The organism is Paenibacillus oryzisoli (assembly GCF_050467285.1).
Taxonomy (GTDB): Bacteria; Bacillota; Bacilli; order Paenibacillales; family NBRC-103111; genus Paenibacillus_E; species Paenibacillus_E oryzisoli_A.
Genome location: NZ_JBCMUN010000014.1, coordinates 230687 through 271855 on the forward strand (window position 1 = coordinate 230687; position 41169 = coordinate 271855).

Consider the following 41169-nt stretch of genomic DNA (forward strand, 5'->3'; position numbering starts at 1 on the left):
CTTGCGCTGAGCGGCAGTTCGATGACAGGCTATGTCGGCGGCGTTCCCTTGATCTCCGTGACGGACAGCACGTTTGCCTCCGGCAAAATCGGCCTCCGCACGTATAAGCAGACCGCCAGCTTTGATGAAATTAGTGTAAATTAATGAAAAAAGACGATACCTTGCAGACGCTTATTCTGCTTGTATCGTCTTTCTTTATTTCGGCGCGGCAGCCGCCTCGAACATCGCCGCCGCATGGTGCAGCAGCCTCTCTTGCCCGAATGCGGAATATTCGTTCCACGGCGCTTCGATGCCGGCGATGCCGCTGGTCACGGTGACGTTCCCCGCTCGGACCGCCGGCAGCTCGCACCACGCGTCCTCTTTGGCGATGGCCTGCCAAGCCGCCTGCGAGACGCTATCCTTGGCTACATGAAGGATGATGTGTCCGGCTTCGTAATCGGCGAGCTTCGCGGGGTCTATCTTTTTCACCCAGGGCGTGATGTGAAGCTGATCCGGCGCTTTCAGCCCCAAGTCATCGTAAAAAACGGTTGCGGCAGCTTTTCCCCATACCAGCAGCTGTTTGAGATGAATAAGCACGATAAGCACTGGACGATCCTCCAGACGGGGCTTTAGCACCGCTTTCAGCTCCGCCGCTTTGCGATCGTAGTTGTGAAGCCACTTGGCCGATTCCTTTGTTTTATGGATGAAGGCTGCAACCTCCAGAAGCTGCTTACGCCAGCTGGCCTGCCAAGGCAAAAAAAGCGCAGTCGCAATGCTCCCCAGCTTCTCCTGCTCCTCCGGCGGAATCCAATCGATGCCGATGATATAATCGGGCTTCGCCTGCTCCAGCGCCAACCGATTAAAATCATAGTGATGGCTAAGCGACACCTGGACATCGTACGCGTATTTATTCCGATAATAGTCCGTCCAATACTGGTCCATCGGCGCCGCATAGGGAATGACCTGCAACGCCAGGAGCTGCCCGATGTTTACCCAACTGTAAGCTGCGACTTTGAGATTAGAATTTTTCATATAGACCGCAGGTGCCATGCCCATATGTTTCTTGAACATGTTGCTGAGGTACATTTCATTCTTGTAGCCGACCTGATACGCAATTTCGCGCAGGGAGGCGTTCGGCAGCTCGCGCATCAGCGATTTCGCTTTACGCAGTCTCAACTCGGTGACGTATTCAATGACGCCTTTACCAAACTTCTCTTTGAACAGCCGCATAAAATGAAACCGGCTCAGCCCCGCCGTCGCCGCCAAGCTCTCAATCGTAATTTCCTCGGTAAAATTGCGCTCCAGCACATACTTGGCATAGTCTAGGGCCATGGCGGTTTTGTGCGCCTGATTTTGCAGCACCAGGCTTAACAGCTCGTACAAGCCTGCTTCGCTGCGCAGCCGGTCTGCCGGCTGACCCTGCAGAAAGTGGGTGTGGACCACTTTCGCGAGCTGCACCGCGGCTGCGGGTGCCAGCGGAATCGCCTCCCCTTCGCCGGGGAGCGAGTGGAGCGGCTGAAGTGCAGCGCTATTTCCGGTCTCGGCCTGCGCTACCCGGAACGCTTGAAAACGCAGCAAGTACACGCCCTGCACGTCCTCCGGCTGCAGCCCCAGCTCCAGCAGCTGCCCCGGCTTGCTGATAAAAGCGGTGCCCTGCTTGAGCTGCACAAACTGACCGCTGACGATCAGTCTTCCCTCCTGCGCGTCGGACACAAGCAAAATATACGAATCCGCCGTTATAAAATCCCGTTCGGCGGGCCAGTTCAAATCCCGGTACACGATATGCTCGACATCCGTGAGCTTAAACCAGGTCGCCGCCAGCAAATCCTCCTCGGCTTCTTGCTGTATGCATTCGTCGTTCATGAGGCTGCCTCCTTGCCTGACAAGCATAAAAGGACGGGAGCTTTATGAGCTGTCCCCGTCCTGCGAATCGCAGTTATTTTACTAGATTACGTACAATATCATCCAAAATCAACTGATTCGCGATCACGTTCTGATTGAACCAGTGGCCGGAATCGACTTCGTAGACGTGGCCTTGCTGCACAGCCGGCAGCTTCTGCCACAGCGGATTGTCCGTTGGCGGCTTTGGACGGCCTGTTCCCGACAAGACGAAGATGTAATCGACGTCATCAAGCTGTGCCAGCGATTCCAGCGAATACGTATCGTAGTCGCCTTTCAGCAGCTTCGGCTGTTTGAAGCCGACGCCTTCGTACAGCAGCTTCCCGCTGTAAAAGTTCGCGCCGAACAATTTGAATCCTTTTTCCGCAGCGGATTGGAACAATACCGCCGATTTGCTGCCGACGGCTTTTTGAATTTTATCCTTCGTCTGAGCGACCTTCTCGTCATACTTCTTGATCGCTTCATCCGCTTCCTTCGTCTTGCCCAGCACCTCGCCCAGCTTCGCGAGATTGCCTCTCCAGTCATTCTCATCGTTGGAGAGTACGTAGGTTGGCGCAATTTTCGAAAAATCCTCATATGTACCCGCCTTGATATAGGACGGTGCCGCCAAAATAATAAGGTCCGGGATGTGGCTGAGTGTCCCTTCCGGTTTAAGGCCGCCCATCATATCCAGAACCGGCACGCCGCTGAGCGTATTTTGCAAATATTGCTGCGGGGCGCCGTTCGCCGACCACTGCGCAACCGGCTTCACGCCCAGCGTTGTTAAGCCGTCCTCCAGGAATGGCGCGATCACGCGCTTCGGCTCCGCCGGCACCTTCACTTCGTGGCCCATCGCATCCTTCAGGATGCGCTCTTTCGGCGCAGCAGCCGTCGGTGCTGCCGAGGCTTGCGTTGTCGCCGCCGGTGACGCGGCGTTTTTGGAATCGGCTGCGCCTGTACCGCACCCCGCCAGCATGAGTGTTGATAAGATCACTGCAGCCGAAACGTGAACGAATTTTTTTGAAAACATAATGGAACTTCCCCCTGATTCATATGTTGATACTGATAATCATTATCGTTAATGAAAGTATACTGGACGTCCCTCCTTTTGTGAATATGTAAAAATGCTGTTTTTGGGCAGATGCGGCGCACGATGGTATAAGTTTGTTTGGAGAGAGCGCTTACGGTGGGGGTGGGGAAGTAACTTTGGCGGTTGGCGGGTGTTTAGAGTAGATGAATTTGTTTAAGTACCGGTTCGAGCACATTTGGAAGCCATTGTTTCAGTTGGTGGTGCGGAGGGGGGAATGGGCTTGGGAGCGGTGGTAGCCCATTTCGTCAGATTTAAGAGGGGCTGACCCCTTTTAGCTCGCGAAAATCGCGCCTTTTCGCGATGCTAACTAGGGCCAGCCACCTTTAGGTGCTCCGAATTGGCCGATTTCCGCTCATTTCGCCAACTTTAAGAGGGGCTGACCCCCTTTAGCTCGCGAAAATCGCGCCTTTTCGCGATGCTAACTAGGGCCAGCCACCTTTAGGTGCTCCGAATTGGCCGATTTCCGCTCATTTCGCCAACTTTAAGAGGGGCTGACCCCCTTTAGCTCGCGAAAATCGTGCCTTTTCGCGATGCTAACTAGGGCCAGCCCCTTCTAGCTGCTATGAAACGGGCGCCAATCGCCCGCTTCGTCCAACCCCGCCCCACGCTACGCGTAGGCGCGGATCTCCACAATCTCGGCGCACGGACTGCCGTTCGTCGCCTCCACCACCAGCCGCAGCCGCTCCGTCTCCACGGCTGCGTCCAGCACCAACCGCCGCGTCCGCTTGCGGTTGCCTTCAACCCGGCGCAGCGTGTGCCACGCGCCGCCAACCCAAGCTTCGAGCCGGAAGTCCCGGACCAGCTCGGGCATAACCTCCTGCTGCGTCCGGAACGCATGCAGGTTGATCAAATCCTCGTGGACGTTATCATTGAACGTCACCTGAATCTCCCGCACACGCTGGGCCTGATCCCAGCGCAGCTCCAGCCATTCCTCGCGACCGGCCGCCATCGGCTCGGAGAGCCACACATGCATGGTTCCATACGGCCGCAAGTAGCCGTCCGTCACATGGGCCGCCGCAAACGCATCCGTACGACCCATGGCCCGGAAGCAGATCGGCTTGCGGTCGATCCCTTTTTTCATGCTCCACAGTACGACCAGCTGCTCCGGCTCATGATGCTCCAAATCCTTGGACACCACCGGCGGCGTGCCCTTCACAAAAGCGATCGCCCCCGTCTGCGGCGCATCCGCATGATACACCGTCACCGCGGGGTTCGCCCGTACGATGACGAACGCATTTTGCGCTGTTTCCGGCTCCCAGACGAGCGGGAACGATACCCACTGTCCTCCGCCCGCCTCCACGCGAGCCTCGACCGCACCAAGCCTCCGGCCCGGCACGTAATTCTCCGCGCGGCCCGTATCCCACAGTTCCACGCGGAGCGTCGTCGCCTCCGCTGCGTCCACAAGCAGCTCAAAGCCGTCCAGCCGCGGCTCCACCGGGAACAGCACAGCGACGTCGTCCAGCAGCACCCGCGGCTCCACCGCGCGCTCTATGCCGAGCGACGCCAAGGTCGAAGACGCGGTCACGGCCGCCGACCGCGCCAAATCCCGCTCATCGCGATTCGCCACGCCGATGAGCGACGCATCCTGCCGCAGCAGCACCTGCTGCAGCTCTGCGATATGTCCGCGGTACAGCTCCCGCGGGGTCACGCCCTTCTGCACGCACAGCGCAGCCCCTGCGCCGGCGGCCTCGCCCATGACGGCGCACGTCGCCATCACGCGCGTCGTGCCGAAAGCGACGTGCGAAGCGCTGATATTGCGCCCCGCCATCAGCATATTCCGGACGTTCACGGAATACAACGAACGGAACGGAATGTGATAGACGCCGTCCGAATGCAGATGCTTCGAGCCGCTCTCGGAGGCATACATGCCTTGCGGCGGATGCAGGTCGATCGACCAGCCCCCGAAGGCGACGCGGTCCTCGAATGGCGTCTGCGCTAGAATATCGTTTTGATTCAGAATATAATCCCCCTCAAAACGCCGATACTCCCGCTTCCCAGGCAGCGCGCCCACCCACTCGAGCGTCATGTTCTGCGCCTCGAAATTGCCGGAGTTTTTGATATAATCCCAAATGCCGTAAATGACCGACCACAGCTCATCCCGAATCCGCTCATTTTCATGCACCGTATCCAGCTCGCCACCCCACTCGATCCACCAATAATGGCAGCCCGAATCGCCGCTGCGGATGACGCGCTTGATCGGAATGGACGTGGTTGTAATGTCCTTCGCAAAGCTCGGCGGATGATACTTCACCGGATGCCCGACGTCTTTGGTATAAAATAAGATCGTGCTGCCAAGCGTAATCTCGTCCGCCACCTCCGGCGCCCAAGCCTCGCCGAATTCGCTGCGCGCTTCGCGGCCGATCCGGTATTTCGCGCCAGCGAGAAAACCGATCAAACCGTCGCCCGTGCAATCGAGGAACACCTCGCTCTCGAACCGGATTCTGCGCTCCGAGCCCATCATCCAGCCGGTAACCGACACGATCCGCCGATCGTCCTCTCCGCCTTCCGCCTCTACTTCATGCACGTCCGTGTTGAAAAAGAGTTGGATATTCGGCTCCTTTTTCACCGCTTCCAGCACAACCAGGTCCCAGATATACGGATTGCCCTCCGGGTTCTGGTACTGATTCTCTACGAACAACTCCCCCATGATGCCGGTCTCACGCGCATACCGGTTAATCCCGTGCGCCGTCGCGCCGCACACCCAGACACGCACCTCGCTGGATGCGTTTCCGCCCAGGACCGGGCGATTCTGCACCAACGTTACCGTTTGTCCGAGCCTTGCCGCCGCGATCGCGGCACAGACGCCGGAAAGACCGCCGCCTACCACGGTTATATCTGTTTTTACCGTCTCTTCTCTCATCACGATGCCTCCCACTTACTTCGAAATTAACCTCATTTTATCGCAGTGAGAGCGCTTTAATCCATGCATCCTTTCAACATTCGCATATACAAAATTTCAAGATATGCCGTCTACTCATTTGCACGATTTTCGCTTATGATAAAGGAACAAGCTTGTTCACGAAAGGAACGACACGCATGGACATTTCAGATGCCATTCACATTCGGCCCAGACTCGTCAGTCATATGTACTGGAAGGAAAAAACCGCTTTTCAATTTCGCGAGGATACGAATGAATACTGGGTTGTTTTTGCCGTGGAGAGCGGGCGCTTTACGTATCAAATCGGGGAAGAAGAAGGTGTCGGCGGCTTCGGAGATCTTGTCATTTGCCCGCCTGGGGTCGTTTTCCGCCGCGAGGTCGTGCAGCCTTTATGGTTTCATGTGATGAACTTTGACTGGATTCAAGATGACGGCCACACGCCGCCGGCGAACCTCCTCCCATCCGGAAAAATCGCCATTCAGGATCTGGGTCGTCTCTCATCCAACTATGCGTATTTGAAAAAATGGTACGACTTCGGCGGCCCCTCGTCGCATGCGTTCCGGCATCATGTCCTGACCGACATTTGGATGCAGTACGCCGAAGAAAACGCCGCCGTCAGGCAGACCCACTCCGCCTCCTGGGCATCGAGCGAATCCACCGGCAAAGACGCCTTGATCCATCAAGCCGTCCAGATGATGCAGGAGTCCGCCGACACGTCCTGCTCCCTGAAAGCCATCGCCCAGGAGCTCGGCGTCACGCAAGTCCAATTCACCCGCCGCTTCAAAAAATCGACCGGCATGCTGCCGATCGACTACTTAACGACGCTGCGTCTGCAAAAGGTTCAACGGCTGCTGCTCGACAGCGATCTCACCTTGCAGCAAATCGCCGGCCAGAGCGGCTTTGAGAACGAATTTTATCTCAGCCGGGTGTTCAAGAAGCGTATGCACATGTCGCCCTCCTACTACCGGAAGCTGCACAGGCTCTAGTTATGCGCGGAAACGCCGTAAAAAAACAATTGCGTCATCTCCTCAATCAATTGATCCATATTCGTGTCGGCATTCACATAATCCAAAAGCGTACTCGCCTGACTCGTCAGCATATTCATGTACATGACGATGGTCGAGGTCGATATCTTTTCCGAAATCTCACCGGATTTCTTGCCGTCTTCAATGAGCCTGACCACAAGCGGAATGCCCTTTTTCATATATTCGTCTTTCACAAAGGCGGCCAACACAGGATCCTCCTGCCACAATTTCTTCATCGTCGCGATGCCGAATGTGCGGGAGTTTTTCTTTTTCTGAAAAACGATATGTTCGATTTTCTCCCTTAGCGTATGTTCGCTGGCAAGATAATCTTCGAATTCGTCGATCGTTTCCCGGATATACGCCATGAACACGTCCCGGATCAGCTCTTCCTTGCTGCCAAAATAGTTGTAAATCGTCACCTGCGAAACGCCGGCTTTTCCGGCAATTTCCGTGATCTTCAGCTTTTTCGCATCCTCTGTCTGCAGCAGCTCCAGCGTCGCCTTCATGATTTTTTCTTTTTTAAGCTGCGCTCTTTTTTCAAATCCATTCATAGTCATCACCCGACCCCCGTAATAATGAAATTATAACATAAAAATATTTCAAAAGTCTTGACGGCATGTTGGAACAGGAGTAACATGAGTTTTGAAATTAATTGATCACAATATTTCATAACTTTGAATCATCCTTGGAGGTGGCTGCGAATGCTGACCGTATCCCATTTAACAAAAGCATTCCCGGGCGGTAAGGGCATTTTCGATGTGTCGTTTACGGTGGAAAAAGGGGAAGTCTTCGGATTTCTTGGGCCTAACGGCGCCGGGAAATCGACGACCATCCGGCATATCATGGGATTTATGAGGCAGGATCAGGGGACTGTTACGGTGCACGGACTCGATACGTGGACGAAGCAGGGCGAAGTTCAGAAGTACGTCGGCTACTTGCCGGGAGAAATCGCGTTTATCGAGGGCATGACCGGCAGTTCGTTCCTGGATTTTATGGCGGAGCTGCAAGGCGTCAAAGAGAAGCGGCAGCGCCGCGACGAGCTGATTCGCCGGTTTCAATTCGATGTGAACACGCCCATCCGCAAAATGTCCAAAGGGATGAAGCAGAAAGTCGGGATCGTCGCCGCGTTCATGCACGAGCTGGAAGTCATTATTTTGGATGAACCGACCTCTGGTCTGGATCCTTTAATGCAAAAAGTGTTCATCGACCTCGTCCTCGAGGAAAAAGCGAAAGGCACGACATTCCTGATGTCGTCCCACAGCTTCGCCGAAATCGAGCGCACCTGCGACCGCGCCGCCATTATTAAAGACGGCCGGCTCCTCACCGTCAAAAACATTCATGAGCTGCAATCGATGCAGCGCAAGCTGTTCGAGGTCACGTTCGAGCGGCTGGAGGATGCCGAAGCTTTTGCCAGGACGTCCGGCCTCGCCGTCGAATCCCGGGAAGGCAACCGCGTCCGCGTGGCTGTGCAGGGCGCTTACCAGACCTTCCTTGCCGAGACCTCCCGCTATGCGGTTCGCAACGTCGATGTGTTCACACAGAGCCTGGAAGACATCTTTATGAACTACTACGACCGCAAGGAGGCGAGCCAAGCATGAATAGTGCCTTATATAAGCATATGATGAAAATCCATCTCAAAGGCATCATGAACTATGCGTTCGGTTCCGCTTTTTATATTCTGCTCATGTTCTGGCTGTACCCGAGCTTCGCAACCGATAACAAGGCGCTCGATGATCTCATCAAATCGCTGCCCAAAGGCATTACCAACGCGTTCAACCTCGGCAGCGGCTTCGGCACCGTGGAGGCGTTTATCTCCGGCGAGTTTTATGGGCTGCTGCTCGTGCTGATCGTCGCCATCTTCTGCGTGATGTTCAGTACACAGCTCATCGCCAAGCTGGTGGATCAAGGCGCCATGGCGTATCTGCTCGCCGTCCCAACGACGCGCGGCAAAGTGGCGATGAGCCAGGCGCTCGTGCTCTTCAGCGGCTTGTTCCTGATCATGGCCGTCACGACTTTGTGCGGGTTTGCCGGCTACGCGCTGTTTATCGGCGATTTGAGTGATTTTAACGGCGGCGCCTACTTACGCATGAACATCGCCGCTTTCCTGCTGTTCTTTGCCGTCAGCGGCATCTCCTTCCTCATCTCTTCGCTCTCGAACGATGAGAAACGGGCGATGAGCATTTCCGCGGGGCTCACCTTCGGCTTTTTCTCGTTGGATCTGCTTGGCAAATTAAGCGATGCCATCTCCTGGCTGCGCCACATCTCCTACTTCTCGCTCTATGATCCGAGCGGAATTATCAATGGCCGCACCGATCTGTGGGTGCCATGGACGATTTTGGCCGTGATTGGCCTCCTCGGCTTCGGGATCGGCATCGGCGCTTTCCGCAAGCGGGATTTGCCTCTATAAATTGCTTTATCCACGCGCTTCGCAAGCAGATTTGGTCTGCTGCGGAGCGTTTTTTCATAGCGCTGTACGGATCGGGGAAAAATTTAGTATGATACAAGCAGATCCATCTTCACAGCAGCCGTTAGCTGAGCCTGGGGATGAGGAATCTTCGGATGGAAATAAAGGAGAAGCCATTATGAACGTACTCTTACTCGGCGCTACAGGCATGGTAGGACAAAGTGTCCTGCGGGAATGCCTCCTTGATCCAGCGGTTTCGCAGGTCTACACGTGGGGACGCAGCCCGGTTTCCGTTACCCACGCCAAACTCCATAGCTTTGTGCAAAAAGATTTGACAAACCTTGGCCCGCTCCAGGAAGTGCTGCCCGAGATCGACGCCTGTTTCTTCTGCCTCGGCGTGTCGTCGGCGGGCATGAGAGAGGAGCAGTATCGCGCCGTTACGTACGATCTCACCATGCAGTTCGCGCGCGAGCTTGTCCGGCTTCAGCCGAACCTGACGTTCCTCTACGTCACCGGCGCCAGCACAGACAGCACAGAGCAGGGCCGCGTCATGTGGGCGCGTGTCAAAGGAAAGACCGAGAACGACTTGCTCAAGCTCCCGTTCAAAGCCGCCTACATGTTCCGCCCCGGCGGGATCATCCCGAAGAACGGCGTGCGCTCCAAAACCGGCTGGGTGCAGGCGATTTACACCGTCATGCGGCCGCTTTTTCCTCTTTTGGAAAAAGCCTCCCCGAACAGCATCACAACGTCCGTGCAAATCGGCCGCGCCATGATCAACGCCGCACGGCACGGCTATCCGCAGCCGATCGTGGAAGTGAAAGACATTCGGAAGCTTGCCGAGGGATAGCTGCAAGAAAAAGGCAGTCGGAGGATGAGGATTCATCGTCCTGACTGCCTTTTTTTATAGTGAATACATGCCTATACTTTGGCTATTTCACTAAGAGCGTCGTTGACGCTCCAGCTTCTCTCTCCGCCGCGACCGGAAGTCCTTCATCCGAAGCCAGGACGCGCTCAATCGGATTTGCGATTTTGAGCAAAGTGTTGCCGGAATCGTCTAGAAGTTCCATCCCATAAGGGGAATCGTCCCCCATCACACAGACCAGTCGATCGCCTGCGATCTGTACGGTTTTCACCCCATCCAGAAGTAGGATCCCGTGAGGATGGTCGCCGTTTTTCAGATAAAGCGAAGTCGGTTTCTCTGGATCCGCAACCGCGGAACCGGATGACGTGTAAAAAACGTTCTCCCCCATCACGCCAAACCAAGCTACCGGCTCTTCAGTCAGTTTCGTTTCGTTCGTTCCGTCCAGCTCGGCACGGTATAACGCACCGTCCGCATCCTTGATATAGTACAAGCTGCTGCCAAATATCCGGAACTGGCCGACCGAGGCGTTTATCAGCGGAACTGCTTTCCCATCCTTGAGATTAATGCGGAAAATATAATTAAGCGCGCCTGTAGTCGGTGGGTAAGCCGATCCGATGACATAGACATCGTCGCCGATGACACGCATAGATCCCCCATCCCCGCCTACGCTGACCATGTTGGAATCGACAGTTACATGCCTGCCGTACATCATCCCGGGTTCACCAAGCAGCCGTGCCGAAGCGCGATCCTTACCTTCCGGAATCAGTGACAAATTGCCTGCAGACGGAGGATTTCCTTGATTCGCAATGACCGTGCCATTGTCGGTTTCACGGAAATCCAGATAGCCTTGCTGCACAACAGCAGCCTTCCCGTCCGGTGTAATTTTCACATAAACATCATGCCCCATCGTCGCGCCGCCCACATGGTAGCGCAGCCAGAGCACATCGTTTCTAAGTTGAAACGTCACATTTTTTTGCAAACCATATCCGGAATCAATGTCATACGTGTACACAAGCTCTTTGCTGCCCGAGCCCCCAGCAGGCGTGCGGTACACCTCATTCGTCCTGCCCTCTGTCTCCACAAAATAATAATACCCCTGATAGAGCGCCCGGTCATTGTCCGAAGGTAGCACAGCAACATCCATCACCTGTGCGTTAGACGACTGAATCGAAAGCCCATCGTCAGCATCCCACGCATACTCCCAATGAAACGCATCGTGCGCGAATCGCCATGTCAGCGGGAAATACGTTACATCGCGAAATGAAAGCAGCGGATACGGCTCCTTCGCATTATCGATGCTTTGCCCATTTACTGTGATCGCCCCTTCTGACAGTTGCGCCCGATAAGTCTCAGCATTCTTCTGCTCCGAACGATAGCCCACGTAAGCGGAGGCCACGTTCTCCTGGGCAATTTGCAGCCCTGCGCCTCCCGACCAGCTCGATTCAAGGCCCAGCAGCCGGGCATCGTACCAGGTCATGGGAACATAAGTAATCTCTTTATAGACCAATAACGGATATTCCCGATTCGTATTATCAACCAAATGTCCGTTTAAATGAACCGGGTAATTCGGGATCGTCACTTTCACATCGTTCGTCAAAGCCTGCGCTTGCCCAGGGGCGCCCAAGAACAGAAGCAGCAACCCGGACATCATCCATCCGCTACGTTTCCTATTCACGTCGCTTCCTCCATTCCATCGCATCTTCCAATCATTACTACTCCCACACCCTCTCAACCCGCACCATATACATCGTCGTTGTTACTCGCTGACCTTCTTTTCATACACATGAAAATAATACGTATACGGATTGCGCTCATCCATAACACCTTGCTCCCTGCTAACCTCATGCCACTCGCTGTAGTCCACTTCCGGGAAATACGTATCCCCTTCAAATTGATGATGGATGACAGTCAAATACATCTTCTTCACAAAAGGCACAAACATCCGATAAATCTGTTCCCCGCCAAAAATAAACACCTTTTCGTCATCCTGGCACAGCTCCAATACCTCTTCCACAGAATGGGCCATTTCACAACCTTCGATCCGCAAGCCCTTGTCTCTGCTGACCACAATGCTTCTTCGATCAGGCAGGGCCCTTCCGATCGATTCAAAATTCCTTCGTCCGAGCACAATCGTATGCCCTTTGGTAATACGGTTCACATACTTCCAGTCGTTCGGAATCCGCCACGGAATATCGTTGTCTTTTCCAATGACCCGGTTGCTGTCCATCGCGGCAATTAAGTAGATGTTCATGGCATCCCCTTACTTTAGACTCTTTAATAACTGTAAACAACCGTGAACCCACTCGACGGATCCTTCAAGCCGGCTTCCTGTTAGACGACTGTCTCGGAGAGTTGCATATATCTGATCTTTTGAAATGCTTAAATCAATTAAAGTGGATACATCCGTATTCCTACTAATCTCCAGAACATAATCATAATATGTTCCCGTCAACCCAAACTCTGTGCTATTAAGAGGAATATCTTGCAGCGCTTTGTTGATGAGTTCCTCCTTATCCTCGTAAAACAAACTGCACCCGTTGTCATAGAGCTTATAAAAATCCACACCATTTTTATCTACCTTTAAAGCTACATTGCTCATATGCCTGTCCGTTTGCCTGGTAATGAAATCGAGTAGGATCATCTTCTGGATCTGAACTTTAAATTCAGGCACAATTTCGAGCAAGTTCCGATACTCGTTATCCCCCACTGCGACTCCCGAAAAAAGCCTTCGCAAGTGCACGATAAATTCTTCAGCAAAGTTGTATTCAAATTTAGAGAATGCAACTGTGTCCCTGCTATTTTCCACAAGCCAAGACGGGCAACAGTCTACCCCCAGAAGCTTCCCGAGTTCATAGACAGCTACTTCGGATTCTACATCGGAGCTGTAAGGATGCAGCCTCTTCTTAAAAATGCCGTAACTTCCGCGACTTACGCCGTATCGCTTCTCATTGACACCCTCTGGGGATAGTAAAGAATCGCCTTGAAGATCCAATTTTTTCACAAAGATTTGGCTAAAAACCTCCGAAACAATCTCATCAAATGGTTCAGACGGTTCCGTAGAAAGCCACAACAAATCCCTTGCATTTAAGGCGCGGGTTACATTCGCAAGTGAGAACTCATCATATTCGGTTAAGGAGCAGCGGCGCAATATTTTTTCTATATCCCGCCGCGACCGGCTGGGCAAGCGTTCGCTCAAGAACTCCCTGAATTCAGCAGGTGTCCACTCTCTTTTTCCACCTGTCGTGTAGGCAACTGTTATGTTGAACGTTGGATCGCTGAATGAAACATGCCCATCGTCCTCAATGGTTGCAATAATATCATTGTGCCATTTCAAATATCGCAAAGGCGCGGGACTTTTCCTAATGCTCAATCTGGATAAAAGGTCATTATGATTCATTACCGGCGCCTCCTTCGAAAATCGTACCTTCATCAATTATGAAAATTATACCATACGCCTGCTTGCGAGTGGAAAAAGATACCTTGGATCAGTAAAATTAAGTTTTAGATTAGATGACTCTTAATTACACCAACTGGCATGCAGGGGGTTTCTTGCTTAAGCATATTTATCTCATCACGGGAGTTTCAAGTGGTCTCGGTGCAGCCCTATCGAAACAACTTTTATTTGAAGGCAATACGGTATTCTGTTTATCACAGTGCATATTCCTTCGCTTGACACCGCTGCCGATTACTCATCCCGACAACGCCCCCCGCCTCTTTCAAACCGCAAATGAATTGACTTTAACTAACAAGGATGATATAAAAAAGAGTATATAGCACTCACTGAACGAGAGTGCTAACGGGCGTGCAGCCCATACCTTTTTACATAGGGAAAGGAGATTTACAAGTGGAAAAGAAGCAGTTTCAAGCCGAATCCAAGCGATTGCTGGAAATGATGATCAACTCGATCTACACACAGCGGGAAATCTTTCTAAGAGAGCTGATCTCCAACAGTAGCGATGCGATCGACAAAATTTATTACAAAGCGTTAACCGACGACTCGCTCGTTTTTGACAAAGATAACTATTACATCCGCATCACCGCGGACAAAGACAACCGCACGCTGACGATTCGCGATACCGGGATCGGGATGACGAAGGAAGAGCTGGAGAATAACCTCGGGGTGATTGCGAAGAGCGGCTCGTTGGCGTTTAAGAAGGAAAATGAAGCCAAGGACGGTCATAACATCATCGGCCAGTTCGGGGTAGGCTTCTATTCCGCCTTCATGGTCGCCGACCTGATCACTGTTACAAGCCGAGCGCTCGGCAGCGACACGGCGTACCGCTGGGAGTCCTCAGGGGCCGAAGGTTACACCATTGAGCCCGCAGAGAAGGCTGAGGTAGGGACGGAAATCGTCCTCCACATTAAACCGAATACCGAGGATGACAGCTACGATGAGTTTTTGGAGGAATATCGCCTCAAAGCCATCGTCAAGAAATACTCCGACTTCATTCGCTATCCGATCAAGATGGACGTGTCCTCCCGCCGCCTGAAGGAAGGCACGGAGAACGAATACGAGGACGTGAAGGAAGAACAGCACGTTAACTCCATGGTGCCGATCTGGCGCAAGAACAAAAGCGAGCTGACCACCGAAGATTACGAGAAATTCTATCACGAGAAGCACTACGGCTTCGACAAGCCGCTGAAACATATCCACGTCAGCGCGGACGGCTCCGTCGTCTACCAAGCGATCCTGTTCATTCCGGAAAGCATGCCGTTCGACTACTACTCCAAAGAGTACGAGAAAGGCCTCGAGCTCTACGCAAACGGCGTCCTGATCATGAACAAATGCGCGGATCTGCTGCCTGACCATTTCTCCTTCGTCAAAGGGATGGTCGATTCCGAAAGCTTGTCGCTGAACATCTCCCGCGAGATGCTGCAGCACGACCGCCAGCTGAAGCTGATCGCGAAGAACATCGCCAGCAAAATCAAGAGCTCGCTCCAAAGCATGCTTAAAGACGAGCGCGAGAACTATGAGAAGTTTTATAAAGCGTTCGGCAGACAGCTGAAATTCGGCGTCTACAACGACTACGGCGTGAACAAGGAACAACTGCAGGATCTGCTGATGTTCCACTCTTCCAAAGAGAAGAAGCTTGTTACACTCGAGGAGTACGTATCCAGAATGCCGGAAGATCAAAAGTACATTTACTATGCTTCCGGAGAATCGATGGAGCGTATCGACAAGCTGCCGCAAACAGAGATTGTATCCGATAAAGGCTACGAAATCCTATACTTCACCGACGATATTGACGAGTTCGCGATCAAGATTCTGACTTCCTACAAAGAGAAGGAGTTCCGCTCCGTCTCCAGCGGCGATCTTGGCATTGACGCTGAAGAGAACAAGGACGATGACGCGGCAGACAAAGCCGACAACAAGGACCTGTTCGACTACATGAGCTCCCAGCTCGCAGGTAAAGTCTCGAGCGTAAAAGCCTCCAAACGTCTGAAGAAGCATCCGGTCTGCTTGTCGACCGAAGGCGATGTGACGATCGAAATGGAGAAGATCCTGAACGCGATGCCGAACAATCCCAACGTCAAAGCGGAGAAGGTACTTGAGATCAACGTGAACCACGAGGTGTTTACTTCGCTCAAGGATGCTTTCAACAGCGATAAGGATAAGCTCAATCTGTACACCGCGCTGCTGTACAATCAAGCGCTGCTGATTGAAGGACTGCCGCTGCAGGATCCGGTTGAATTTACGAACGATATTTGTAAAATCATGGTGTAATTCAAACAGGGGGCACGGAAGCCGAGAGGTGGATGTGCTCCTTTTTGCCTGCTAGGTTAATTCGAGGCAGATTCTTTCAAACGGTCTGTATCCACGCTAGCATTTATCGTTTCAGGCTTTGCATAAACATAAGATAATAACCGCTCTTGGTCGATGCCCAGTGCCCTTGCAATCTCCAAAATGTCAAGCTCACAATATTTTTGTGAAAACGGTTTATTAACGGACATACGCTTCAACCATCCTTCGAATTTAATGTAATAATGGAGTAGCAGCCAGCTTTTTGTGGTATAGTCTAATTACAAGCATTGTGCGGTACGATAAAGGCAAAACCATTGAAAAGTGGTGACGCAAAGCTATAGGGACTACTTCGGCAGCACACAGCGCCGATATGTCAGCCAGCTACCGCCTCCGTCCGCCATTTGCGCACGTCGACAAGGAGGAGTCTTACGATGAGGAAAATGGTGATTGATGGGAATATGAGCGTAGATGTGAAACAGTTGATTGATCATCTGCATCTTCCGGAAAGCGAAATCTTGGATAAGTTCTCCTTTGCGTTTGGGGGTAGCGAGCTGACCGATGAAGAATCGATTCGTTTCATTCATTTTCTGAGAAGTGAACTGGACAAACAAACTCAATAAACGAATTATGCCCTATCAGCTTCAAAAATGCAGTCGGTTGCTGTCTATAGATTCATACTTTTTTTCAACAAAAGGCCTCAGAGCATTTTCCCCGTGCTGACTGGCTTTCTAGGCATTCATCAAAAAAAGACAGCGGACGATCCGCTGTCTTTCTCGTTTTTTTGTCGCATTGCGATCAAGAAAATCCACATTTCAAGTCGACATATGGTTCCCGAGCGAAAAAAAATTTTTCAGCTCTATTTATCCCGAAGCAAAGTCCCGTCGTGCTTGCCCAAAATTTGCGTAAGCTCCTTCAGGAACATATTAATGTCTTTAAATTGCCGGTACACAGAGGCGAAGCGAATGTACGCCACTTCATCGACAGGATACAGCTGCTCCATCACGATTTCCCCGATTGCTAGGCTGTCGACTTCCGCATGCGCCGTCGTGCGCAACTGCATTTCCACTTCCGAGACCAACATCTCAAGCTGCTCCATCGACACCGGCCGCTTCTCACAAGCGCGGATCAAGCCCCGCAGTATTTTCTCTCGGCTAAATTCTTCCCGGCTTCCGTCTTTTTTAATCACGATTAACGGCGTTTCTTCAATCATTTCGAACGTCGTGAACCGCCTGGCGCATTTTTCACATTCTCTTCGTCTTCGGATGGATTTATCCTCATTGGCGGAACGGGAATCCAGCACCTTCGTCCCCGAGTGATCACAGAACGGACATTTCATTCGCTTTCATCTCCTTTCTATGTTTCTATTCTAACTCATTTTCATTCCCAAATGTTACATGTCTTGAAGCGAAACGATCTGCACACAATAGATTTACCAACTGACAAGGAGGTGAACAGACATGAGCGCAAGCAATAGTAATACTTTGGTGGTTCCACAAGCTAACGCAGCGTTGGATCAGTTGAAGTACGAAGTAGCTCAAGAGCTTGGTATCGCGATCCCACAGGACGGATACTATGGCAATATGGCTACACGTGATACTGGTGCTATTGGTGGTCACATTACTCGTCGCCTGGTGCAAATCGCAGAACAATCTCTTGCTGGTCAATTCAAGTAATCTTGATGAAGACATAGCGCTTGATGTCTGCTAAAACAGGAAGTATTGGACTCCCGCTCCATCCCGGAGCTAGTCCAATGCTTCTTTGTTTTGGTTATGCGGATTCGCCGCTTTCCTGCCACTGCTCCGCATACAACTTCGTATATTTGTCGTAGTAAAACAGCACACGCTGCAAATAATGACGCGTTTCCCCGAACGGAATTTGCGAGCTATTCTCTTCGGTGCCGTCCCAAACTCCGCTATTTTTCCACTTATTGACGTTGCCCTGCCCCGCATTGTACGCCGCAATGGCATACACCATATTGCCGTTGTAATGCTTGATCAGCCAGCTCACATACCAAGACCCTAGATAAATGTTCAAATCCGTCTTGAGCAGATCGTCGCGCGACTTTACGCCTATATCGGCGGACTCCACGATCCAGTCTGCGGTATCCGGCATAAGCTGCATGAGCCCGATCGCACCTTTGCTCGACTCTAAATGATACTGGTAATTCGTTTCCACACGGATAATCGCGGCAATCAAAAAAGGATCTACCTTGTGTTTCGCTGCGCTTGTCTTTATCTCCTGCTCATAATGGATCGGATACAGCTTTCTTCCAATATAGGCACTGTTCAAAAAAAGCGTCGCTACAAATACAATCAGCAAAATCGCAAATATCCGTTTTTTACGCCAAAACGCCATGCGAATCATGAGAACCCCTTTTCGGTTAAAAAGTGTTCGACCTGCTGCGTCGTTTGTTCCAGCGTTCCGCTATTGTCGATAACGAAGTCTGCAAGGCTTCGCTTCTCCTCAATTCCCATCTGCGCTTCCAAGCGGAGCGCCGCCTGATCCTCCGTCAAGCCGTCGCGTGCGATCAAGCGCTTCAATTGAACCTCGCGCGGGACATACACGACCAACGTAGCCTCAAACATCGACGCCAGTCCTGATTCAAAAAGCAGCGGCACATCGACAACGACGAGCTTGTCCGGATGTTCTCGTTCGTAGTCTGCCATCTGGCTGCGCATCGCAGCCCGAATTGGAGGATGGAGAATGCTCTCCAATGCCTTACGCTGCTCTTCCGAGCCGAAGATGAGCTCACCGAGCTTCTTTCGGTGCAGCGACCCGTCGGGGTTCAGTACGGCTTGTCCAAAATGCGCGGCAACCTGTTCGAGAACAGGGCTGCCCGGCTGGACGACATCGCGTGCGATTTGATCCGCATCTACTAACAGGGCGCCGCGGCTGACGAGCATGCCGCTGACCGTGCTTTTCCCGCAAGCAATTCCTCCTGTTAAGCCGATATTCATAAGCTTCTCTCCTCAATATGACATGATGATTTCGTTTTACAGCATTTTAATAAGTCCCATGAGAATCAGCACGCAGCCCGGAAGAATGGAGAGCTTTTGCATCCAAGTCATATCAGCGTACTTGAGTCCGATGCGAAGCCCGACGGCGATGAACGCGCCGCTGGCAACCGCGATGACGGACGCGGTCAGAATCGGCGCAAAGCCAATCAAAGCGGCCCCGATGCCGGCGCCAAAGGAGTCCAGCGAAAGCGCAAGACCGAGCAGCGTCGCCTCGGAGGCGGAAATGTTACCCGATTTATCGACATCCGCGATGGACGGAGTGCGAAGAATTTGGATCACCAGCCCAAAGCGTTTCAATTCAATATTCAAAATCTCTTTCGTTCGCTGCAGCGTATCGAGCGGAATCGGCTGTTCAGCCGTGCCTGCCGAAGCGCCCTGAACTGCGCTGACAGAAGCCTCACGTGCCTGACCTGCCGAAGTTTCCTGCGCTTTCTGCCCTTGCCAGGTTTGGATCAACGCCCAGATCCCGATGCCGATCAGGATCAGAGCCCCGATGCGTCTGGCCATACCGGGCGACATGTAGGACGACATCAACACGCCAATCTGCATCGAAGCCAAAATAATGATGCCTGACCAGAGCGATATAATCCCGATAGAGACGAGCGGAATACGTATTTTTCTTAACCCATACATCACGCCGACACCGAAGCCGTCGAGCGAAACGGCGAACGCCAAAATGATCAAAGAAAGTGCAGGAAGCATACGACCCCTCCTAAGAGTAATACCCGATTACGAGCCGTTTGAGCCGGTTATCTAGGCGAATACTCCTTATCATATGGGGGCTGGGCGCTTCGTGTGACTAATCTTGCGACTTCTTTTGCGCGCGCTTGCGTTTCAAAGGCTGGCATGTCGGGCACGTGTGGGTGCCGCGGCCGCCAACGACGGTCTTTACAATGGGGCTGCCGCACGTTTTGCATGGCTGCGATTCTCTGCCATAGATGTTCAACTGGTGCTGAAACATCCCCATTTCGCCCTGTCCGTTGACATAGGACTTGACGGATGAGCCCCCGACCTCGACGGATTCGCGCAGCGTCTGAACAATCGATGCATGCAGCGCAGCAAGCTCCTTGCGGCTTAAAGAGGAGGCTTCCCGCTCAGGATGAATGCCCGCAAGGAACAGGGACTCGTCTACATAAATATTCCCGATGCCGACGATATATGCCTGATTGAGCAGCAAGGGCTTGATCTTCGTCTTGCGATGCCCAATCGCTTGGCGGAACGCTTCGAAGGTGAAATCTTCCTCCAGCGGTTCCAGGCCCAGCTTATGCAGCGGCGGCTGCTTCAGGTCCTCGCCTTTGGGAAACAGATGCATGGTACCAAATTGACGCACGTCTTTATAGCGAAGTTCAGTCCCATCCGTAAAATGAAAAATGACATGCGTATGGAGCTCGAGCGGCTCTCCGGCCTGATACAGACCGTAGCGGCCTTCCATCCGCAGATGGGAGACGAGCACGTAATCGGTCAGGATGACACGCAGGAACTTGCCCCTGCGTTCAATCGTTTCGACCGTTTGTCCTTGAAGCAGGACCTCGAACTGCTGAATATCGTCCGGCTTCTGTATAATGCGGGGCAGCCTCACCTGAACCCGCTCCATCGTTTTTCCAGTGATGAGCTCATTTAATGTACGTTTGACGGTTTCGACTTCCGGTAATTCAGGCATGGCTGTTCACCTCGTTTTGTTAAAAGTTAGGGTAAAGCTTAGCTTTACTTGGCGTCGTACCAAGTCAGGCCGTAATCGACGTCGGCGCGGAGAGGTACATCCAGCTCCAGCGCGGCCGCCATCACTTCCGGCACGAGCCGCTTCATCGTCTCCAATTCCTCTTCCGGCACTTCGAAGACCAATTCGTCATGCACCTGCAGGAGCATGCGGCTCCGCAGCCCTTCCTGCTTCAGGCGCTCCGCCATCTGCACCATCGCCAGTTTGATAATATCCGCCGCGGTGCCCTGAATCGGCGTATTCATCGCTGTCCGTTCCGCGAAGGAACGGATATTGAAGTTCGACGCTGTTATTTCCGGCAGATAGCGCCTGCGCTGCAGCAGCGTCGTCACGTAGCCGTTCGCTCGCGCGTCTTTGACAATATCGTCCATATATTTGCGTACGCCTTGGAACACGGCGAAATACTGTTCGATGAACTGAGCCGCTTCCCGGCGGGTGATGTCCAAGTTCTGCGACAAGCCATAGTCGCTAATGCCGTACACGATCCCGAAGTTGACCGCTTTCGCCTGGCGGCGCATGTTGCTGTCCACCGCCGACGCCTCCACGCCGAAGACGTCCATGGCCGTCTTCGTGTGAATGTCCATATTCTGAAGGAACGCTTCCTTCAGCTTCTCATCCTGCGAGATGTGCGCGAGCACGCGCAGCTCGATCTGCGAGTAATCCGCCGCAAGAATGTACCAGCCGGGCTCGGACGGGACGAACACTTTGCGGATTTTGCGCCCTTCCTCAAGCCGAATCGGGATATTCTGGAGATTCGGGAATTGTGAGCTCAGCCTGCCCGTGGCGGCGATCGTCTGCCGGTAATACGTGTGTACCTTGCCGGTCTCTGATCGCACCTCTTTCAGCAGGCCTTCGACGTAGGTCGACTGCAGCTTCGCCAGCGAACGGTAGTTCAGGATCTGCCCGACCACTTCGTTATAGGGCGCGAGCCGCTCCAGCACCTCGGCGTCCGTCGAGTAGCCGGTCTTGGTTTTCTTATAAGCTGGCAGCCCCAGCTTCTCAAACAGAATATCGCCGAGCTGCTTCGGCGAATTGATGTTGAACTCGACGCCGGCGAGCTTGTAGATGCTGGCCATGATCGTGTCCAGCTGGGCGGCAAGCTCCACGCCGAGCGCCTTCAAGCCCTCGGCATTCACGCAGATGCCGCGCAGCTCCATCTCCGCGAGAACGCTCGCGAGCGGCAGCTCCAGTTCGTAGAAGAGGCGATGCATCTCGCTCTTCTCCAGTTCTACGCGCAGCACAGGCACCATGCGCGCCATCGCCATCGCTTTGCGGCCCAGGTGCTCGCTAAGCGCAGCTTCTTCCGGCAGGCGGAACTTCGCGCCTTTGCCGAACACCTCTTCGTCGGCCTTCATGCCCGGCAGACCGTATTTGGCCGATAGGCCGCTCAGCGTCAGATTCGAATCTGTCGGATCGAGCAGGTACGCGGCCAGCAGCACGTCAAAATCAACGCCGGCGAGCGGAATATCCTGCCAGGCGAGGGCGAGCAGCGCGCGGTGCACGTCGAACAGCTGCTTCTTCTTCGAAGCGTCGCTGAGCCACGCGCGCAAGGACTGCCCGGCGTCGCTGCCCAGCACCGCCATCGGCACATAATAGGACGTATTCGTGCCGTCCTCGTCCATAAACCACACGACGCCGACCATCTCCGCTTGATGCGGATTGTCGCCGATCGCCTCCACGTGGATCGCGGCGTGGTCATCCAGCCGTTCGATGAGCTGCTGCACATTCTCGGCGTTCACCGTGACCGCTTCGAGGCTCTCGATGGCGGCCTGCTCTTCCTCTGTGAGAGGAGCGCTGCCGAAATCCATCTTCTCGAGCAGCGACTTAAACTCCAGCTTCCGGAACATACTGGAAAGAGCCGTCCCATCGAAGCCGTCATAGCGCAGCGTGCTCCATTCCGTTTCCATCGGCACCTCGCGGAAAATCGTCGCGAGCTCCTTGCTCATGAGCGCGCTCTTGGCGTGCTCTTCGACTTTTTCCTTCATTTTACCCTTGAGACTGTCCGCATTCGCGAGCACCGCTTCGACCGTGCCGAATTCATGCAGCATTTTCAGCGCTGTCTTCTCCCCAACCCCCGGAATGCCCGGAATGTTGTCGGACGTATCGCCCATAAGCCCCTTGAGATCGATAATCTGCTGCGGTGTCAGCCCGTATTTCTCCATGATCGCAGGCGGATCGTACAGCTCCACTTCGCTGATCCCCTTGCGCGTAATGGCAATGGTGACGTGATCGGAAGCAAGCTGCAGCATGTCCTTGTCGCCGGAGACGAGCAGCACGCGCTCTCCCTTGGCGTCTGCGGCTTTCGTCAGTGTGCCGATAATATCGTCGGCCTCATAGCCGGACAATTCAAATTGCGGGATATTGAACGCTTTCAACAACTCTTTAATGAGCGGAAATTGCTCGGAGAGCTCCGGCGGGGTTTTAGCCCGTCCGCCTTTGTAGTCGCCATATTCTTTATGTCGAAACGTGATCTTCCCGGCATCGAACGCCACGAGAAAATGCGTCGGTTTTTCTTCTTCAATCAATTTGAGCAGCATGGTCGTAAAGCCGTAAACCGCATTGGTATGCAGACCGTTAGAGTTGCTAAGCAGAGGAAGCGCGTAGAACGCACGGTTTGCAATCGAGTTGCCGTCTATAATAATTAACTTATCCATGAATTCACCCCGATTTTTAGACATACTTCTTCCATCATAGCATATGAAATTAAAATAAAAAAACGGTTCCCAACATAAGTATGTAAGGAACCCCTGAATCGGGGGTCTGGTCTTCAGAAGGAGGATCTCCGTATGAGCCCTTTTTTCTCGCCAAACCGCAAAAAACAACTTTTTTTCGATATGAACAATACGATTCTGGACCGCAGGCAATGCTTTGATTCCGCATTTTTGGAGGTGATGAACGGCTTTACCGCCCGTTGGGATCCGGATGAGGGCGTGACCGCAAACGAAGCGCTGCAAAGCTATAAAGCCGAATGGAGCCGGCACCGGAAAGCTCCGATCCGCAGCCCCATTTCGCCTGACGAGCTTCGGCACATTTGCCTGACCAAAGCGCTGCAAGCCATGCCCATCCAGGTGAGCACGGCGTTTACGCGCAACTTTTTCGAGCGAGTCGAAGAGCGGGAAGATAATTACGTCGCCCTGTTTCCCGGTGTGGAAGATACGCTCGACATTTTATCCAAACATTATCAGCTCGCAATCATCTCCAACGGCAACCGCAAGCGGCTGCAGAACAATCTGGAGAAAATGAAGCTGACTACCTGGTTCACCCCGGACCGGCTGTTTGCTTCGGAGAAGGACGGCCCGCGCAAGCCTCACCCTGCGATCTTTGAGCAAGCGATCAGAGCGATGGGAACGATGCCCGGGCACAGCGTGATGATCGGCAACTCGTGGAAAAACGATGTCGTCGGCGCTGCACAGACCGGCATGGATGCCGTCTGGATTCACCCAGGCAATGTAAAAAAAATTTCCGAGCGCCGCATCGGCAAGCAAAAGGTTGTGATCATCCGCTCGTTCAAGCAGTTAATCTATACCTTTTCGTGAACCTGCGCTATATTTTCTGATAAAAATAAATGCTGCCGTGATACGCTTTCGCTTTCTTCTTGAGCTGTGCAGCCGTTTGCGAGATCAATTCGATGGATGCCACCGAATCGCAGCTGCACACCACCAAGGAAAGCGAAAGCGTAACACCATGAATCGGCACCGGATTCCCGCTCCGATCCCACACCTGCTCGATCTCCTGTCCGTCATAAAACATCCCCACGCCGCTGTCAAACCGACGGATCATCTCCTCGCACAACAGTTTCGGCGATAACGTCGTCGAAATCGCAATGAAATCGTCCCCGCCCACATGGCCGACAAAATCGTGCGGCGTTCCATAGAACGCAATCGCCTGCTGCAGCACATCGGCCGTGTACTGAATCATCCCGTCCCCTTTTTGAAACCCGAACCGGTCGTTGTACCATTTGAAATGGTCCAAATCCGCATACACCACATGAAATGGCCTGCACTCCATAATTCGCCGGTTGATTTCCCGGTTGATCTGACGGTTGCCCGGCAAGCCGGTCAGCGGATTCGCTACGCGCGCAGATTCCATTTGCACATTCGTGATGCTCTCCAGAATCGTCCGAATCGACGCCGTTCCCGCCATTTTCCCATGACTTGTAATGATGACCAAATCATACAGGTGATGAATCGCGCGCGACGTCGCCTGCTGGGACACAAGCTCGACTGCCGTCTCCTCGTCGACGATCAAGGGCGAAGCGTCCATGATGCTGTCGATCGTCCGATTCCAGTACAGCGAATACGCGTACTGCCCCGCCAGATGCTGGAAGAACCGATCCCGCATCACAAGCCCGACCGGCCGCTCCTGATGGACGATCACGACGCCGATCGCCTCCTGATTTTTCTTAAAAAAATCTGCGACTTCTGAGATCACTGTCCGCTTCTCGAACACATGCACCGGCGTCTTCAAGTCTCCAATACGCCACGTCATGCTTCCGCCCTCCACCCGGCGATACTGCCAAATGATCATTTTATGCGCATCAATAACTGTTGCCGTCGTTTGCGAAGGCCGCCCCAATAAATAACCTTGTGCGTAATGTACCCCCATCTGCGTTAATTTGGCGAGTTCCTCGACCTGTTCAATGCCTTCGGCGATCAGCGATATGTTCATTTTTTGCGCGAATGTGACGAACGTTTCCAGGATGTATTCCTTTATTTTATTAAGATGAATATTCTCAATGAGCGAGCGGTCGATCTTGATAAAATCGGGCTGCAGCTCCGCAATCGCCTGCAAGGACGAGTAACCGGCTCCGGCGTCATCAATCGCGATGCGGTAGCCTTGGGCGCGGTAATGCGCAAGAATTTTCTGCGCCAGGGAGAAATCTTCAATCGAGCTGCGCTCGGTGATTTCGAATACGACATTGCGCGGGGAAAGCCCGTATTTCTGCAGCGCTTCGAGCGTCTTGCCCGGCACAAACCCGGGGTCGTGCAGCACCTGCGAAGACAGATTGATAAACAGCAGCTGCTGCGGGTGCTCCAGAATGTTGCCTTGAATCGCTTTTTCTCTGGCCAACCGCTCTAAGCGGTACAGCTCGCCCTGCTTCTCCGCGTATTGAAACATCGCGAGCGGCGATTGAAACGGGCTCTCCGCCGGTCCACGAGTCAGTGCTTCATAGCCCATCACTTGTCCATTTTGAAGCGAAATAATCGGTTGATACACAGCGTAAATCAATTGCTCCTCCAGGAGCTTGTTGAATTCCGCCCATTCTTCTGTCTGCACGCTCATGTCCATCATCCTTAGCCTTCTAGTCTGTTAGTCCCAGTTTAGCAAACCAAGTAGCGGCCTATGTTATCCAAGCGTAAAATGATTGTAAAGATTTTTCCAAAAAAAGAGGGAATTTCATTTTTTCCGCGAAACAATGAGAGACGAATTGTCAGGTGCGTACAGGCATATAAACCCGGAAAGGACATGGAGATGGAACAACAAGTAAAGATCTTGGCGGTAGATGACCGTTATGAGAACTTGCTGGCGCTAAACAGCATTTTGGCCTCTTCTTCCTATGACGTTATTTCGTTGCAATCGGGTGAAGAATGCCTTCGATATTTGCTGAAAGAACCCGCCGATCATATTGCGGTTATTCTTATGGATGTCCAGATGCCGGGCCTCAGTGGCTTTGAAACCGTTGAACTGATCAAACAGCGTAAAGCCTATCAGGATATTCCGATCATTTTTCTAACCGCTTTAAGCACGTCCATCGAGCATGTGCTGCGCGGCTATCATGTAGGATCGATTGATTATTTATTCAAACCCGTACACCCCAAAATGCTGCGCATGAAGGTGGACGGCTTCGTCAACATGCACCTCAATCATCAGAAACTGAAAATTCAAAGCGAGCTCTTACATAAACGGACGCTGGATTTGGAAGAAACGAACCGCAAGTTGGCGGAAGCGGAAGAAAAGCTGATTCAGCAAAATGTTCTCCTTGAACAATGGGTTGAAGAGCGCACCACTGAGCTGGTTGACGCGCACCAGAAATTAATGAATTCGCAGGAGCATTTTAAGAAAATGTTCATCCTTTCCCCTTCGCTCATGTCCATTCGCCGCCTGCCCGATCTGACCTATCTGGAAGTGAATGAAAGCTGGAAGCAGTACACCGGATACGGCGACGAAATTATCGGCACGAACCTCGATCTGCTCAGCCCCGAATCGGATGCGAATGTCAATCTGTGCGATATTCTGCATAACGAGAAAGTCAAATACGTCACCAAATCCGGCGAAGTGCGCACCGCGCTGCTGTCGACGGAAATCATCGATATTGAGCATGACAAATGTTTGCTGGAAGTGGGGGTCGATGTGACCGAGAGCCTCCGCTTCGAGAGCGAGATGGCCCGTCTGGCGCAGCTGAATCTCGTCGGCGAGATGGCGGCCGGCATCGCCCATGAAATCCGCAATCCGATGACGACGATCCGCGGCTTTCTGCAGTTGTTCCGAGAGAACGACCGGCATATGCAAAAGGAATACATTCCGATCATGCTCGAGGAGCTTGACCGCGCGAACGATATTATTACCGAATACTTATCGCTCGCCAAGAATAAGACGTCTTACCAAAAATCCGAAAGCCTCAACCGCATCATCGAATCGCTGCTGCCGCTGATTCAGGCGGAAGCCGTCATGTGCGGCAAGCATGTCCACGGCAATCTGAGCTCCTGTCCGGACATTCAGCTTGACGATAAAGAGATTCGCCAGCTCATTCTGAATATGTGCATGAACGGCTTGGAAGCGATGAGCGTTGGCGGAACGCTCTGTATTGAAACGTATCAAGACGACACGCATGTCGTGCTCCTGATTGCGGATGAAGGCACAGGCATTTCCGCCGAGCATCTGGAGAAGCTGGGACGTCCGTTCTTTACCACGAAGGATGAAGGCACAGGCCTCGGTCTCGCGATCTGCTACTCCATTGCGGCTAGGCATCAAGCGACGATTGAAGTGAACTCCAGCTCGAAAGGCACGACGTTTATGATTCGATTTCCAATGCAGGCCGCATAAAGAAGGGCAGCCCACATGGTCGAGTTTCGACCAGTGGGCTGCCCTTTTGTTATAAACTTATATGTTCAAATCTTTCCGTTTGCCCGTGACCATGTAGATGACACCCTCGCCGATATTCGTCGTGTGGTCCGCCACACGCTCCAGGAAGTGTGCGACGAACATCAGGTGCGTCAATTGACGGTTGCGGTTGTAATCCGTCCCCATGAGGCCCATCAGCTCCTGCATGACACTGCTGTACAGCTTGTCGACGCGGTCGTCCTTCTCCGCAAGCGCAGCCGCGCGGTGCACGTCGCGCTCCGTGTAGGAGAGCAGGCTCTCATGCAGCATCTCGATCGCGATTTCCGCCATTTGCGGAATCACTTCAAGGGGTTTGACGAGCTCCTCGCCTGCAAAACGGATCGTGATTTTCGCGATATCCACGGCATGATCCGCAATCCGTTCCAAATCGGTAGCGATCTTCAACGCCGTTCCAATGATCCGCAGGTCACTCGCCATCGGCTGCTGAAGCGCAATCAGCCTGAGGCACAATTCATCGATTCTCGTTAAATAATCATCAATTAAATCATCAGTGCTGATAACTTGCTGAGCCGCTTTCTCGTCCAACGCCGCCAGCGATTGGACCGATTTGAAGATCAGCTTCTCGACGCTCTCGCCCATTTGCTGTAATTCTTGTTGCAGTAAGCTTAGTGATTGATGAAACCCAGGTCTAGCATCCATAGTCTCTCTCCTTCTGTCCAATGTTATCCGAAACGGCCTGTAATGTAATCTTCAGTGCGCTGATCGTTCGGGTTCGTGAAAATTTTGTCCGTCTTATCCGTCTCCACCAAATAGCCGTTCAGGAAGAAGGAAGTTCGATCCGAAATACGAGCGGCTTGCTGCATGTTGTGCGTCACGATAATAATCGTGTATTTCTCTTTCAAGGTTTGTGTCAGTTCTTCGACTTTAAGCGTCGAGATCGGGTCCAGGGCAGACGTCGGCTCATCCATGAGCAGAACGTCAGGTTCAACCGCCAGCAGACGAGCGATGCAGAGACGCTGCTGCTGACCGCCGGAAAGCCCCATTGCGGATTTGTGCAGCCGATCTTTGACTTCGTCCCACAGCGCCGCTTGCACCAAGCTGCGTTCGACGATTTCGTCGAGCACCGCTTTTTTCTTCGTGCCGTGAATGCGCGGACCGTAAGCAATGTTGTCATAGATGCTCATCGGGAACGGATTCGGGCGCTGGAACACCATCCCGACCCGTTTGCGCAAAGATACGACGTCGGAATCGCCGCCATAAATGTTATGGCCGTCGACCGCGACATTCCCGGAGATCCGCACATTGTCGATCAGGTCGTTCATCCGGTTCAGCGTGCGCAGAAACGTGGATTTGCCGCAGCCGGAAGGGCCGATCAGCGCCGCGATTGTCCCTGTTTCGATTTGGAGATCAATATCATGCAGCGCATGGTTCTCGCCGTAGTATAGATTCAATTTCTCTGCTTTAATTTTATATTTAGGAGCCATGGATTATTTTCCTCCGGATAGTCGTTTTTGTAGGATTCGGCTAGGCACGCTGACAAGCAGGTTGAAAATCAGCACGACAATCAACAGCAGCGCGGCACTGCCTTTGGCAATGGCTTTGGCATCGGGAACGAGAGATTCCGCACCTACGTACCACAAATGGACAGAGAGCGTTTCTCCCATATTGAGCGGATTAAAGTCCGGGAAAAAGCGGGAAACAGACAGGCCTGCCGTATAGATCAGAATCGCCGATTCGCCCAGCGCACGGCCTGCGATTAAGGTGATGCCCGTGATCAGGGTTGGCAGCGCAGCCGGAATGAGCACTTTGCGGATCGCCTGCCATTTGGTTGAGCCGAGCGCCAGGCTCGCTTCCCAGTAGGAATCCGGCACCGTGCGAATCGACTCCTCCGTGACGCGCACCATGACCGGCAGATTCAGTAAGGCAACGGTTGCCGCACCGCCGAGAATGGAGAATTTCAAACCCAGCAGGTTCGCGAATAACAAGAAACCGAATAGACCGAATACGATCGAAGGTACCGACGACAGCGCCTCAACGGAGATGCGGACGAGATCGGTGAACCAATTCTTTTGCGCGTAAATGGCCAGATAAATGCCGGCAAACAACCCGATCGGCACAGAGATCAGCAGTGACAGGAACAGGACATAGAAGGAGTTGAACAACTGCGGGCCAACCCCGCCCCCCGCCTTAATTTCCTCCGGCTTGCCGAAAATAAAGTGCCAGGATAAATGCGGTACACCTTCCCCGAGAATCCGGATAATAAACCAGGCCAAGATGGCAATAATAACGATGCCGGAAGCCCAGAAGTAGACGGTGGCGATACGATCTGTCGTTTTGCTGGTCATTTCACTTCACTCCTCTTGGCTACGATGCGAATAACGAGAATGAGTACAAGCGAGATGATCAGCAGCAGGAGCGCCATCATGTACAAGGCGTTATTCCACGTGGAGCCATAGCTTGTATTTCCCATATCTTTAACAATGGCCGTTGTTAGAACAGTTGTGGAATCGAGTAGCGATTTCGGCATCTGCGGTGAGTTCCCGATCACCATGAACACCGCCATCGTTTCGCCGATCGCACGGCCCATCCCGAGGATGATGCCCGTGAGAATGCCTGGACGCGCTGCCGGCAGCAGCACCCGCCACATCGTCTGCCAGCGCGTGGCGCCGAGCGCCAAAGAGGCTTCTTCCAAACGGCCCGGAAGCGAGCGGATCGCATCTTCCGAGATTGAGAGAATCGTAGGCAGAATCATAATGGCGAGGATGATCGCGGCCGGCAGGATGCCGTAGCCGATGCCGCCTGCGAATTTACCCAGCGCCGGAACGATCACGGTCATCCCGATCAGACCGTACACGACGGATGGAATGCCGACGAAAAGGTCAGTCGCCGGACGCATGATTTCACGCATCCATTTTGGCGCGATTTTCGCCATAAACAGCGCGCCGGACAAAGCCAGAGGCACCGACAGGACGACTGCTACCAGCGTCATCAGCAGCGTGCTGTAGATAAACGGGAAAGCTCCGAATTTATTTTGACCCGGCGTCCAGTCTGTGGAGAAGAAAAATTCCAACGGACTTACACCTTGAAAAGTTTTAATGCCCTGCATCCCGACGAAAATAATGATGGAAAAAATAATCGCCGACACCAACGCAGCGCTTCCCACAAAAATCATTCTCATCAGTTTGTCTTGCGCATGCTGGCCGCGTGTCCATTTTGTAATGACAGGACGGCTTACATCCGAATTCTCATTGGTAAGTTGATTGACCATATAGTTCAAGGATGACTCCCCTTTCTCGTGAAGCCCAAGGCTTATCTTTACTATAGAAGATGAATGTCAATGGACGATCAATGAATTGTAAAGCCAATGTAAAAGTTTACGAATTGTAAAAGAAAAAGAGCATCTGCCTAGTAAGCAGACGCCTCTCTCGTTGCGGAACTCTATTATTTTTTGAGCAGATCAGCCGGCAGGAATTTCAGGTCACGAACTTGTTTGCCTTGGAACTCTTTGCTCATCATGTACTCGATGAACGCTTTCGCTGGATCCTTTGCTTCACCTTTTGTATACATGTGCTCAACGCCGTACAGTTTGTAAGAACCGTTTTTGATGTTGTCCTCGGAGAACGCAACACCGTCGATTTTCAGTGCTTTTACAGTGTCATCGATATACGGTGTATCCACATAACCAATGGAACCGGATTGACCGACAACCGCTGTTTTCATCGCGCCGCTGTTTTCTTGCGTAATGCCATCTTTGGAGAACTCTTTGCCGTCAAGGATGATGTTTTTCACCAGTGTACGGGAACCGGAGCTGTCTGGACGGTGAACTAGTACGATTTTCGCGTCGCTGCCGCCAACTTCTTTCCAGTTCGTGATTTTGCCCATGTAGATGTCAGCCGCTTGCGCTTTCGTTACATTGTCAACTTTCACGTCTTTATTTACGATGAATGCGAAAGGTGCGATCGCTACTTGGTGGTCAACAAGACCTTTATCTTTGAACTCAGCCGCAGGCTCAACGTCGGAGTTACCGATGTCGGAAGTGCCGTCCGCCACGTTTTTCACGCCTACGCCGGAACCGCCAGCCGTTACGTTAATGGTTACTTTCGGGTTTTTCTCCATAAACTCTGTAGCCGCTTGTTTAACCAGTGGAAGCAATGCGCTGGAACCGGAAGCTGTTACTGTGCCGGTAAGCTCCGTTTTAGGCGTTGCTGTCGGCGCTGCAGAAGTGGAAGCCGCTGTGGATGCAGCAGGTGAAGCGGAGCTGCCGTTATTGGTTTCTGTTTTTGTACCGCATGCAGCCAAAGACCCCATCATAAGTACCGCAGATAGTGTTAATGTAATCCCTTTTTTCGACATGAACTTAAACATAGTAAGCATGTCCTCCTTTAATTGTATGTTTATACTTTTGTTAGTATCGAGCCCCGTGTTGTGTGCCCTCCTAACTGACAAACCTATCGTAACAATCGAATGTAAACTCCAAACCCATGAAACGTAAACGTAATGTAAAACTTTTTATTTACATATCATTTACAAAGTTCGACGCTTTAGTTAATAGAAGACCTATATATTAATCGTAGATAGACGATTGTTTTGTCTATTCTTGTCTATATATAGGAGGGAAATTATGCGAAAGAGATTAATGACCCATGTAACGATGCGTGCAAGACTGATCGCCAGTTTTAGCAGCGTGCTTCTCATTTTTTTAGCCGTTGCCTTGTTCAACTTGCATCAAGTCACCCAAATCAAACAGCATATGGCGGAGCAAAATGAAAAAGTCGAACTGAAAGTGCTAGCGCTTGAGTTAAAAAATATGGTGCAGGAGTTAAACATCATTGCTTCGGGGCTGGAAATCTCCAAAGACCCTGTATTCGTCGTGAGATATAACGGCAACCGCACGCAGTTCAATGATTACATAAAACAGATTGGCGACACCGCTTCGACCCCCGAGCAGCTCGTATGGCGCAGCAAATTAATTCAAGCGTCGGTCGACTATATCAACAATTTCGATACCGCAGCCAGAATGATTCAAGATTCGGGAATGAAGCCAACTGACCTCGCAATCAATCTTCAATACTTATACAATGAATCGCAGACGTTAAAAAATACGATCTTCGAACTGGTCGATAAGTTCTATGTCACCTATGCCGACGCCGCCGACGCCGCCATTGCCGATTCGGCCAAGGCGCTCGATGACAGCCGCAACATTATGCTCGCTGCTTTCGGTGTCGTCTTCCTGATGACAGTCGTTATTGCCTTCCTAATTATCACATCCTTTACACGTCCGATTCACAGACTGCAAAGGGCCGTTGCCCGCATTGCCGCAGGCGATCTGACGCATACGATTAACTCGGCGTCCAGGGACGAGCTGGGACAACTCAGCAATAGCTTCGATCATATGATTGCTCAAGTCCGTCACATGCTTGGCGAGACACAAGCCATCGCTTCCTCCCTGGCCGAGCACTCGCATGAGTTCCACCGCTTCTCCCAGCTGACGGCGAACGCCAACACGGATATTCTCAAAGCAATCCATGAGATTTCGGCAGGCGCGGACGAGCAGGCGAGCAAAACCGAACAAAGCTCGGCCATCATGGCCGAGCTTGAAGAAGAAATCCGCGACATTACCGCGTATACGAACGACATGCTGCGCAGCAGCGATGAAGCGGCCGTCGGCACGCAGCAAGGGGTCACCTCCGTGACCGCCTTGAAAGCGTCGACCGCCGAGTCCCAGCTGCTGCTGCACAAAGTGAACGGCGCCATGCAGACGCTCGGCGCCAGCTCCAAACAGATCGGCGTTATCATCCGCTCGATCACAGAAATTTCCACGCAGACGAACGTCCTTGCGCTGAATGCGGCCATCGAAGCCGCGCGGGCGGGCAGCCACGGACGCGGCTTCTCGGTTATCGCCGATGAGATTCGCCAGCTGTCGCAGCAGACGAACGAGTCGTCCAAGACGATCAGCAGCATCATCGGCACGCTGCAGAAGCAAATTCAAGAGCTGCAGCTTTCACTGGGCGCTGCGCACGAGTCTGCCATGACGCAAAGCGGCCACGTGGAAGAGACCTTCGGCTCCTTCAACAGCATCGAGCGTTCGACGAGAGGCATTAAAGAGCAAATCGAACATATTCATCAAAAGATTGAAAATGTGCAGTCCCGGAACGTCCAACTCGTCGATTCGGTTCAATTCTTAGCGGCCATTGCGCAGGAAACGGCCGCTGGCGTCGAAGAGGTCAACTCGACGAGCATTGAGCAGGATTCCTCGGTCAGACGCATTGCGGAGCAGTCCGATGATATTTTGGCACTAGCGCAGCGGTTGTTTACCGAGATCAGCAAGTTCCAGATTGCGGCGGAAAATGAAGAAGCGGAGGTTGTTCTAGCGGAACAAACTTCACCGGAGCAACGCGAGGAAACGGCTTGGCAGGAGCCCATAAGCTTGCTGCATCCTGAGCATACACAAGCAGAAGAAACTGCAGCTGCGGCCCAGGCAGTTGAAGACATCGCTTCGGACACGCCGCAGAACGCTGTGCAGGAGCCGACTCCAATAGAAGAAGCATCGCCTTCCCAGACGGCGGAGCCGCAGGTGTCTGCGCCGGAGTCCAAAACAGAAAGCGCGAAAACGGAAGCTCCTGAGCGCGAGCTGTTGAAATCGAGATAAAACACAGAAACCCCACGGAGCCAAGCAGGAAAGTTCGCTTAGCCCCGTGGGGTTTTACTTTTATTGCGCAATTGCATCACTAGCTTTAACGCTGCGCAGGATGCTAACCTCGACACGGCGGTTCTTCGCCCGGCCCTCCGGCGTCGCGTTGTCGGCGACAGGACGGTATTCACCGAAGCCGATGGAGGAGAACAGCGATGGCTGCAGCTGCGGATTCACCAGCAATATTTTCATAAAATTGACGGCCCGCTTGGCGCTGAGATCCCAGTTCGTTTCGAAGTCGGCGCGATTAATCGGAACGTTATCCGTATGCCCCGCTACCTCAACTTGATAGTTTGGGTATTGCGCCAACAAGTTCCTCATATTTGCCGCAATTTGCTGCGCTTCCCCCTTGATCGTCGCGGAGCCTGAATCAAACAGCGCTTTATCGCTGATTGTAATCGTTAATTTATCCTGATCCAGTTTGGTAGTCAGCTGCTCGGCCAACCCATTGTCCTTGATAAAGGCATCCATACTTTTTTTCAACTCTTGGAGATCCTTTTCTTCCTTTTGCAGCTTGGCTGCCAGTTGGCTGTCCACATGCGATTCCTGCTTCGTCGGCGGGTTCTGATTGCTATTATTATTTTTCGTCGAGTTCGCCGCATCGTTGATCGGAATCAGATTCGAAGATGCAAACGGTGCTTCTCCGCCCGTAAAAGCATTATTCAACGATCTCATAATGGAATCGTATTTTTTCGAATCAATCTGCGAGGAAGCAAAGAGAATAATAAACAGCGCGAGAAGCAGCGTCAGCAAGTCGGCGTACGGAATGAGCCAGGATTCGTCCACGTGCTCTTCATGATCCTCATGCTTCTTCTTTTTACTCAAGACGCAGCGCCCTCCTTCATCCCCTCTTCGAACGCTTCGCGCTCATTATTCGGAATGAAAATCAGCAGCTTCTGCTTCACGGAATTGGCGGAAACGCCGGACTGGATGGAAAGAAGACCTTCCACGATCATCAATTTGATCTCCACTTCTTTCTTCGACTTCTGTTTCAGCTTGTTCGCGCAAGGGTGAAATACAACGTAACCGAGGAAAATCCCGAACATCGTTGCAACGAAGGCAGCCGAAATCAAGTGCCCCAGCTTCTCAACCTCGCTCAAATTCCCGAGCGCCGCAATCAGACCCACAACCGCGCCGAGTACCCCAAGTGTTGGCGCATAAGTACCGGCTTGCGTGAAAATACCGGCGAATTTCTTATGCCGCGCTTCCATCTCGGCAATATCTTCAAGCAGTACATCGCGCACGAATTCCGGATCGTTGCCGTCAATAATGAGGCGCATACCGCTTTTCATAAACGGATCTTGCAGCTCTTCCGCCTGCTTCTCCAAGGAAAGCAAGCCTTCGCGCCGGGTAATGGAAACCCAATTGACAAACGTTTCCACCAATTCTTTTTTCGGCATGAATTTCTGCTCGGTAAAAATAATTTTCACCAATTTCGGTATTTTCTTCACTTCATCTAATGAAAACGCGATAAACACAGCCGAAGTCGTCCCACCAAAAATAATGAGCGCCGCCGCAGGGTTGAGCAACGCAGCGAGACTCGCCCCTTTCAGCACCATCCCGACGCCAATCGAGATAAACGCGAGAACAATTCCGATCCATGATGATTTTTCCATGTATAAGCCACCTCTTCCAATATTCTGACTATCCAAGAAATGCTGTATATAAAGGATAATCATAGCAACTAATGGATAAAAAAAATGTAACCCCTTACTTCATGATAAGTCCATTCGCCTAATTAGACAATCCCTTTTTGTCATTTAATAGGTCTAAAGTATCAAATCTTGATCAAATTATGACTCTATCCGACAACTTTTGTGCATACTTTAATTCAACAATTGAACCCCTGAGTCCTGCTAATTGCGATCTTATAATTAACCAAACGCCTAATACCGTTTCACGGGCCAAAAAAACATAAAAAGCCGCAACAGATGCGGCCGTTTCTTTTTATATTTCGTCGTCGTAACCTGGATCCGCCGGATATAAATCGTAGTCTGCTTCGGCTGCGGGAAGTTCCCCCTGCTCATCTTCCGCGACGCTCGCGAGATCGAAGCTGTTAATGACAATCAACGGATACGTCTGGCGCTCGCCAAAATGCTCCGCCTGCTGTTTGATATATCGCGGCGATCCGCCGGTTTCTTCATCATAGACAAGCAGCAGTCCGTCCGTATTGCGCAGCAGGAACTTGTCCCGCTCTTTGAACTGCCAGGGGCCGTCATACTTCGTTTTGGTCACGCTGTTCACATAATCCGCCCCGCGCAAAACATTCGCGTAGTATGCTTTCTTATCGTCGCCCCACTTTTCCTCCTGCTCCAAAAAAGGGGGAATCACCGCCAACTGCAGATGGGGATAACCTGTTTTCTTTAATTCGAGCGACGCTTCCGCCGCCCATAGCTCGACGCCCCACTGGCCGCTCACGACAACCCATTCCAGCCCCTCTTCCAGAAGCGGAATCAATCGTCGCTGGATCGCCTTCTTAATAATCCCGATGCCCGCATGTTTCAGAGAGAAGATCCCCAATTCCGACGCGCGGTAGCCTGTGATCAAAATCTTTTTCACCGTAACTCTCCTCTCACAAGGACTTCTACTAGGTTAGCATAGAACGACGGGATAAGATAGGATCGTGAGTACAATTTGCAGGCTTTGGCGGCGATCAGTATAACACGGCATGAAAAAGCGGCGGTTCAGGCAGCCTGATAATCAGGCTCGAACCGCCGCTATACTAGCTGCGCAAGGCGCCGGCCAGCCAGCTGTAGGCCTGGCTGCCGTTCACTTCATGCACGCCTGCGTAGAGATGGGAGCCGAGGCTCCCACTCGCTCCCAGCGCGGCGTAGCGCTCTTCCAGGAAGGCCAGCGCCTTCCTGACGCCATCTACGGGGAAGATCGGGTCGTCTTCCCCGGAAGCGATAAAGAGCGGGCGCGGCGCTAGGAGGCCGAGCAATTCGGGCAGCTCGGCGTACGTCAGCACGCCGGGCAGGTAGTTATCGATGCAGTGCGGCACGCGCATGATGCTGTCTTTGAAGGTGTTGGTGAAGGCGCACAGCACCGTCGCCCGAATGCGCTCGTCGATCGCGGCCGTGTACGCTGCGATCAGGCCCCCGCCGGAGAAGCCGAAGCAGCCGATCCGCGTGGGATCCACGCCCTCCAGCGTCGCTAGGAGGTCGAGCGCTTTGACGGCCTCTGTCACGCGCAGCGCCGCCAGCGAAACGCCGTACATCGCCAGATGCGAAGCCAGCGTCTGGCAGGAGGAATTGCCGACCTTGCCGGCCTGCTGATCCGCCGCAAGACGCCGGTCGCCGAAGCCGATCACCTCCGGCACGAGCACGACAAAACCGCGCCGCACCAGCTCCAGCGCGTAATTGCCGTGAAGATCGTGCGGGCCGGTGTGCGGCGAGCCGTCAGGGTTCATGCCGGCGATCTGCCGGCTGCCGTAGCCGTGGCCGTGAATCGCAAGCACGGCCGGCGCAGGCGCTGTCAGCCCTTTCGGCTTCAGTACATAAGCCGGCACGCGCAGGCCCCACACTGTGCTGAATTCCACCCGCTCGCGGATGTGATCGTCCAGCTCCGCGGCTTCAAGAGGAAGAGGCCGAAGCGCCTCTTCCGCTTCGACCTCCATCCGGAGCGATGCCGCCAGCCGATCTCTCAGCCAGTTGCTGTACGCAGGCTCTCCCATCTTAAGCCGGCGTTCCCTTCGTCTGTGTTCATGCACTTCATAGAGCTGTTCCAAGCTCGTATCCGGCTGCCACATGGTAATCGCTCCTCTCCGAGATCCGTGCTAGAACTTCACCAGCTTATCGACATTAACAGGCAAGCCTGTACGCATCGAAATATTGCCCGCGATGCCAGTCAGAATCGACATCGCGCCATCCACATGCGATGCTGCACGGTTGAAACGGTCCGCAGCCGGCTCGTCGAAAATATCCTTCAGCAGCACAGGATCGCCGCCGCCGTGGCCGCCTACGCCTTCTTCAATGGCAACTTGGTAAGGTGCCGCGAACATTGGGAACACTTTGACGGATTTCTCTTTCAAAGCGCCTTCGTCTTCTTTTTTCCCACCGGAATTCACGTAGGATTGTTCGACAACGCGCATTTCGATACGGCCTTTGCTGCCGTTGATGTGCACGTTGAACCCTTCCCAAGGCAGATACGCGTTCAAAGAGTACGTCAAGATCGCTTTATTTTTGTAACGGACCATCACGCCCATCGTATCTTCAATGGAAATGCCGTCGCCGAATACGCTTTGATCTCGTTGGTAGCCGTCTTCTTGCTCCGCATCCAGGTACAGGCCTTTCAAGTGCTCGTTGCTGTCGAGGTGCAGCGCGAACGGATCGCCTTGGGCGTTCTCATTGCCTGTCGCGCGTTGATAGAACTTCGTTTCGCCGCGTTTCTCAGCATTCGCTTTGCCATAGAACATCAGGTCGCCCATCGCAAACACCGTTTGCGGCTGCGTGCCGAGCCAGAAGTTCACAAGGTCAAAATGGTGCGTAGATTTGTGCACCAGCAGGCCGCCGCCGTTCTTTTTGTCCCGGTGCCATCTGCGGAAGTAGTCCGCGCCGTGCTGCGTATTGAGCAGCCACTCGAAATGTACGGAATGCACGTCACCGATAACGCCGTCCATGATAAGTTCACGAACTTTCGTATTATGCGGCGCATAGCGATAGTTGAACGTTACGCGCAGTTGACGGCCGGTACGCTCGATCGCGTCCAGGATCTCTTGGCATTTTTCCTCGTCCACCGTCATCGGCTTCTCGGAAATGACATCGCAGCCCAATTCCATCGCTTTGATGATGTAAGTGTGGTGCGTGCGGTCAACTGTCGTGACGATCACGTAGTCCGGTTTTTCCGTCCGGATCATCTCTTCAAAACGCTCCGCTTTATACGTCGGCACTTCATGATAGCCGTATTTATCTTTGAGCAGCTTGTTGGTATAGTTCATGCGGGTTTGATTGGAATCGCAAATCGCGACAAGCTCGGATGTTTCATTAAAATCCTTCACCATCGCCCCATAGAAAAATTCAGCTCGTCCACCAGTTCCTACTACTGCATAACGCTTTTTCGCCATTTTGTGAATACCCCTCTCGTCATGTCTTACTTACGTTAAGGATAATACAAGATTTGTTGCGTTTCTAATCAAATATTACTTCACGACTTTATTTCCTTGCATATTTTGCTGTAAAATAAGAGGAGCATACGGAAATAAAGAAGGTGACTCCATTGATTGAGCCGATGATTCGCTATGAAATCGGGCGGATTCGCAGAGAGCAAGCCTATACGATGCCTGTGAATCATTTTCACGACCACTACGAAATTTATTACTTGCTCAGCGGCAAGCGCTATTACTTTATTCAGGATCGTTCCTACTTCGTTCAGGAGGGGGATCTGGTGTTCATCGACCGCAACAAGCTGCATAAAACACTGGACGCCGACAACGCCGTTCATGAGCGAATCTTGCTCAGCTTCAACGACCGATGGCTGCGTGATTTAAGTGAGCCATCCAAGGAATTGGCGTTTGCGGCGTTCCGGGACAAGCAGCGTATCTTTTCGCTAAAAGGCGCAGACCGGACATTTGCCGAAAATCTCTTGTTCACAATGCTGCGCGAACAACAGCACAAACAGACCGGCTGGGAGCTGAGCAGCCAAGCGCTGCTGACGCAGCTTTTGGTGTTTTGTACGCGTCTGATCGACTCGCAGGAAGCGACAGATGAGCAGCCGCAGGCGAGCCATCCGAAAATTTTTGAAATCGTCGCTTACATTAACGAGCACTATCAGTCGCGCCTCAGCCTGGCCACCATCTCGGACAAATTCCACATCTCGCCAAGCTACTTCTGCCGCTCGTTCAAGGTGACAACAGGGTTCTCGTTCGTGGAGTACCTTAATAGCGTACGCGTTCGCGAAGCTCAGCGGCTTCTCCGCGAGACGAAGATGAAAGTCATCGACATCGCCGAGCAAGCCGGCTTCGAAAGTGTCGCGCATTTCGGGCGCGTGTTCAAGCAGGTGACGTCGCAGACGCCGATGGCTTGCAGGAAGATGACGCGGGTGTAGGGTGGGCGATGCTCAACGAGAATCGCTTAGCGAAGAGGAGAGGGAAATCTCCTGCGAAAAAGCAGGCTTTTCTCAAAAAAATGGTGTTTTTCGCAAAATGCCTGCGATAAAGCAGTTTTTCAAGCCAGGCCCATTCAAAAAGAGAGGTCTCGCCGAATATTCCTGCCTTTTTGCAGGCATTACATCGAATCCTGAAGGAAGCAAGGGAAATTCCTGCCTTTTTGCAGGCTTGATGCTCTCCATCCGAATGACCCTCACAGCAAGAAGAGGCAGCCCCCAAAGGGCTGCCTCTCTCTCATTACTTCGCGCTCAACCAAACTGATGCCCGCACGACGAGCAGAATTTCGTCTCTGACGGCACAACTTTGCCGCAGACGCATTCTTTTTCGCCGCGCACCTCGATCAGCTTCTGCTCGAGCCCTTCAATATCCAGCTTCACCGCAGCGATGCCTTGGCTGTAGCTTTCTACGATTTCGCCATAGCGTGACGGATCCCCGGCGACATAGGCCGTGTAGACGGATTCGCCGATGAGGCCGTAAATCTTCTCGATCTCTTTTTCCTTGGATGAAATTTGCGCTTTCAACTTCGTTATTTCGACCGTTTGCTGTGCTTTCTTGGCTGCGTCGGATGCACCTTGCTTGACTTTGTCAAAAAATGACATGGGGAACCCCTCCATCAATTCGTTATTCGCTCCATAACGATTCATATGCACACCTGCCGCCATCTAACACGCTGGCTTCAATTTAGAAGCTGAAATATTGTTTCGCGTTATTGTACGAAAT

At 52.5% G+C, this 41169-nt stretch carries 39 protein-coding genes and 1 riboswitch (1 of these 40 running past the window's edge); of the genes, 12 read left to right on the forward strand and 27 right to left on the reverse strand.

Features of this window, described 5'->3' with window-relative positions:
- Positions 1–144: the end of a family 16 glycoside hydrolase gene (locus ABE504_RS24205; protein ID WP_430093701.1), read on the forward strand. Its footprint begins 2283 nt before the window's first position; the window shows 144 of its 2427 coding nt (coding positions 2284–2427); its start codon lies beyond the left edge, outside the window; its stop codon occupies positions 142–144.
- A 51-nt stretch (positions 145–195) separates the two neighbouring features.
- On the opposite strand, the gene ABE504_RS24210 is transcribed toward ABE504_RS24205, so the two are convergent.
- From ABE504_RS24210 to ABE504_RS24220, 3 genes are all read right to left on the reverse strand, one after another.
- The gene (locus ABE504_RS24210) at positions 196–1842 is read right to left on the reverse strand and encodes a helix-turn-helix domain-containing protein (RefSeq protein ID WP_430093703.1); all 1647 of its coding nucleotides are present in this window, start codon (positions 1840–1842) and stop codon (positions 196–198) included.
- A gap of 73 nt (positions 1843–1915) precedes the next feature.
- Positions 1916–2887: an ABC transporter substrate-binding protein gene (locus tag ABE504_RS24215; protein ID WP_430093706.1), complete on the reverse strand. Its 972-nt coding sequence runs from the start codon at positions 2885–2887 to the stop codon at positions 1916–1918.
- Between the two features lie 667 nt (positions 2888–3554).
- On the reverse strand, positions 3555–5807 hold the full coding sequence (locus ABE504_RS24220) for an FAD-dependent oxidoreductase (RefSeq protein WP_430093708.1): 2253 nt from the start codon (positions 5805–5807) through the stop codon (positions 3555–3557).
- A 176-nt stretch (positions 5808–5983) separates the two neighbouring features.
- Between ABE504_RS24220 and ABE504_RS24225 the strand changes: the two genes are divergently transcribed.
- Positions 5984–6811: a helix-turn-helix domain-containing protein gene (locus tag ABE504_RS24225; RefSeq protein WP_430093711.1), complete on the forward strand. Its 828-nt coding sequence runs from the start codon at positions 5984–5986 to the stop codon at positions 6809–6811.
- On the opposite strand, the gene ABE504_RS24230 is transcribed toward ABE504_RS24225, so the two are convergent.
- Entirely contained in the window at positions 6808–7407 is a 600-nt protein-coding gene (locus ABE504_RS24230; RefSeq protein ID WP_430093713.1) for a TetR/AcrR family transcriptional regulator, read from the reverse strand. The two genes, ABE504_RS24225 and ABE504_RS24230, sit on opposite strands and share 4 nt — an antisense overlap.
- 144 nt (positions 7408–7551) lie before the next feature.
- On the opposite strand from ABE504_RS24230, the gene ABE504_RS24235 reads away from it, so the two are divergent.
- The 3 genes from ABE504_RS24235 (at position 7552) to ABE504_RS24245 (ending at position 10101) form a co-directional block, all read left to right on the forward strand.
- Complete coding sequence (locus ABE504_RS24235) at positions 7552–8448, forward strand: ABC transporter ATP-binding protein (RefSeq protein ID WP_430093715.1); 897 nt, start codon at positions 7552–7554, stop codon at positions 8446–8448.
- On the forward strand, positions 8445–9257 hold the full coding sequence (locus ABE504_RS24240; protein WP_430093717.1) for an ABC transporter permease subunit: 813 nt from the start codon (positions 8445–8447) through the stop codon (positions 9255–9257). The genes ABE504_RS24235 and ABE504_RS24240 overlap by 4 nt, the downstream gene beginning before the upstream one ends.
- Before the next feature lie 175 nt (positions 9258–9432).
- Entirely contained in the window at positions 9433–10101 is a 669-nt protein-coding gene (locus ABE504_RS24245) for an NAD-dependent epimerase/dehydratase family protein (protein ID WP_430093719.1), read from the forward strand.
- 82 nt (positions 10102–10183) lie between these two features.
- Here the strand turns inward: ABE504_RS24245 and ABE504_RS24250 are convergent, their stop codons facing one another.
- From ABE504_RS24250 to ABE504_RS24260, 3 genes are all read right to left on the reverse strand, one after another.
- On the reverse strand, positions 10184–11791 hold the full coding sequence (locus tag ABE504_RS24250; RefSeq protein ID WP_430093722.1) for a DUF5050 domain-containing protein: 1608 nt from the start codon (positions 11789–11791) through the stop codon (positions 10184–10186).
- A gap of 81 nt (positions 11792–11872) precedes the next feature.
- Positions 11873–12367, reverse strand: coding sequence for a dihydrofolate reductase (locus ABE504_RS24255; protein ID WP_430093725.1), 495 nt, complete (start codon positions 12365–12367; stop codon positions 11873–11875).
- Between the two features lie 9 nt (positions 12368–12376).
- Positions 12377–13513, reverse strand: a complete 1137-nt coding sequence (locus tag ABE504_RS24260) for a hypothetical protein (RefSeq protein WP_430093728.1) — start codon at positions 13511–13513, stop codon at positions 12377–12379.
- 447 nt (positions 13514–13960) lie between these two features.
- On the opposite strand from ABE504_RS24260, the gene htpG reads away from it, so the two are divergent.
- A complete protein-coding gene (gene htpG, locus ABE504_RS24265; protein ID WP_430093729.1) occupies positions 13961–15841 on the forward strand; it encodes a molecular chaperone HtpG in 1881 nt (626 codons plus the stop codon).
- Between the two features lie 56 nt (positions 15842–15897).
- On the opposite strand, the gene ABE504_RS24270 is transcribed toward htpG, so the two are convergent.
- Positions 15898–16068 (reverse strand): hypothetical protein, encoded by a 171-nt coding sequence (locus ABE504_RS24270; protein WP_430093730.1) that lies wholly within the window; start codon positions 16066–16068, stop codon positions 15898–15900.
- A gap of 85 nt (positions 16069–16153) precedes the next feature.
- Positions 16154–16248: riboswitch (cyclic di-GMP riboswitch) on the forward strand.
- Positions 16249–16290: 42 nt separating this feature from the next.
- Here ABE504_RS24270 and ABE504_RS24275 point away from each other — a divergent pair.
- Complete coding sequence (locus tag ABE504_RS24275; RefSeq protein WP_430093733.1) at positions 16291–16479, forward strand: hypothetical protein; 189 nt, start codon at positions 16291–16293, stop codon at positions 16477–16479.
- A 236-nt stretch (positions 16480–16715) separates the two neighbouring features.
- On the opposite strand, the gene nrdR is transcribed toward ABE504_RS24275, so the two are convergent.
- Positions 16716–17195 carry a transcriptional regulator NrdR gene (nrdR, locus tag ABE504_RS24280; protein WP_126139500.1) on the reverse strand — a complete coding sequence of 160 codons (480 nt, stop codon included), beginning with the start codon at positions 17193–17195 and terminating at the stop codon, positions 16716–16718.
- A 121-nt stretch (positions 17196–17316) separates the two neighbouring features.
- Here nrdR and ABE504_RS24285 point away from each other — a divergent pair, with 121 nt between their 5' ends.
- Positions 17317–17532 carry an alpha/beta-type small acid-soluble spore protein gene (locus tag ABE504_RS24285; RefSeq protein WP_126139499.1) on the forward strand — a complete coding sequence of 72 codons (216 nt, stop codon included), beginning with the start codon at positions 17317–17319 and terminating at the stop codon, positions 17530–17532.
- Between the two features lie 94 nt (positions 17533–17626).
- Here the strand turns inward: ABE504_RS24285 and ABE504_RS24290 are convergent, their stop codons facing one another.
- From ABE504_RS24290 to polA, 5 genes are all read right to left on the reverse strand, one after another.
- Positions 17627–18223 carry a lytic transglycosylase domain-containing protein gene (locus ABE504_RS24290; protein WP_430093734.1) on the reverse strand — a complete coding sequence of 199 codons (597 nt, stop codon included), beginning with the start codon at positions 18221–18223 and terminating at the stop codon, positions 17627–17629.
- Positions 18220–18816, reverse strand: coding sequence for a dephospho-CoA kinase (gene coaE, locus ABE504_RS24295; RefSeq protein ID WP_430093736.1), 597 nt, complete (start codon positions 18814–18816; stop codon positions 18220–18222). The genes ABE504_RS24290 and coaE overlap by 4 nt, the downstream gene beginning before the upstream one ends.
- A gap of 36 nt (positions 18817–18852) precedes the next feature.
- On the reverse strand, positions 18853–19578 hold the full coding sequence (locus tag ABE504_RS24300; RefSeq protein WP_430093739.1) for an MntP/YtaF family protein: 726 nt from the start codon (positions 19576–19578) through the stop codon (positions 18853–18855).
- Between the two features lie 97 nt (positions 19579–19675).
- Positions 19676–20536, reverse strand: coding sequence for a DNA-formamidopyrimidine glycosylase (mutM, locus tag ABE504_RS24305; protein WP_430093741.1), 861 nt, complete (start codon positions 20534–20536; stop codon positions 19676–19678).
- 44 nt (positions 20537–20580) lie between these two features.
- Entirely contained in the window at positions 20581–23247 is a 2667-nt protein-coding gene (gene polA / locus ABE504_RS24310) for a DNA polymerase I (protein ID WP_430093744.1), read from the reverse strand.
- 132 nt (positions 23248–23379) lie between these two features.
- Here polA and ABE504_RS24315 point away from each other — a divergent pair, with 132 nt between their 5' ends.
- Positions 23380–24129 carry an HAD family hydrolase gene (locus ABE504_RS24315; RefSeq protein WP_430093746.1) on the forward strand — a complete coding sequence of 250 codons (750 nt, stop codon included), beginning with the start codon at positions 23380–23382 and terminating at the stop codon, positions 24127–24129.
- A 7-nt stretch (positions 24130–24136) separates the two neighbouring features.
- Here the strand turns inward: ABE504_RS24315 and ABE504_RS24320 are convergent, their stop codons facing one another.
- Positions 24137–25876, reverse strand: coding sequence for a GGDEF domain-containing protein (locus ABE504_RS24320; protein ID WP_430093749.1), 1740 nt, complete (start codon positions 25874–25876; stop codon positions 24137–24139).
- A 189-nt stretch (positions 25877–26065) separates the two neighbouring features.
- On the opposite strand from ABE504_RS24320, the gene ABE504_RS24325 reads away from it, so the two are divergent.
- Complete coding sequence (locus ABE504_RS24325) at positions 26066–27637, forward strand: response regulator (protein WP_430093752.1); 1572 nt, start codon at positions 26066–26068, stop codon at positions 27635–27637.
- Positions 27638–27694: 57 nt separating this feature from the next.
- On the opposite strand, the gene phoU is transcribed toward ABE504_RS24325, so the two are convergent.
- The 5 genes from phoU to ABE504_RS24350 all read right to left on the reverse strand — a co-directional run bounded on the left by phoU (position 27695) and on the right by ABE504_RS24350 (position 32020).
- Positions 27695–28354: a phosphate signaling complex protein PhoU gene (phoU, locus tag ABE504_RS24330; protein WP_430093754.1), complete on the reverse strand. Its 660-nt coding sequence runs from the start codon at positions 28352–28354 to the stop codon at positions 27695–27697.
- Positions 28355–28377: 23 nt separating this feature from the next.
- Positions 28378–29139 (reverse strand): phosphate ABC transporter ATP-binding protein PstB, encoded by a 762-nt coding sequence (pstB, locus tag ABE504_RS24335; RefSeq protein ID WP_430093756.1) that lies wholly within the window; start codon positions 29137–29139, stop codon positions 28378–28380.
- A gap of 3 nt (positions 29140–29142) precedes the next feature.
- Positions 29143–30000 carry a phosphate ABC transporter permease PstA gene (gene pstA, locus ABE504_RS24340; RefSeq protein WP_126139490.1) on the reverse strand — a complete coding sequence of 286 codons (858 nt, stop codon included), beginning with the start codon at positions 29998–30000 and terminating at the stop codon, positions 29143–29145.
- Positions 29997–30923 carry a phosphate ABC transporter permease subunit PstC gene (gene pstC, locus ABE504_RS24345; protein ID WP_430093809.1) on the reverse strand — a complete coding sequence of 309 codons (927 nt, stop codon included), beginning with the start codon at positions 30921–30923 and terminating at the stop codon, positions 29997–29999. The genes pstA and pstC overlap by 4 nt, the downstream gene beginning before the upstream one ends.
- A gap of 173 nt (positions 30924–31096) precedes the next feature.
- On the reverse strand, positions 31097–32020 hold the full coding sequence (locus tag ABE504_RS24350; RefSeq protein ID WP_430093759.1) for a phosphate ABC transporter substrate-binding protein: 924 nt from the start codon (positions 32018–32020) through the stop codon (positions 31097–31099).
- A 256-nt stretch (positions 32021–32276) separates the two neighbouring features.
- Here ABE504_RS24350 and ABE504_RS24355 point away from each other — a divergent pair, with 256 nt between their 5' ends.
- The gene (locus ABE504_RS24355; protein ID WP_430093760.1) at positions 32277–34304 is read left to right on the forward strand and encodes a methyl-accepting chemotaxis protein; all 2028 of its coding nucleotides are present in this window, start codon (positions 32277–32279) and stop codon (positions 34302–34304) included.
- 60 nt (positions 34305–34364) lie between these two features.
- On the opposite strand, the gene motB is transcribed toward ABE504_RS24355, so the two are convergent.
- From motB to ABE504_RS24380, 5 genes are all read right to left on the reverse strand, one after another.
- Positions 34365–35171, reverse strand: a complete 807-nt coding sequence (gene motB / locus ABE504_RS24360) for a flagellar motor protein MotB (RefSeq protein ID WP_430093762.1) — start codon at positions 35169–35171, stop codon at positions 34365–34367.
- Positions 35168–35962: a flagellar motor stator protein MotA gene (motA, locus tag ABE504_RS24365; protein ID WP_430093764.1), complete on the reverse strand. Its 795-nt coding sequence runs from the start codon at positions 35960–35962 to the stop codon at positions 35168–35170. The genes motB and motA overlap by 4 nt, the downstream gene beginning before the upstream one ends.
- 331 nt (positions 35963–36293) lie before the next feature.
- A complete protein-coding gene (locus tag ABE504_RS24370) occupies positions 36294–36905 on the reverse strand; it encodes a DUF1273 domain-containing protein (protein WP_430093766.1) in 612 nt (203 codons plus the stop codon).
- Between the two features lie 163 nt (positions 36906–37068).
- Entirely contained in the window at positions 37069–38094 is a 1026-nt protein-coding gene (locus tag ABE504_RS24375; RefSeq protein ID WP_430093769.1) for a dienelactone hydrolase family protein, read from the reverse strand.
- 27 nt (positions 38095–38121) lie between these two features.
- Positions 38122–39408: a Gfo/Idh/MocA family oxidoreductase gene (locus tag ABE504_RS24380; protein ID WP_430093770.1), complete on the reverse strand. Its 1287-nt coding sequence runs from the start codon at positions 39406–39408 to the stop codon at positions 38122–38124.
- Positions 39409–39560: 152 nt separating this feature from the next.
- Between ABE504_RS24380 and ABE504_RS24385 the strand changes: the two genes are divergently transcribed.
- The gene (locus tag ABE504_RS24385) at positions 39561–40388 is read left to right on the forward strand and encodes a helix-turn-helix domain-containing protein (RefSeq protein ID WP_430093772.1); all 828 of its coding nucleotides are present in this window, start codon (positions 39561–39563) and stop codon (positions 40386–40388) included.
- Between the two features lie 72 nt (positions 40389–40460).
- Here the strand turns inward: ABE504_RS24385 and ABE504_RS24390 are convergent, their stop codons facing one another.
- A complete protein-coding gene (locus ABE504_RS24390; protein ID WP_430093774.1) occupies positions 40461–40631 on the reverse strand; it encodes a hypothetical protein in 171 nt (56 codons plus the stop codon).
- 66 nt (positions 40632–40697) lie between these two features.
- The gene (locus tag ABE504_RS24395; RefSeq protein WP_430093777.1) at positions 40698–41048 is read right to left on the reverse strand and encodes a hypothetical protein; all 351 of its coding nucleotides are present in this window, start codon (positions 41046–41048) and stop codon (positions 40698–40700) included.
- Positions 41049–41169: the final 121 nt, after the last annotated feature.

Coding starts and splice junctions, on each gene's coding strand:
- ABE504_RS24210 (WP_430093703.1), bottom strand. CDS start 1,842: ATGAACGACGAATGCATACAGCAAGAAGCCGAGGAGGATTTGCTGGCG.
- ABE504_RS24215 (WP_430093706.1), bottom strand. CDS start 2,887: ATGTTTTCAAAAAAATTCGTTCACGTTTCGGCTGCAGTGATCTTATCA.
- ABE504_RS24220 (WP_430093708.1), bottom strand. CDS start 5,807: ATGAGAGAAGAGACGGTAAAAACAGATATAACCGTGGTAGGCGGCGGT.
- ABE504_RS24225 (WP_430093711.1), top strand. CDS start 5,984: ATGGACATTTCAGATGCCATTCACATTCGGCCCAGACTCGTCAGTCAT.
- ABE504_RS24230 (WP_430093713.1), bottom strand. CDS start 7,407: ATGACTATGAATGGATTTGAAAAAAGAGCGCAGCTTAAAAAAGAAAAA.
- ABE504_RS24235 (WP_430093715.1), top strand. CDS start 7,552: ATGCTGACCGTATCCCATTTAACAAAAGCATTCCCGGGCGGTAAGGGC.
- ABE504_RS24240 (WP_430093717.1), top strand. CDS start 8,445: ATGAATAGTGCCTTATATAAGCATATGATGAAAATCCATCTCAAAGGC.
- ABE504_RS24245 (WP_430093719.1), top strand. CDS start 9,433: ATGAACGTACTCTTACTCGGCGCTACAGGCATGGTAGGACAAAGTGTC.
- ABE504_RS24255 (WP_430093725.1), bottom strand. CDS start 12,367: ATGAACATCTACTTAATTGCCGCGATGGACAGCAACCGGGTCATTGGA.
- ABE504_RS24260 (WP_430093728.1), bottom strand. CDS start 13,513: ATGAATCATAATGACCTTTTATCCAGATTGAGCATTAGGAAAAGTCCC.
- ABE504_RS24270 (WP_430093730.1), bottom strand. CDS start 16,068: ATGTCCGTTAATAAACCGTTTTCACAAAAATATTGTGAGCTTGACATT.
- ABE504_RS24275 (WP_430093733.1), top strand. CDS start 16,291: ATGAGGAAAATGGTGATTGATGGGAATATGAGCGTAGATGTGAAACAG.
- nrdR (WP_126139500.1), bottom strand. CDS start 17,195: ATGAAATGTCCGTTCTGTGATCACTCGGGGACGAAGGTGCTGGATTCC.
- ABE504_RS24285 (WP_126139499.1), top strand. CDS start 17,317: ATGAGCGCAAGCAATAGTAATACTTTGGTGGTTCCACAAGCTAACGCA.
- ABE504_RS24290 (WP_430093734.1), bottom strand. CDS start 18,223: ATGATTCGCATGGCGTTTTGGCGTAAAAAACGGATATTTGCGATTTTG.
- coaE (WP_430093736.1), bottom strand. CDS start 18,816: ATGAATATCGGCTTAACAGGAGGAATTGCTTGCGGGAAAAGCACGGTC.
- ABE504_RS24300 (WP_430093739.1), bottom strand. CDS start 19,578: ATGCTTCCTGCACTTTCTTTGATCATTTTGGCGTTCGCCGTTTCGCTC.
- mutM (WP_430093741.1), bottom strand. CDS start 20,536: ATGCCTGAATTACCGGAAGTCGAAACCGTCAAACGTACATTAAATGAG.
- polA (WP_430093744.1), bottom strand. CDS start 23,247: ATGGATAAGTTAATTATTATAGACGGCAACTCGATTGCAAACCGTGCG.
- ABE504_RS24315 (WP_430093746.1), top strand. CDS start 23,380: ATGAGCCCTTTTTTCTCGCCAAACCGCAAAAAACAACTTTTTTTCGAT.
- ABE504_RS24320 (WP_430093749.1), bottom strand. CDS start 25,876: ATGAGCGTGCAGACAGAAGAATGGGCGGAATTCAACAAGCTCCTGGAG.
- ABE504_RS24325 (WP_430093752.1), top strand. CDS start 26,066: ATGGAACAACAAGTAAAGATCTTGGCGGTAGATGACCGTTATGAGAAC.
- phoU (WP_430093754.1), bottom strand. CDS start 28,354: ATGGATGCTAGACCTGGGTTTCATCAATCACTAAGCTTACTGCAACAA.
- pstB (WP_430093756.1), bottom strand. CDS start 29,139: ATGGCTCCTAAATATAAAATTAAAGCAGAGAAATTGAATCTATACTAC.
- pstA (WP_126139490.1), bottom strand. CDS start 30,000: ATGACCAGCAAAACGACAGATCGTATCGCCACCGTCTACTTCTGGGCT.
- pstC (WP_430093809.1), bottom strand. CDS start 30,923: ATGGTCAATCAACTTACCAATGAGAATTCGGATGTAAGCCGTCCTGTC.
- ABE504_RS24350 (WP_430093759.1), bottom strand. CDS start 32,020: ATGTTTAAGTTCATGTCGAAAAAAGGGATTACATTAACACTATCTGCG.
- ABE504_RS24355 (WP_430093760.1), top strand. CDS start 32,277: ATGCGAAAGAGATTAATGACCCATGTAACGATGCGTGCAAGACTGATC.
- motA (WP_430093764.1), bottom strand. CDS start 35,962: ATGGAAAAATCATCATGGATCGGAATTGTTCTCGCGTTTATCTCGATT.
- ABE504_RS24375 (WP_430093769.1), bottom strand. CDS start 38,094: ATGTGGCAGCCGGATACGAGCTTGGAACAGCTCTATGAAGTGCATGAA.
- ABE504_RS24380 (WP_430093770.1), bottom strand. CDS start 39,408: ATGGCGAAAAAGCGTTATGCAGTAGTAGGAACTGGTGGACGAGCTGAA.
- ABE504_RS24390 (WP_430093774.1), bottom strand. CDS start 40,631: ATGGAGAGCATCAAGCCTGCAAAAAGGCAGGAATTTCCCTTGCTTCCT.
- ABE504_RS24395 (WP_430093777.1), bottom strand. CDS start 41,048: ATGTCATTTTTTGACAAAGTCAAGCAAGGTGCATCCGACGCAGCCAAG.